49 protein-coding genes and 1 tRNA gene (2 of these 50 running past the window's edge) are annotated in these 57,671 nt (G+C 48.7%); 30 read left to right on the forward strand and 20 right to left on the reverse strand.

The features are described 5' to 3' along the window. On the reverse strand, window positions 1-736 hold the start of the coding sequence (gene recJ / locus J3U76_RS00810) for a single-stranded-DNA-specific exonuclease RecJ (RefSeq protein WP_208003888.1). 995 nt of this gene lie to the left of the window's left edge; only the first 736 of its 1,731 coding nucleotides appear in the window; its start codon is at window positions 734-736; the stop codon falls past the left edge of the window. Between the two features lie 399 nt (window positions 737-1,135). Further along, the gene (xerD, locus tag J3U76_RS00815; protein ID WP_208003768.1) at window positions 1,136-2,023 is read right to left on the reverse strand and encodes a site-specific tyrosine recombinase XerD; all 888 of its coding nucleotides are present in this window, start codon (window positions 2,021-2,023) and stop codon (window positions 1,136-1,138) included. A 74-nt stretch (window positions 2,024-2,097) separates the two neighbouring features. Between xerD and fldB the strand changes: the two genes are divergently transcribed. Then, a complete protein-coding gene (fldB, locus tag J3U76_RS00820; RefSeq protein ID WP_208003769.1) occupies window positions 2,098-2,613 on the forward strand; it encodes a flavodoxin FldB in 516 nt (171 codons plus the stop codon). 483 nt (window positions 2,614-3,096) lie between these two features. Here the strand turns inward: fldB and brnQ are convergent, their stop codons facing one another. Then, window positions 3,097-4,401, reverse strand: a complete 1,305-nt coding sequence (gene brnQ / locus J3U76_RS00825) for a branched-chain amino acid transport system II carrier protein (RefSeq protein ID WP_208003770.1) — start codon at window positions 4,399-4,401, stop codon at window positions 3,097-3,099. Between the two features lie 163 nt (window positions 4,402-4,564). Next, on the reverse strand, window positions 4,565-5,269 hold the full coding sequence (locus J3U76_RS00830) for a tRNA1(Val) (adenine(37)-N6)-methyltransferase (RefSeq protein ID WP_208003771.1): 705 nt from the start codon (window positions 5,267-5,269) through the stop codon (window positions 4,565-4,567). 71 nt (window positions 5,270-5,340) lie between these two features. Here J3U76_RS00830 and srmB point away from each other — a divergent pair, with 71 nt between their 5' ends. Both srmB and J3U76_RS00840 read left to right on the forward strand, forming a co-directional pair. After that, window positions 5,341-6,684: an ATP-dependent RNA helicase SrmB gene (gene srmB / locus J3U76_RS00835; RefSeq protein ID WP_208003772.1), complete on the forward strand. Its 1,344-nt coding sequence runs from the start codon at window positions 5,341-5,343 to the stop codon at window positions 6,682-6,684. A gap of 97 nt (window positions 6,685-6,781) precedes the next feature. Next, entirely contained in the window at window positions 6,782-6,946 is a 165-nt protein-coding gene (locus J3U76_RS00840; protein WP_208003773.1) for a hypothetical protein, read from the forward strand. Window positions 6,947-7,256: 310 nt separating this feature from the next. On the opposite strand, the gene yaaA is transcribed toward J3U76_RS00840, so the two are convergent. Genes yaaA through J3U76_RS00855 form a run of 3 tightly spaced genes read right to left on the reverse strand, consistent with a single transcriptional unit; the run spans window position 7,257 to window position 10,253 of the window. Next, window positions 7,257-8,030, reverse strand: a complete 774-nt coding sequence (gene yaaA, locus J3U76_RS00845; protein WP_208003774.1) for a peroxide stress protein YaaA — start codon at window positions 8,028-8,030, stop codon at window positions 7,257-7,259. A gap of 57 nt (window positions 8,031-8,087) precedes the next feature. Beyond that, a complete protein-coding gene (locus J3U76_RS00850; protein ID WP_208003775.1) occupies window positions 8,088-9,203 on the reverse strand; it encodes a PilT/PilU family type 4a pilus ATPase in 1,116 nt (371 codons plus the stop codon). A gap of 15 nt (window positions 9,204-9,218) precedes the next feature. Continuing rightward, a complete protein-coding gene (locus J3U76_RS00855; protein ID WP_208003776.1) occupies window positions 9,219-10,253 on the reverse strand; it encodes a type IV pilus twitching motility protein PilT in 1,035 nt (344 codons plus the stop codon). Between the two features lie 35 nt (window positions 10,254-10,288). Here J3U76_RS00855 and J3U76_RS00860 point away from each other — a divergent pair, with 35 nt between their 5' ends. From J3U76_RS00860 to mutT, 10 genes are all read left to right on the forward strand, one after another. Then, window positions 10,289-10,981, forward strand: a complete 693-nt coding sequence (locus J3U76_RS00860; protein ID WP_208003777.1) for a YggS family pyridoxal phosphate-dependent enzyme — start codon at window positions 10,289-10,291, stop codon at window positions 10,979-10,981. Window positions 10,982-11,009: 28 nt separating this feature from the next. After that, window positions 11,010-11,831 carry a pyrroline-5-carboxylate reductase gene (gene proC / locus J3U76_RS00865; RefSeq protein ID WP_208003889.1) on the forward strand — a complete coding sequence of 274 codons (822 nt, stop codon included), beginning with the start codon at window positions 11,010-11,012 and terminating at the stop codon, window positions 11,829-11,831. Between the two features lie 9 nt (window positions 11,832-11,840). Beyond that, complete coding sequence (locus J3U76_RS00870; protein ID WP_208003778.1) at window positions 11,841-12,392, forward strand: YggT family protein; 552 nt, start codon at window positions 11,841-11,843, stop codon at window positions 12,390-12,392. A gap of 12 nt (window positions 12,393-12,404) precedes the next feature. Next, the gene (locus tag J3U76_RS00875) at window positions 12,405-12,719 is read left to right on the forward strand and encodes a DUF167 family protein (protein WP_208003779.1); all 315 of its coding nucleotides are present in this window, start codon (window positions 12,405-12,407) and stop codon (window positions 12,717-12,719) included. A gap of 56 nt (window positions 12,720-12,775) precedes the next feature. After that, on the forward strand, window positions 12,776-13,201 hold the full coding sequence (locus J3U76_RS00880) for a DUF4426 domain-containing protein (RefSeq protein ID WP_208003780.1): 426 nt from the start codon (window positions 12,776-12,778) through the stop codon (window positions 13,199-13,201). A gap of 97 nt (window positions 13,202-13,298) precedes the next feature. After that, complete coding sequence (locus tag J3U76_RS00885) at window positions 13,299-13,919, forward strand: XTP/dITP diphosphatase (RefSeq protein ID WP_208003781.1); 621 nt, start codon at window positions 13,299-13,301, stop codon at window positions 13,917-13,919. Beyond that, entirely contained in the window at window positions 13,916-15,061 is a 1,146-nt protein-coding gene (gene hemW, locus J3U76_RS00890) for a radical SAM family heme chaperone HemW (RefSeq protein WP_208003890.1), read from the forward strand. The genes J3U76_RS00885 and hemW overlap by 4 nt, the downstream gene beginning before the upstream one ends. Before the next feature lie 50 nt (window positions 15,062-15,111). Beyond that, entirely contained in the window at window positions 15,112-15,846 is a 735-nt protein-coding gene (gene zapD, locus J3U76_RS00895; RefSeq protein ID WP_208003782.1) for a cell division protein ZapD, read from the forward strand. Beyond that, on the forward strand, window positions 15,843-16,034 hold the full coding sequence (gene yacG, locus J3U76_RS00900) for a DNA gyrase inhibitor YacG (RefSeq protein WP_208003783.1): 192 nt from the start codon (window positions 15,843-15,845) through the stop codon (window positions 16,032-16,034). Before zapD ends, yacG begins: the two co-directional genes overlap by 4 nt. Then, window positions 16,024-16,434, forward strand: a complete 411-nt coding sequence (gene mutT / locus J3U76_RS00905; RefSeq protein ID WP_208003784.1) for an 8-oxo-dGTP diphosphatase MutT — start codon at window positions 16,024-16,026, stop codon at window positions 16,432-16,434. Before yacG ends, mutT begins: the two co-directional genes overlap by 11 nt. Window positions 16,435-17,067: 633 nt before the next feature. On the opposite strand, the gene parC is transcribed toward mutT, so the two are convergent. The 6 genes from parC to nudF all read right to left on the reverse strand — a co-directional run bounded on the left by parC (window position 17,068) and on the right by nudF (window position 24,146). Then, on the reverse strand, window positions 17,068-19,350 hold the full coding sequence (parC, locus tag J3U76_RS00910) for a DNA topoisomerase IV subunit A (RefSeq protein ID WP_208003785.1): 2,283 nt from the start codon (window positions 19,348-19,350) through the stop codon (window positions 17,068-17,070). A 13-nt stretch (window positions 19,351-19,363) separates the two neighbouring features. Next, on the reverse strand, window positions 19,364-21,259 hold the full coding sequence (gene parE, locus J3U76_RS00915; protein WP_208003786.1) for a DNA topoisomerase IV subunit B: 1,896 nt from the start codon (window positions 21,257-21,259) through the stop codon (window positions 19,364-19,366). Window positions 21,260-21,508: 249 nt separating this feature from the next. Continuing rightward, on the reverse strand, window positions 21,509-22,087 hold the full coding sequence (locus J3U76_RS00920) for a YqiA/YcfP family alpha/beta fold hydrolase (RefSeq protein ID WP_208003787.1): 579 nt from the start codon (window positions 22,085-22,087) through the stop codon (window positions 21,509-21,511). A 1-nt stretch (window position 22,088) separates the two neighbouring features. Continuing rightward, on the reverse strand, window positions 22,089-22,919 hold the full coding sequence (cpdA, locus tag J3U76_RS00925) for a 3',5'-cyclic-AMP phosphodiesterase (RefSeq protein ID WP_424022289.1): 831 nt from the start codon (window positions 22,917-22,919) through the stop codon (window positions 22,089-22,091). A 26-nt stretch (window positions 22,920-22,945) separates the two neighbouring features. Further along, window positions 22,946-23,323, reverse strand: coding sequence for a DUF1249 domain-containing protein (locus J3U76_RS00930; RefSeq protein ID WP_208003891.1), 378 nt, complete (start codon window positions 23,321-23,323; stop codon window positions 22,946-22,948). Window positions 23,324-23,540: 217 nt separating this feature from the next. Further along, entirely contained in the window at window positions 23,541-24,146 is a 606-nt protein-coding gene (gene nudF, locus J3U76_RS00935; RefSeq protein ID WP_208003789.1) for an ADP-ribose diphosphatase, read from the reverse strand. 244 nt (window positions 24,147-24,390) lie between these two features. Here nudF and tolC point away from each other — a divergent pair, with 244 nt between their 5' ends. Beyond that, on the forward strand, window positions 24,391-25,695 hold the full coding sequence (gene tolC, locus J3U76_RS00940; protein WP_208003790.1) for an outer membrane channel protein TolC: 1,305 nt from the start codon (window positions 24,391-24,393) through the stop codon (window positions 25,693-25,695). A 200-nt stretch (window positions 25,696-25,895) separates the two neighbouring features. After that, window positions 25,896-27,629: a SulP family inorganic anion transporter gene (locus tag J3U76_RS00945; protein ID WP_208003791.1), complete on the forward strand. Its 1,734-nt coding sequence runs from the start codon at window positions 25,896-25,898 to the stop codon at window positions 27,627-27,629. 747 nt (window positions 27,630-28,376) lie between these two features. Here the strand turns inward: J3U76_RS00945 and hldE are convergent. Continuing rightward, window positions 28,377-29,804 carry a bifunctional D-glycero-beta-D-manno-heptose-7-phosphate kinase/D-glycero-beta-D-manno-heptose 1-phosphate adenylyltransferase HldE gene (gene hldE / locus J3U76_RS00950; protein WP_208003792.1) on the reverse strand — a complete coding sequence of 476 codons (1,428 nt, stop codon included), beginning with the start codon at window positions 29,802-29,804 and terminating at the stop codon, window positions 28,377-28,379. Between the two features lie 268 nt (window positions 29,805-30,072). Here hldE and lpxL point away from each other — a divergent pair, with 268 nt between their 5' ends. Next, a complete protein-coding gene (lpxL, locus tag J3U76_RS00955; protein WP_208003793.1) occupies window positions 30,073-30,987 on the forward strand; it encodes an LpxL/LpxP family Kdo(2)-lipid IV(A) lauroyl/palmitoleoyl acyltransferase in 915 nt (304 codons plus the stop codon). A 115-nt stretch (window positions 30,988-31,102) separates the two neighbouring features. On the opposite strand, the gene glnE is transcribed toward lpxL, so the two are convergent. Both glnE and J3U76_RS00965 read right to left on the reverse strand, forming a co-directional pair. Continuing rightward, window positions 31,103-33,988: a bifunctional [glutamate--ammonia ligase]-adenylyl-L-tyrosine phosphorylase/[glutamate--ammonia-ligase] adenylyltransferase gene (gene glnE, locus J3U76_RS00960; protein ID WP_208003794.1), complete on the reverse strand. Its 2,886-nt coding sequence runs from the start codon at window positions 33,986-33,988 to the stop codon at window positions 31,103-31,105. 60 nt (window positions 33,989-34,048) lie between these two features. Then, window positions 34,049-35,566 (reverse strand): CYTH and CHAD domain-containing protein, encoded by a 1,518-nt coding sequence (locus tag J3U76_RS00965; protein WP_208003795.1) that lies wholly within the window; start codon window positions 35,564-35,566, stop codon window positions 34,049-34,051. 167 nt (window positions 35,567-35,733) lie between these two features. Between J3U76_RS00965 and J3U76_RS00970 the strand changes: the two genes are divergently transcribed. From J3U76_RS00970 to J3U76_RS00980, 3 genes are all read left to right on the forward strand, one after another. Then, entirely contained in the window at window positions 35,734-36,414 is a 681-nt protein-coding gene (locus tag J3U76_RS00970; RefSeq protein WP_208003796.1) for a TIGR00153 family protein, read from the forward strand. A gap of 20 nt (window positions 36,415-36,434) precedes the next feature. Beyond that, the gene (locus J3U76_RS00975; protein WP_208003797.1) at window positions 36,435-37,700 is read left to right on the forward strand and encodes an inorganic phosphate transporter; all 1,266 of its coding nucleotides are present in this window, start codon (window positions 36,435-36,437) and stop codon (window positions 37,698-37,700) included. A 97-nt stretch (window positions 37,701-37,797) separates the two neighbouring features. Then, window positions 37,798-38,415 carry a TIGR04211 family SH3 domain-containing protein gene (locus J3U76_RS00980; RefSeq protein ID WP_208003798.1) on the forward strand — a complete coding sequence of 206 codons (618 nt, stop codon included), beginning with the start codon at window positions 37,798-37,800 and terminating at the stop codon, window positions 38,413-38,415. 238 nt (window positions 38,416-38,653) lie between these two features. Here the strand turns inward: J3U76_RS00980 and J3U76_RS00985 are convergent, their stop codons facing one another. Next, the gene (locus J3U76_RS00985; protein WP_208003799.1) at window positions 38,654-39,610 is read right to left on the reverse strand and encodes a hypothetical protein; all 957 of its coding nucleotides are present in this window, start codon (window positions 39,608-39,610) and stop codon (window positions 38,654-38,656) included. Between the two features lie 318 nt (window positions 39,611-39,928). Here J3U76_RS00985 and putA point away from each other — a divergent pair, with 318 nt between their 5' ends. From putA to J3U76_RS01040, 10 genes are all read left to right on the forward strand, one after another. Continuing rightward, window positions 39,929-43,087 carry a bifunctional proline dehydrogenase/L-glutamate gamma-semialdehyde dehydrogenase PutA gene (gene putA / locus J3U76_RS00990; RefSeq protein WP_208003800.1) on the forward strand — a complete coding sequence of 1,053 codons (3,159 nt, stop codon included), beginning with the start codon at window positions 39,929-39,931 and terminating at the stop codon, window positions 43,085-43,087. Between the two features lie 391 nt (window positions 43,088-43,478). Next, on the forward strand, window positions 43,479-46,463 hold the full coding sequence (gene fdnG / locus J3U76_RS01000; protein WP_481130274.1) for a formate dehydrogenase-N subunit alpha: 2,985 nt from the start codon (window positions 43,479-43,481) through the stop codon (window positions 46,461-46,463). 10 nt (window positions 46,464-46,473) lie between these two features. Next, complete coding sequence (gene fdxH / locus J3U76_RS01005) at window positions 46,474-47,400, forward strand: formate dehydrogenase subunit beta (protein ID WP_208003803.1); 927 nt, start codon at window positions 46,474-46,476, stop codon at window positions 47,398-47,400. Continuing rightward, entirely contained in the window at window positions 47,393-48,025 is a 633-nt protein-coding gene (locus J3U76_RS01010) for a formate dehydrogenase subunit gamma (protein WP_208003804.1), read from the forward strand. The genes fdxH and J3U76_RS01010 overlap by 8 nt, the downstream gene beginning before the upstream one ends. Window positions 48,026-48,126: 101 nt before the next feature. Further along, a complete protein-coding gene (gene fdhE / locus J3U76_RS01015; protein ID WP_208003805.1) occupies window positions 48,127-49,056 on the forward strand; it encodes a formate dehydrogenase accessory protein FdhE in 930 nt (309 codons plus the stop codon). A 2-nt stretch (window positions 49,057-49,058) separates the two neighbouring features. Continuing rightward, complete coding sequence (gene selA, locus J3U76_RS01020; RefSeq protein WP_208003806.1) at window positions 49,059-50,501, forward strand: L-seryl-tRNA(Sec) selenium transferase; 1,443 nt, start codon at window positions 49,059-49,061, stop codon at window positions 50,499-50,501. Then, window positions 50,498-52,411, forward strand: coding sequence for a selenocysteine-specific translation elongation factor (gene selB, locus J3U76_RS01025; protein ID WP_208003807.1), 1,914 nt, complete (start codon window positions 50,498-50,500; stop codon window positions 52,409-52,411). The genes selA and selB overlap by 4 nt, the downstream gene beginning before the upstream one ends. 57 nt (window positions 52,412-52,468) lie before the next feature. Beyond that, window positions 52,469-52,564, forward strand: a tRNA-Sec gene (locus tag J3U76_RS01030). Between the two features lie 61 nt (window positions 52,565-52,625). Continuing rightward, window positions 52,626-53,408 (forward strand): formate dehydrogenase accessory sulfurtransferase FdhD, encoded by a 783-nt coding sequence (locus J3U76_RS01035; RefSeq protein WP_208003808.1) that lies wholly within the window; start codon window positions 52,626-52,628, stop codon window positions 53,406-53,408. Between the two features lie 95 nt (window positions 53,409-53,503). Beyond that, window positions 53,504-54,667 (forward strand): multifunctional CCA addition/repair protein, encoded by a 1,164-nt coding sequence (locus J3U76_RS01040; protein ID WP_208003809.1) that lies wholly within the window; start codon window positions 53,504-53,506, stop codon window positions 54,665-54,667. A 58-nt stretch (window positions 54,668-54,725) separates the two neighbouring features. Here J3U76_RS01040 and J3U76_RS01045 read toward each other — a convergent pair whose 3' ends face one another. Further along, complete coding sequence (locus J3U76_RS01045; protein ID WP_208003810.1) at window positions 54,726-55,529, reverse strand: undecaprenyl-diphosphate phosphatase; 804 nt, start codon at window positions 55,527-55,529, stop codon at window positions 54,726-54,728. Window positions 55,530-55,623: 94 nt separating this feature from the next. After that, a complete protein-coding gene (gene folB / locus J3U76_RS01050; protein ID WP_208003811.1) occupies window positions 55,624-55,974 on the reverse strand; it encodes a dihydroneopterin aldolase in 351 nt (116 codons plus the stop codon). 148 nt (window positions 55,975-56,122) lie between these two features. Here folB and plsY point away from each other — a divergent pair, with 148 nt between their 5' ends. Beyond that, on the forward strand, window positions 56,123-56,746 hold the full coding sequence (plsY, locus tag J3U76_RS01055; protein ID WP_208003812.1) for a glycerol-3-phosphate 1-O-acyltransferase PlsY: 624 nt from the start codon (window positions 56,123-56,125) through the stop codon (window positions 56,744-56,746). 75 nt (window positions 56,747-56,821) lie between these two features. Here the strand turns inward: plsY and tsaD are convergent, their stop codons facing one another. Beyond that, window positions 56,822-57,671: the 3' portion of a tRNA (adenosine(37)-N6)-threonylcarbamoyltransferase complex transferase subunit TsaD gene (tsaD, locus tag J3U76_RS01060; RefSeq protein ID WP_208003892.1), read on the reverse strand. Its footprint extends 176 nt past the window's final position; the window shows 850 of its 1,026 coding nt (coding positions 177-1,026); its start codon lies beyond the right edge, outside the window; its stop codon occupies window positions 56,822-56,824.

The following is a 57,671-nucleotide window of genomic DNA, read 5'->3' on the forward strand; positions in this document are numbered from 1 at the left end:
ATACGCGGTTATTTTCGTCCAGCGCCACCACGTCTGCCACAGTCCCTAGCGCCACTAAATCTAAATACTCGCCCATATTGGGGGCGGCAATACCCAAGCGCGTAAACCAGCCATGCTCGGTTAATGCCGCACGCAGCGCCAGCAGTAAGTAAAAGGCCACGCCAACACCGGCGAGGTTTTTAGAGGGAAAGTCACAGCCATCTTGGTTGGGATTAACAATCGCTGCCGCATCGGGCACCTCAGATCCGGGCAGGTGATGATCGGTCACTATCACCTGCATACCGCGGGCATTAGCCGCGGCCACTCCACTGACACTAGAAATACCATTATCAACGGTGATCAGTAACTCGCCGCCCATGGCAGCTACCTCCTCCACCACTTGCGGACTTAAGCCATAGCCATAATCAAAGCGGTTGGGCACCAAATATTGCACACGTTTGGCTCCCATGGCGCGCAGCCCATGCACCATAAGTGCTGAGCTAGTGGCGCCGTCGCAATCGAAGTCGCCAACAATCACGATATTACGCTGCTCATTTAAGCCTTGCTCAAGTACCTTTACCGCCTCGCTCATGCCTTTAAATTTGGGCTTAAGTAAATTTGCCGCCCCTAAGTTAAGCTGTTCGGGTTTAACCACGCCACGGCTGGCATACAAGCGTTGTATGAGTGGCGATAAATCGGCAGGTAATTGGTGTTCGGCAATAGAGCGGCGGCGAATATTAAGGCGAGATGAAGTCATGGCAATAGTGGTTTGATACTGGTTATATAAACAGGAGTGCAACACTAACCGCGCCGCACGTTTTTTGCAACGGTAAGCGCAGCGCCCAGCTAACAACAACCCAACCCCACTTTTGCCACGGAATCCGCTAAACCCACGGAAAAATTAAGAGGGGACAAGATCGAAAAGTGCCAAGATATTTTATTGGTAAGAGCTAAAATAAAACTTTAAACAGTCAGCTGTAAGCAATCAGCTAAGACAAACTCTAAGCACTGTAGGTCTTAGCTTTAACTATTAAATCTCTTTCAGATCTGATCTCTATTTTTCCGTGGATTCCGCGGGTTCCGTTGCGAGAAAACCTTTAGTCTTTAACGCTCATCTTTAGCTTGGCGCCGGGCGCTTGGTGCTCGGCGCTGTGCCCTACCCTCGCGGATGATGCTCTTCATGCAAGGCATTCAGGCGATGGGTAGCCACGTGGGTATAAATTTGGGTGGTGGATAAATCCGAGTGACCCAGTAGCATTTGTACCACTCGCAAGTCGGCACCGTGGTTAAGCAAATGGGTGGCAAAGGCGTGGCGCAAGGTGTGCGGAGATAAGTCACCACCAATACCAGCACGCTGCGCATAAAGTTTTATGCGATGCCAAAAGGTCTGTCGGGTCATTTGTCGGACGCGACGCGACGGAAACACCACATCCGATAGCTGCTCGCCTAATAAGGCGGCCCGCGCCTCTTTTAAATAGCGATCTAACCAGTGCAATGCTTCTTCGCCCATGGGTACTAATCGCTCTTTATTACCCTTACCTACTACCCGAACTAACCCTTGGCGCAAGCTGATACTTTCCATCGACAAGCTCACTAATTCAGTGACTCGCAAGCCCGTGGCATACAGCAGTTCCAACATGGCTTTATCACGTAGCTCTATCGGATCTTCCACTTCAGGGGCGTCTAATAAATTAAGCACTTGCTGCTCACTCAAGCCTTTTGGCAAACGCGTGGGTAACTTAGGGCCGGCAATTAAAATACTAGGATCATCAGGGCGTAATTGCTCACGGTGCAAATACTGAAAAAAGCGGCGCAATACGCTCAACATGCGCGCCGTGCTGCTGGCTTTAAATCCGGAGTCAATTCGCTGAGCTAAGTAGGTTTGCAGGCTTACCCCATCAACAGACAATAGACTTTGGCCGGAGTCATCTAACCAGCGAGAGAAATGGGTTAAATCACTGCGATAAGAGGCCAAGGTATTATCCGACAGCCCTTTTTCTAACCAGAGCGCATCAACAAATTGTTCAACTAAAGGGTAACTCATTGGGTGTCAGACTCCGCTCATAGAAAAGCTTCTGTTATCATAGCGCTATTAGCACATAGCCATCATGGGGTTTTATGAATATCGGTTTATTTTACGGTTCAACCACCTGCTACACAGAAATAGCCGCCGAAAAAATAGGCGAGCAACTGGGTGCAGATTTGGTTGATTTGCATAATATCAAGGATGTGCCCCTAGCGCGCGCCCAAGACTACCCCATTATTGTGTTTGGTATTTCTACATGGGACTTTGGCGAGCTACAAGAAGACTGGGAGTCCCATTGGAACGACATAGACACCTTAGATCTTAGCGGTCATGTGGTGGCGCTGTTTGGCATGGGTGATCAATTGGGCTATGGCGAGTGGTTTCAAGACGCGCTGGGCCTATTGCACGATAAGGTGATTGCCCAAGGCGCCACTGTGGTGGGTTATTGGCCAAATAAAGGCTATGAATTTGAAGCCTCTAAAGCGCTCACACCCGATGGTGAGTATTTTGTGGGTTTATCCTTAGATGAAGCCAACCAGTACGACGACACAGACCCGCGCATTGAAACTTGGGTAGCACAAATTTTAGAGGAAATCTCAACAATCTAGCTCGCTGCGCGAGAGTGTTGAATTCTTAATGCTTAATGTTGAATGAAAAGCCCGAGCGGCCCCCTTTGGTCATTGCGAGGAGTGCAACGACGCGGCAATCCATTTAACAGACAGTAATAAGCTTGAAGCTAGAAGCCGGAAGTAAAACCAAAAATAAAAATGCCTCAGTGTTTTTGTTTAGCTTACCGCTTCCAGCTCTGAGCTTCCGGTTTTCTATACGCTTTACGCTGAGCGCCTGACTAAAAAACAAAACCGCAGTTTTTCTTTACGTAAAGCGGTCAGCGTTAGATGTCAGCCCTTCTTTTAAAATGGATTGCCGCGCTACGCTCGCAAAGACGAAATAAGGGCGCATAACAATGTAGTGCAAAGCCTTGACGTCCAACAGGATATTTACAAAAGATAAAACCAAATATACCTTTGCCGTAGGCTCACCAAAGATACGGCAAGGCGGGGTTTTGTTATTCAACATTAAAAATTAAGCATTTAACATTGCACTTCTTGCTTGCGTGTTGGTATGGCCAAGCCAAGGGCGGTGGCTATGGCAGTGGGAATAACCCACGCCATGCCGATGTCAAACATCGGCAGCCAAGATACTAGGCTCATGTTTAATCCCACCGCATGCAAGCCATCCAAAATACCAAACACTAGCGCCACCGACATAATTAACCGATACGCCAACACAGGTGCGCGCATTAACGGGCGTAAATAAGTGGCCAATACCAAGGCCACCGCAACCGGATAACAGGTAACTAATACCGGCACAGAGACCGAAATTAACGTATCTAACCCCACATTAGCCACCAACATGCAGGCCAATGCATTAATGATCACCCAAATGCGATAACTTAACTGATGGGTTAAACGATAAAAATAATCCGCACAGGCCGACACCAAGCCAACGGCTGTGGTTAAACAGGCCAAAGAAACAATGGCCGCTAAAATCCATAACCCTGCAGGGCCAAAGAGCGACAGCACATAGGCACTGATAATTTCAGCGCCAGTGGTCGCCGAGTCTGCCACCCCTAAGCTGGTGCCCCCTAAAATAAATAACGAAATATAAACAAAGCCTAAACCCACGGCGGCAATCAGCGCGGCTATCATCAAGTAACGAGATTGAGCACGGCCATCGGTTACGCCTTTATCACGCAGTACATCTAAGATAAACATCCCAAAGATCAGCGCAGCAAAGGTGTCCATGGTGTTATAACCTTCGATAAAACCTTTGACGAAGGGAGCCGTTAAGTAAACCTCAGACACCGGAGGCTGAGTGCCTTGAGGGCTAATAAACACCGCTAACGCCAAGCCGATTAATAACAGCAATAAAATGGGCGTTAATACTTTACCCACGGCATCAAGTAATCGCCCTTGGTTGAGCGATAACAAGAGCACCAAGCCAAAAAAGCCAATGGTGTACAAGGTTAATGTATATTGATCTGGATGGGACAGAAACGGCTTTAAGCTCATTTCATAGGCCACTAATCCGGTACGCGGTGCGGCAAAAGCGGGGCCAATAATAATAAAAATGGCCGTGGCCATCACGGTAACAACCACCGGCGGCAAATAGCGGCCCATGGTGGGCAGGCCACCGCCAGCCAGTGCCGCGGCCACGAGCGTAACCAGCGGCAAACCAACGCCCGTTAGCAAAAAGCCTGCCATGGCGCTGGTTAAATGCTCACCCGCTAAAAAGCCGGTCATGGGCGGAAAAATAATATTTCCGGCACCCAAAAAGAACGCAAAGGTCATAAAACCTAAGCCTAAAATATCAAAGGTAGATAGAGACTTGTTCACAGGGGTCCTCAGTGCGGGCAGCCCACATTAATGTGGGCTTCGCTTAAACAACGATCAAGATGGGACGACTTACCACCAGATACCTATCGTATAATGCGAGTTTCTAACGGCCGCCGAGCAAGCTAGTAGCATAATGATGTGAAAAGCAGATTCAAGACAAAATTTACATCTTCAGATAGAAAGGCGATACCAGAGACACATACGACTCACTATATGTGCCATCATGCCTATGAATAACCAAGTAATCATCTTCAAGCGCACGGTTCACAACACTAAAATGTAATAAAAAGCGCCCTGCTGGCTTCCCCTCTTTGGTAAACACGGCGCACTTTTTTACCAAATGCAGCTCCTGTTCAACCGCCTGGGCAAGAGCCTCGGTTAGCGCCTGGTGGGGTAACACCAGTATTAAACTGCCGGTATCGGTTAATAACCGTCGACTATGGCTAAATAATGCCGCCAAGCTAAGGCTTGCTCGATGGCGAGCTTGGCCGCGGGCTGCATCAATAAACGCTTGCCCGTGTTCAAAATACGGCGGGTTACTCACTATAAGGTCGAAAGCACTCGCCACATATTGCTGCAAAGCGCCTTGCACAACATTCACTTGATGAGCCCAAGGCGAGGACTGAGCATTACTGGCCGCCTGTTTGGCGGCCGCAGGGTCTAGCTCTAACCCCGTTATCTGTGCGTTATCAGCGCGTTGCGCCAGCATTAAGGCAATTAACCCCGAGCCAGTGCCTATGTCTAAAATACGCTTTGCACCCTGAATATTGGCCCATGCCCCCAGCAAAATACCATCTGTGCCCACTTTCATGGCACAGCAGTCATGATTGATATGAAACTGCTTAAATGTAAAACCACGGCTACTCATCTTGATCCTGTCAGGTTTTTTGATTCTAATTCCCCTATAATACCTGCCTTTTAGACTGACCGAGACCGATCATGAGCAGTATGACCTTCGAGCAACTGGAGCTGGACCCTACTTTAGTCCGCGCACTCACTGAAATGGGCTATGCAAAGCCGACCACCATTCAGAGCCAAGTGATTCCCGAAGCCATGAGCGGCCGGGATATTTTGGCCTCTGCCCCCACAGGGACAGGCAAAACAGCGGCATTTTTATTGCCCATTAGCCAACACTTGTTGGACTTTCCCCGCCGCCAAGCCGGCCCTGCGCGTATTTTAATATTAACGCCCACCCGTGAGTTGGCGATACAAATTGGTGACGATGCCAAACGCATACTTAAGCACACCCCATTGCGGGTTGAAGTAATCACCGGTGGCGTACACGAAAGTCAGCACTTACCAGCATTAACCAAAACCACCGATATTGTGGTCGCTACCCCTGGGCGCTTATTGCAGTATATTGATGAAGAAAGTTTTGATTGCCGTGATATTGAAATGCTGGTGCTAGATGAAGCCGATCGCATGCTAGATATGGGCTTTATTCAAGACGTAGACCGCATTGCAGCGGAAGCGCGCTGGCGCCGCCAAACACTGCTGTTTTCGGCCACATTAGAAGGCAAAGGCTTAACCAGCTTTGCCGCCGACCTACTTAAAGCCCCAGTCGAGCTGAGTGCTGAGCCACCGCGCAGTGAGCGTAAAAAGATTAATCAATGGGTGCACATGGCAGACGATCCTGAGCATAAGTTTGCCCTGCTCACCCATTTATTACGCCAACCAGAGGTCACGCGCAGCATTATCTTCGTTAAAACCCGTGATCGCTTAATGGAGCTTGCCAGCCGTTTACAGCAAGAAGGCTTACATAACGCTTGGTTACGCGGCGAAATGGAGCAAGAAAAACGCGTTGAAGCCTTAGGTCGCTTTCGTATTGGCCGCGTGAATATCTTGGTGGCCACCGATGTGGCGTCGCGTGGTATCGACTTACCCCAAGTTAGCCATGTCATTAACTACGACTTGCCGCGCACCGCCGATGTATATGTGCACCGTATTGGCCGCACCGGCCGCGCAGGCGAAAAAGGCACCGCTATTAGCTTGGTTGAAGCCCATGATATGCCGCTGCTGGTAAAAATAGAAAAATACACCGAAGAGCCGCTTAAGCGTCGCTTTATTGATGGGTTAAGACCCATGCATAAAGAAGCCAAAGTAAGCTCGCGTAAGAAAAAAGAGACGGGCCGTAAGTTGAAGAAAAAGACTGAGCCGTTTAAAAAAGAGAAAGTACGCGCGCGCGATACCAAAGCTAAGGGTAAGCCTAAGTGGGCAATCGCTAAAGCAGAAGCGGCGGCGAATCCCAGCAAGGCGAAAAAGTCTAAGCCCAAAGCACAGTAGTTTAGTCACAAGCGCCGTCAAATATCAGCGCCAGCCTGAGTCATATTGACTACACTTAATGTTATGTAAGCTTAGTTTTACAATCATTGGTGGCGTTATGTTACTTAAATATTACTCAGGCATGGAGCGGCGGCAACGACAAAGGCGGCAGATTTTAGATAGACGAGATTTATTACGCTGGCCGCCCGACGAGCAAGACCGCCGCATACTCGCCCATGGACGACGCAAAATAGATAATGCGAAAAGCATGTGGGATCAGTAACGTTTTTCGCCTTCAGTCATAAAAAAAACCGGCCTATTAAGACCGGTCAAAAGTGTGAAGAAAGAGAGAGTCTTCAAATTCAGTAAGCACACTGATTAAGAGCATAGCCGGGCCGAAAGGTTCCGGCTTTTTTTGTTTTTATTGCATAACCATGAAAGTGACCGCAGCCCAGGTATAAAAAAACCGGCCCATTAGGACCGGTCAAAAGAGGAAGAAGAGAGAGTCTTCAAATTCAGTAAGCACATAAGTAGGAGTACAACAAAGCCGTAAGGTTCATACTTTTTTGCTTTTTTTAATCGCGGCCAAAACGCTATTGCTCTTCGCGCTTAAACACCAGCTCAGTCGCACTCGACTCCGCTTCAACAAAGTAATAGCCCGCAGTATCAAAGTCGGTCAGCTGACTCACCTCTGTAAGTTGATGCTGAATAATATAACGGGCCATCATGCCTCTAGCCTTTTTGGCATAGAAGCTAATCACCTTATATTGACCATTCTTACAATCTTTAAAGATAGGGGTAATAATTTGCCCCTCGAGCCGCTTGGGCAGTACTGCCTTAAAGTACTCATTAGAAGCGAGGTTGATCAACACATTATCGCCCTGTGCCGCTAACGCAGCATTGAGCTTATCGGTAATAATATTTCCCCAGAAGGCATACAAGTCTTTGCCACGCTCATTCTCAAGCTTGGTACCCATTTCTAGGCGGTAAGGCTGCATTAAATCGAGCGGGCGCAATAACCCATATAATCCCGACAGCATACGAAAATGATCTTGAGCAAAGGCAAAATCGTCTTGGGTTAAGGTCTCGGCATCTAGCCCTGTATACACATCGCCCTTAAACGCTAATAAGGCTTGCTTGGCATTCTCTGGAGTAAAGTTAGGCTGCCAGTCGGCAAAACGAGCGGCATTTAACCCTGCCAACTTATCGCTAATTTTCATCAGCTTACCAATATCTGCCGGGCTAAGCGCTCGCGCTCGCTCAATCAGTAATGCCGCTTCGCTTAATAGCTCAGGCTGTGTGTAATCACTCACCACAGGCGGTGTATCGTAATCGAGCGTTTTAGCAGGTGAGACAACAATTAGCATGCATTACCTCTACATTGTTATAAAAAAGCGCTTAGTGTTTAAAGATAAGCCCTTGGGTTAATCAGATTCAATAGTCACATTATCAAGTAAGCCTGCATCTAGCCCTTGATTGCCGCCTTGCAGCTTGATCATTAAACGTAGATCGTTCGGGGAGTCGGCATAGGCCAAGGCTTCGCTGTAACCAATATGATGTTGGGTATATAAATCAAACAAGGCCTGATCGAAGGTTTGCATCCCTTGCTCTCGTGACTTACTCATGACTTCTTTTAAACGATGCATTTCACCTTGGCGTATTAAATCTGCCATTAGGGGAGTGTTTAGCAATACTTCAAACGCCGCTCGGCGCTTACCGCCATCTTGAGTAGGAATCAACTGCTGTGCCACTATGGCTTTTAGGTTAAAGGATAAATCAAACTGTAATTGACGGTGCTTACTTTCTGGCACCAAGTGCATGATCCTATCGATCGCCTGGTTGGCATTATTGGCATGCAAGGTCGCCATACATAAATGCCCAGTTTCGGCAAAGGCTAAGGCATAGCCCATGGTTTCTTCTGAGCGTATTTCACCAATCAAAATCACATTAGGGGCTTGGCGTAGCGAGCTTTTAAGTGCCGCTTCAAAGGATTCAGTATCTATGCCCACTTCACGTTGCGTAATAATGGAGCGGTCGTGCTGGTGCACAAACTCCACCGGATCTTCAATGGTCAATATATGATCATCAGCATGACGATTTCGATGACCAATCATGGCCGCTTGGGTGGTCGACTTACCGGTACCCGTGCCCCCCACAAATAACACCAGTCCCCGCTTGGCCATGGCAATCTCACGCAAACTGTCGGGCAAGTAGAGTTCTTCAAAAGAGGGAATTTTACTTTCGATGCGGCGAATAACCATGCCCGCTTTTTCTTGCTGCCAAAATGCACTAACCCGAAAACGCCCATATTGCTGATCACTAATGGCAAAGTTGGCCTCTTTGTCATGATGAAAGTGCTGATAGCCCTCTTTGGTTAAGCAAGAGTTAACCAAAGCCAGAGAGTCTTCAGCTGTTAGCTTATGCTCACCAACCGGCACTAGGGTGCCATGACTTTTTATCATGGGCGGCACACCCACAGAAATATATAAATCCGATGCCTGCTGCTCTACCATGGCCTGCAATAACGGCGTTAATTGCATTAGGGTCTCCCGTTATTAAATATTTTGCGGATCCGTCGCTTTTAAGCGTGCCTCTGCCGCTGTCACTATGCCGCTATTTACCAGTGTTTTTAAACATTGATCAATAGTTTGCATACCATGCGCCATACCGGTTTGAATAACTGAGTACATTTGCGCCACTTTATCTTCGCGAATTAAGTTACGAATGGCCGGCGTCCCTAACATAATTTCGTGTGCCGCTACGCGTCCCCCGCCCTCTTTTCGTAATAGTGTTTGTGAAATAACTGCGCGCAGCGACTCTGAGAGCATGGATCTTACCATGTCTTTTTCCGCCCCAGGAAACACATCCACAATACGGTCTATGGTTTTGGCCGCCGACGAGGTGTGCAAGGTGGCAAACACCAAGTGCCCGGTTTCTGCAGCCGTTAGCGCTAAGCGAATGGTTTCTAAATCTCTCAGCTCCCCCACCAAAATAATATCGGGATCTTCCCGTAGCGATGAGCGCAGCGCTTGACTAAAAGAGTGCGTATCTCTGTGTACTTCACGCTGGTTGACCAAACACTTTTTATTGGCGTGTACAAACTCAATCGGATCTTCAATAGTCAGGATATGCTTATTATAATTCTCATTAATATGATCAACCATAGCGGCAAGCGTGGTCGATTTACCTGAACCTGTGGGGCCTGTGACTAGTACTAACCCTCGCTGATATTCAGCGATACGTCGAAAGATTTCAGGCCCACCGAGTTGATCTAAACTCAGCACTTCACTGGGGATCACCCGAAATACCGCAGCCGCTCCTCGCGCTTGGTGATAGGCGTTAACACGAAAGCGCGCCAAGTCAGGCAGCTCAAAAGAAAAATCCACTTCTAGATTATCTTCCAGCTCTTTACGCTGGCGATCATTCATAATGTCGTACACCAAACGGTGCACTTCTTGATGCTCTAGCACGGGCAAGTTAATTTTACGTACTTCACCGTCTACACGTATTTGTGGCGATACACCCGCTGATAGGTGCAGATCCGAGGCGTTATGCTTTACACTAAAGGCCAATAATTCCGTAATGTCCATTAATCTCTCCCTGCAGCACTTGGTTTATTACTCATATGAATACTATCTTACAACAGCTGCACTTAGTGCACGACCGAATATCTAATGCGGCTATATCCTGTGATCGCCATCCCGATACCGTACAATTACTCGCGGTCAGCAAAACCAAACCTGCCGCGGGTGTACTCACCGCTTATCAAGCTGGCCAGCGTCAGTTTGGTGAGAATTATGTACAAGAAGCACTTGATAAAATAGCCAGCTTACGCGCCGATTGCCCCGATATTGTCTGGCATTTAATTGGCCCTTTGCAGTCTAATAAAACCAAACCCGTGGCCGAGGCCTTCGACTGGGTGCAAAGTGTTAGTCGCCTTAAAATTGCCGAGCGTCTCAGTGCACAGCGCCCTGAACATTTGCCCGCGCTTAATATTTGTTTACAGGTCAATATTAGCCAAGAAGCCAGCAAGTCAGGTTTATCTATTACTGAAGCTGAAGTCTTAGCGGCTGACATCGCCAAACTCCCTAGATTATGCTTACGGGGCATTATGGCGATACCTGAAGCCACTGATGATAACGAAAAACTCAGTGCGCAATTAGTAGAGTTACGACAACTGTTTGATAGAATGGCAGAAAAACATCCCACAATAGATACCTTGTCTATGGGAATGAGTAACGATCTCGAACTCGCAGTAGCCTGTGGCAGCACCCTAGTGCGGGTGGGCACGGCTATTTTTGGCTCTCGCAACGTGTGAGTAATCAGTAATGGACCCTCAGTCTGTAATAGAAGAAAAAAAACTGGCCTTTATTGGGGCGGGGAATATGTCGCGCAGCCTTATCTCTGGGCTAATACAAGCAGGCTATCCCGCTCATTTGATTATGGCAACAAACCCTTCAATAAGTAAGCTTGAGAAATTAGCGGCTGATTTTGGTATTCATATCAGCCAAGATAATGGCCAGGCTCTTGAGTGGGCTCAAGCAGTAGTGTTGGCCGTTAAGCCACAAATGATGGCGAGCATGTTGGCTGATTTACAAGCACAAGGAGCCAAGCTTGATAATACCTTGCTGATCTCCATTGCGGCTGGTATTAATGTGGCACGTTTACAAGAAATGACTGGGCAAACGCGCATTATTCGTACCATGCCCAATACTCCTTCCTTGCTGGGCTTGGGCATGACCGGCTTATATGCTCGCCCCAACATTAGTCAAGGCGATCGCGATTATGCCGAGCATATGATGCAAGCTGTGGGTAAAACATTATGGGTGGATGAAGAAGACGGCATTAACCATATTATTGCCGCTGCGGGCAGCGCTCCTGCCTATTTTTTCTTGTTTATGGAAGCCATGGCAGCACACGCAATTCAGTCTGGCTTTAGCGAGCAAGACGCACGCCTCTTAGTACAGCAAACCGCCCTAGGTGCCGCCAATATGGTGGTCGCAAATCCTGATACGGGACTGGGCGAGCTCAGGGCTCAAGTGACCTCTAAAGGGGGCACTACGGCCCAAGCCATTGCGCACTTTCAAGAGCAAGGCCTAGAACACTTGGTTGCCAATGCCATGACTGCCGCCGTAACACGCGCCCGCGAACTAGAAACTCAGCTCTAAGGAACCTTGATGAATACCGCTTACTTTCTTATTAATACGATATGTAACCTTTACCTAATGATAGTGCTGATGCGAATCTGGTTACAGCTGGCGAGAGCCGACTTTTATAACCCAGTTAGCCAGTTTGTCGTTAAAGCCACCAACCCCGTTCTTAAGCCCTTACGTCGCGTTATTCCTGGCTTTTTTGGCATTGATATGGCCGCGGTATTATTGGCAATATTAGTAGCCACCCTAAAGCTGGTGCTGTTTAAAGCATTACATATCATGGATGCTAGCTGGGGCACCATGTTGTTGGTGGGGGCACTAAGTGTACTAAAAACCGCCGGTACCATGCTGTTTTGGGTGATGATTGTTCGCGCCCTTCTTAGCTGGGTCAGCCAAGGCAATAACCCCATTGAATATTTACTCTTTCAATTAACCGAGCCATTGCTTGCCCCAATTCGCCGCATTATTCCAGCCATGGGCGGCTTGGACTTGTCTATGTTAGTGGCCTTTATTATTTTGCAGGTACTTAACTTTTTAATGGGCGATTTAATTGGCCCTTTATGGTGGCAGCTGTAACGCTGAGCCTGTATGTCTGAGCCCATAAAATCGGCTGTGCGTTTAGTGCAAGATACCTTGTATTTAAGTCTGTATGTACAAACTAAAACAAGCCGTGACCGTATCGTCACCATGGTGGGAGACGAGTTAAAAGTTGCCATTACCGCTCCCCCTGTCGATGGCAAGGCTAACGCACACCTTTTAAAATGGCTGGCAAAACAGTGCAAAGTCGCACCATCTCAGGTGCAATTGCTATCGGGCCATAACAGTCGACATAAGCGCGTAGTAATTCATTCACCGCAAAATATTCCAGCCACACTAAGTGAATATTTGCCTAAATCTACCTAAACTTACGTTGACTCGCCCCTTCATTCATTTCGTCACACACCAATAAGGGATATATGATGTTTAAACACATAGTCACCACCTTACTGTTGAGCTTGGGCTTAGCGCTATCAAGCCAAGCTCATGCTGAACAAACAACCATAGGTAGCTGGACTGTACATTACAACGCCCTGCCCTCTACCTTTTTAACACCAGACGTAGCCCGTGCTAATCGCATTGAGCGTAGCCGCTACAATGGCCTATTAAATATTGCGGTATTAGATGAAAACGGCAAAGCGGTGCAAGTGAACTTAACCGGCAACGGAAAAACCTTGTTAGGCACAGAGCGCGCGTTAGAATTTCAGACCATACGTGAAGGGGACGCTATTTATTACATTGCTCAATATCCCTACCGTAATGAAGACAATGTGTTGTTTACCATCGATATTAGCGGCCCCAAACAGGGTGGCGAACTGTCTTTTAGACACACCTTTTATACGGATTAATCACACCCTACGGGCAGCGTTAAGCCGTAAGCTATCAGCGGTCAGTTACCACATACCGAAGGCGGCTAAATCTAGTGCACACAGAAATGAGACAATCATGAGTCAAAAGATAGTATTAGCCTCAGGCAATGCCAAAAAAATAGCTGAATTACAGAGCCTACTGGGTGAGCTTAATCTTACCGTCATTGCGCAAAGCGAATTCGCCGTTATAGACGCAGAAGAAACCGGCACCACTTTTGTAGAAAACGCCATTATAAAAGCCCGCCATGCCGCCAGTATCACCGGCTTACCAGCCATTGCCGATGACTCAGGTATTAGTGTGCGTGCACTCGATGGTCGCCCAGGGGTGTATTCGGCTCGCTTTGCCGGTGAACAAGCCACCGATCAACAAAACCTTGAGTTATTATTAAGCCAGCTTGAGGGAGTGCCTAGTGAGCAGCGCCAAGCCACTTTTTGGTGTGTATTGGTATTAATGCGCCACGCCCAGGATCCCACGCCACTCATTTGCACAGGCACTTGGGAGGGAGGCATCACCACTCACCCCCAAGGTGGCCAAGGGTTTGGTTACGATCCCATTTTTTGGGTCGCAGAGATGAATAAAACCGCCGCTGAGTTAACGGCGGCTGAAAAAAATAGCCTAAGCCACAGAGGAAAAGCCTTGCGCCAGCTACAAGCTTTGCTGCAAGCACACCCCCTATACCTAACTGAGTCTGTATAATGCACCTTCCTCCACTGAGTCTTTATGTGCATATTCCTTGGTGCGTGCAAAAATGCCCCTATTGCGACTTTAATTCTCATACCCTAAAAGAGGCAATTCCGGAGCAGGCTTATATTGCCGCCTTGTTAGAGGATTTACGCCAAGACCTGCACTTTGTTCAAGGCCGAGCGTTGCACAGTATTTTTATTGGCGGTGGCACCCCAAGCCTGATGAGCCCTGAGGCGATCGCGCGCTTATTAGCTGGAATAGCAGCCTTAATTCCATTTCAGCCAGAGATGGAAATCACACTAGAAGCCAACCCAGGCACAGTGGAGGCTGGGCGTTTTGCCGGCTTTAAAGCCGCGGGCGTTAATCGTATTTCGATTGGCATTCAAAGCTTCCAGCCAGAAAAGCTCACCCGCTTAGGCCGTATTCACGACCCTGAGCAAGCGCGTTTTGCCGCCCAAGAAGCGGCGAATGTCGGCCTAACCAGCTTTAACGTGGATTTAATGCACGGCTTACCCGATCAAAGCCTAAATGATGCTTTATCTGATTTGGAGCAGGCAATAGCATTAGCGCCGCCCCATTTATCTTGGTATCAGCTGACCATTGAAGCTAATACGCCTTTTGCTTCGCGCCCACCCACTCTGCCTGAAGATGACACCTTGGCTGATATTTATGACCAAGGGCATGCCTTATTATTAGCCAATGGTTATCAGCAATATGAAGTGTCGGCCTACGCTAAGCCTGGCTTTGAGGCACAACATAACCTTAATTATTGGCGCTTTGGCGACTACTTGGGCATTGGCTGTGGTGCTCATGGCAAAATTACGCTACCACTAGAAAATAAGCTGGTGCGCACCGTTAAGGTAAAACACCCTAAAGGTTACTTAGAAGCCGACCGACCTTATTTAGATCAGTATTGGGCCATTGCCGAGCAAGATCTGTCGCTGGAATACTTTATGAATCGACTGCGCTTGTTCGAGCCTATTCCCAAACAAGACTTTACGCAGCGCACTGGCCTGTCGCTCACGCGGCTGCAAGCGCCACTGGCAGAGGCATTGCGCCTAACACTGCTCGAAGAAACAGAGCAGCATTGGCAAGTTACGCCATTAGGCCGGCGCTTTTTAAACCGCCTACTCGATTTGTTTATTACCGACTGATACAGGTAACATTGTACTTATTGTCGCCTTTAATTTCGGGCCGGAGCCTTATGTCATCACTGGTTTACGAATATCCACTAAACGAAAAATGTCGCAATTACTTGCGCCTTAATGATTTATTACAGCAAATAAAACAATGTCGCAGCCTCACCGCCCAAGGCCAAACAACAGCCTTGTTTAAGGCCTTGTTAGATATTATTGAGTTACTAGAGCGTTGCGATATTCGCACCGATCTGGCCAAAGACTTAACCGTGCAAAAAGAGAAGCTGGCGGCGTGGGCAACAGTGCCAGGCATAGATGCCAGTGCTCTAAATCAATTAGAGCAACAACTGGCCGACTTAAGTCAGCAACTGCCTAAATCGCCTCGTTTTGGCCAACAGTTGCGAGAAGATAAATTACTGTCTGCTGTGCGCAGTCGATTTGCCATTCCCGGCGGCCTATGCGCATTTGATGTGCCACAACTGCATTACTGGCTGCATCAGTCTAAAGCCTGCCAGCAACAAGATATTGATGCTTGGCTGGCGCAGCTGCAACTATTGCAACAAGGGTTAGAATTACAGCTCACCTTATGGCGTGAAGTGGGTCAATTTCAAACCCTGCGCGCTCATAATGGTTTTTTTCAAGACGATGCAGCTAACACCCATATTATCCGGTTACGCCTGTCGGCCGATCAGGCCATTTACCCGGTGGTAAGTGGTAATAAATACCGTTATACCATTCGTTTTATGCCGGTCGATAACAGTGAAATCGGTCATGTAGACTTTGAATTGGCGAATATCAAATGAATACACCTCTTAGCGTATCCTGCCCCACTTGTAACACTTCTGTATTGTGGGGAGAACAAAGCCCCTTTCGTCCCTTTTGCAGCAAACGCTGCCAGTTGATTGATTTAGGCGAATGGGCCGATGAAGAAAAACGCATTCCCGGCCAACCCGCTTGGTTACCCGATCAGGATAATGAAAATGAATACTGAGACTAAAAAAACAGTGCTAGTGGCGGTGGGAGTGATTGAGAATGCCACCGGCGATATTTTTATCTGTCGTCGTGGTGCTAGCCAGCATCAAGCTAATAAGTGGGAGTTTCCTGGGGGCAAGGTAGAAGCGGGCGAAACCGTTGAACAAGCCCTAACCCGAGAGCTGGCCGAAGAAGTCGGCATAACGGTAGAGCGCTGCCAGCCGTTGATGCAATTAGAGCATGACTATGGTGATAAACAAGTTAAGCTTGCGATTCATAAAGTTACCGCTTTTAGTGGCGAGCCACGGGGGCTGGAAGGCCAACCCAGCCGCTGGGTACCCGTTAGCAAGTTGGCTCAATACGACTTCCCTGAAGCTAATGGGCCAATTGTTGAAAAACTAACAGCGCCCGGCGCCTAACACCAAGCGCCCACCTAAAGACGGCTGCCGTTTTTAGCTTTATGCCGTCTTACCAGGCTCACCCCGGTATCTCGCACTTAAGTACTAAAAATCTAAAGCGAGATCCTGACCTTGGTCAGGAAGACGGCTTAAACCCAAACACCCTCTTTTGTAGGATCCAATTCATTGGACCAAAACCTTGGCACGGCCTAAAAGAGGTCGAATGAATTCGACCCTACGAAAAACCCGAACGACTTCTCTTGGTCATTGCGAGGAGTGCAACGACGCGGCAATCCAGGCCCTTCGGGCAGCTGTCAGCTTTAAGCCGCCAGCTATCAGACAAACAAAAAACAAACCGACCGCAGAGCGGCCATAAGCCAACAAACAGACGCTGGTTGAGTGTTAAGTGGACTGACAGCTTACCGCTGATAGCTGACGGCTTTCTTTTAGTTATACGCTGAGCGCCTGACGAAAAAACAAAACCAGTGCTTTTTTGTTTTGATCTTTTGTAGGGTCCAATTCATTGGACCAAAACCTTGGCACGGCCTAAAAGAGGTCGAATGAATTCGACCCTACAAAACACCAAGCGCCCGCCAATAAAAAAGACATCCGGATATGAGCCTGGATGCCTTTTTGTTTGGTTCGATATTGAGTTTAGCTGGGTGCTTGGTGCTCGGCGCTCGGTGCTGCCTGTTCTACTTCCAAACTATCAACCCGTTGTAAACCGCGCGGTAATAAAGCGCCACGGCGACCGCGCTCACCTTGATAATGCGCAAGATCAGTAGGCTTAAGGGTCAGTTTACGTTTACCCGCATATAAGGTCACACTCGCATCAAGTGGCACAACGGTTAAGTGCTTAATAAAATCTTCTCGGGCCTGTACCTTGGCCCCCGTAATACCAATGATCTTATTGCCCTTACCTTTGCTTAGCAATGGCAATTCAGTCAACGGGAATAACAGCATACGGCCTTCATTGGTTACCGCTAAACATTGGCTACTTTCACGCTGCTCGATAGGAACCGGGTTTAGTACTAAGCCGCCTTTAGGCACGGTGAGCAGGGCTTTACCGTTTTTGTTACGACTCAGCATATCGGCAAAGCGCCCCACAAAACCGTAACCGGCATCAGAGGCGATTAAGAATAACCGCTCATCTTCGCCCATTAATACAAAGCTGGGTTGCTCGCCTGGGCTTAAACTACAACGGCCACTCAAGGGGTCGCCCTGCCCTCGTGCCGAGGGCAAGCTATGGGCATCTTGGCCGTAGGCACGCCCGATATTAGATAAGAACACCGCCATTTGATTACTGCGCCCACTGGCGGCAGATAAAAAACTATCCCCCGCACGGTAGCTAAGGCTGGCACCATCCACATCATGGCCTTTGGCGGAACGCACCCAGCCTTTTTCTGACAATACTATGGTTACCGGCTCACTAGGAAGCAACTCTTTCTCGCTGAGCGCTTTGGCTTCAGAGCGCTCAACAAGCGGCGAGCGTCTATCATCACCAAATTTGTCGGCATCAGCTAAAATTTCTTTTTTAATCAGCGTACTTAAACGACGCTCAGAGCCCAGTATTAGCGCTAACTTATCACGTTCACTGGCCAGCTCATCTTGCTCACCACGGATTTTCATTTCTTCTAACTTGGCGAGGTGGCGCAGTTTAAGCTCTAAAATAGATTCTGCTTGAGTCTCTGTTAAGTCAAAGTGGGACATTAATACTGGTTTGGGTTCATCTTCGCGGCGAATAATCTCGATCACTTCATCGATATTCAAAAAAGCGATCAGTAAGCCCGCTAAAATATGCAGCCGCGCTTCCACTTTATCTAAACGGTGCTGCAAGCGGTTGCGTACGGTCTCACGACGAAAGCTCAGCCATTCGGCTAAAATCATATCGAGACTTTTCACTTGTGGCTTATTATTTAGCCCCAGCATATTAAGATTAACGCGATAGCTTTTCTCGAGATCTGTACTGGCAAATAAATGCTGCATGAGCTGATCAATATCCACGCGATTAGAGCGGGGAATGATCACTAAACGGGTGGGGTTTTCATGATCCGCTTCATCGCGCAAATCTGCCACCATGGGCAGTTTTTTGGCCTGCATTTGTGCCGCTATTTGCTCAAGGATTTTGCCGCTACTGGCTTGATGCGGCAAAGCCGTGATCACAATATCGCCCTGCTCCATTTCGTACACGGCACGCATCTTAATGCTGCCACGTCCGGTTTCATACAGCTTTTGAATATCGGCGCGCGGCGTAATAATTTCGGCATCGGTTGGGTAGTCTGGCCCTTGTATATGCTGCATTAAATCAGCCACACCAGCCTTAGGCTGCTCTAATAAATGCACGCAGGCTGTAGCTAGCTCTCTTAAATTATGGGGCGGAATATCCGTGGCCATACCCACGGCTATGCCTGTCACCCCATTCATTAAAATATGCGGTAAACGCGCCGGCAGCATACCGGGTTCTTTCATGGTGCCATCAAAGTTTGGGATCCACTCAACCGTGCCTTGGCCCAACTCAGATAACAACAGCTCGGCATAGCGCGACAAACGAGCTTCGGTATAACGCATGGCAGCAAAAGATTTAGGATCGTCTGGCGCCCCCCAGTTACCTTGGCCGTCTACTAATGGGTAGCGATACGAAAAAGGCTGGGCCATTAACACCATGGCTTCGTAACAAGCCGAGTCACCGTGCGGGTGGTATTTACCCAGTACATCACCGACGGTACGGGCAGACTTTTTATGTTTAGACTGCGCCGATAACCCCAGCTCGCTCATGGCATAAATAATGCGCCGTTGCACCGGTTTAAGACCATCGCCAATGTGCGGCAGGGCCCGGTCCATGATCACGTACATGGAGTAGTTAAGGTAGGCCTGCTCAGTAAAGGTGTGCATGGGCAGGTGCTCTACACCTTCCATGGTAAAATCATTAGTACTCATTAAATGTCTTTCCTCAGACCAGTGGATCGACCAAGTTACCCTTGGTTTCTAGCCATTCACGTCGGTCGCCAGAACGCTTTTTCGCAAGCAGCATATCCATTAACGTTTCGGTGGCTTCCATGTCTTCGACCGTCAGTTGTACTAAACGGCGGGTGTTGGGATCTAGGGTCGTTTCGCGCAGTTGCTTAGGGTTCATTTCACCCAAACCTTTAAAGCGGGTGACTTGCACTTTACCGCGTTTCTTTTCGGCTTTAATGCGGTCTAAGATGCCATCGCGCTCATCTTCATCTAAGGCGTAAAACACCTCTTTACCAATATCAACACGGTATAAGGGCGGCATGGCCACATAGACGTGACCTTGTTCGACGAGGTGGCGAAAATGGCGCATAAATAGCGCACATAACAGGGTAGCAATATGTAAACCGTCTGAGTCCGCATCCGCTAAAATACAGATCTTGCCATAGCGCAAGTCACTCAGATCCGTGGAGTCGGGATCCAAACCTATGGCCACAGAAATATCGTGCACTTCTTGAGAGGCTAATACTTGGCCGGAGTCGACTTCCCAAGTATTTAGAATTTTACCTCGCAGCGGCATAATGGCCTGAAACTCACGATCTCGCGCTTGTTTGGCACTGCCGCCCGCAGAGTCACCCTCAACTAAGAACAGCTCGCCGCGCAGCGGATCAGAGCAGGCACAGTCGGTGAGCTTACCCGGTAAAGCCGGACCTTGGGTGACTTTTTTACGCACCACTTTTTTCGCTTGGCGCAAACGGCGTTGCGCGCTACTAATGCACAATTCAGCAATTTGTTCGGCCAGCTCTGTGTGCTGGTTAAGCCACAAACTAAAGGCATCTTTCACCACACCCGAAACAAAAGCCGAGCTTTGGCGAGACGATAATCGCTCTTTGGTTTGACCGGCAAATTGTGGGTCTTGCATCTTCACTGACAAGATATAAGAGCAACGCTCCCAAATATCATCTGGCGTAAGCTTAACGCCACGGGGCAAAAGATTTCTAAACTCACAAAACTCGCGCATGGCATCCAAAAGACCTTGGCGTAAGCCGTTAACGTGCGTACCGCCTTGGGTGGTCGGGATCAGGTTAACGTAGCTTTCACCTATGCCCTCGCCGCCTTCTGGCAGCCAAGTGAGCGCCCATTCTGCCGCCGAATGATCGGCACTAAAATTACCCACAAAAGGAATGTCTGGCAGACAGGTAAACTCTTTAACGGACTCCACCAGATAATCTTGCAAGCCGTCTTCGTAGTACCATTCGCTGGTGCCGTTATTAACTTTATCAACAAAGCGCAGCGTAAGCCCTGGGCATAAAACCGCCTTAGCTTTTAATAGGTGCTTAAGGCGGCTAACGGAAAATTTAGCCGAGTCAAAGTAGCTAGCATCAGGAAAAAAGTGCACCCGAGTACCAGTATTACGCTGGCCACAGGTGCCGGTAACGGTCAGTTCACTGACTTTGGTGCCGTGCTCAAAGGCCATTTCATGAACTTGACCGGCACGACGAATAGTGACATCTAATCGTGAACTTAAGGCACTGACCACGGAAATACCCACCCCGTGCAAGCCGCCCGAATACTCATAGTTTTTATTGGAAAACTTACCACCGGCATGCAGCTTGGTAAAAATGAGCTCAACGCCCGAAATGCCTTCTTCTGGGTGAATATCCACCGGCATGCCACGGCCATTATCAATCACTTCTAGTGATTGGTCGGCGTGTAATATTACGTCTATTTTGCTGGCGTGCCCGGCAAGTGCCTCATCAACACTGTTATCGATCACCTCTTGACCAAGGTGATTAGGGCGCGTGGTGTCGGTATACATACCAGGGCGACGACGCACCGGCTCTAGGCCATTGAGCACCTCAATAGCATCAGCAGTATATTGACTGGATGTCATGTTGCCCCTAAATAATCTGAATTCGTTACCGCTATCTTACTACTTAGCGCTATACCCTGTCAGCTATAAGGGAAAAGACTCGCGCCCGGCACCCAGCGCCGAGCTCTACGGCAAAATGCGAGAGCAAGCGTTCGCCTACATAAAAATGGTGAGGTGTGAAGGGGGGGCGCACAGGGCTCGGACAATGTTGAATTTTGCAGGGTAAATGGTTAATTAAACATTCAACACTAAAAACTCAATATTGCTCTGTTAGAGCTGCAAGAAGCGGATGATTTGCGCGCAGTAATGATCAAAACGAACAAAGGCGTGATTACCCCCTTTTTGAATACACACCCGGGCAAAGCGGTAGTAATCCAGGGCTTCGCGATAATCGAGCACTTCATCGTCTTGTTGTTGCAACAGCCAAATACGCTCCATGCAGCTGGGCTGATTAACACGCAAGTCGACTAATTCTTGAATATGTTGCTCAGTCAAAAGATAGCGCTGTTCGGTATAGGGATTAAGCTGCTCGCCTAAGTAATCTTGCAACAAAATATGTGGGTTAACGGCGGGGTTAATTACCACAGCACGCACGCCATATTGCTCGGCAACACGGGTAGCTAAAAAGCCGCCTAACGAGCTGCCCGCTACACCAAAAGGACGATTTTGCGTCACTAACTCATCGCAAATCGCCTGTATTTGAGCCCAAGCTTTCGCAGGCGTTGCGCACAGTTGCGGGCAAATAAAGTGAATATCGGGCCGCTTTTGTTGTAAGTGTTCCCACATTTGTTGTGCTTTAACCGACTGCGGAGAGGAGTTAAAACCGTGCAAATAAACAAGAGTTGGCATCTTAATACCCTGTGGCACTAAAGTCGGGAGTAAAAAAATGCGGCGGCAAACGCCACACTTGCGTGCTGAGGCGACCATCTGGGTACAAAGACATAGCACGCCAGCCTGGCGCCATGGTGTCGAGGGCAAACTCGTCCGATAACGGCTTAAACTGAATACAAGTAGAAGGGCTGGCTAAATAGCGCACTCCCTGCTCACCTTGATCAAACCCTTGATGCACATGGCCACATAACACCACTGTGGAGGCCTGGTGATCGGCTAATAAGGCTTTCATTGCCGAGGCATTACGCAAATTATGTTGATCTAACCAAGCACAGCCCACCGGAATACCCTGATGATGCACCGCTAATAATAAGTGGTGCTCAGGATATTGTTGCAGTGCTTGCGCTAATAAAGACAACTGTGCCGCTGAGAGCTCACCGTGAGTTTCACCCGGCAACTGGGTGTCGAGTAATAAAATTTGCCACTGGCCACATAACAAGTGCTTAGCATTGCTAATACCGGCATTATCTAGCTCGGCTTGCATCAGCACTGCATCATCATGATTACCGGGTAGCCAGAATACCGGCGGCGCTAACTTACCCATTAGCTCACTAAAATGGCGATAAGACTCACGAGAGTGATCTTGTGATAAGTCACCGGTCGCTAAAATAAAATCGTGAGGCTGAGTCCCTGACAGTTGTTCATTTTCAAGAATGGCATCCACCACGGCCAGACCGCTTTGCCAAGGCGCAATACCTAAAAAGTCGGCATTTTTGTCGGCAAAGAGATGAGTATCCGTAATCTGCAACAACTCAACAACGCCACTTGGGCATTGGGGTGCTATTTCAATAGTCTCTAACTGAGGGGGTGTTTGATTCAAATTTGTTTAACCGTACTAAATCCATGTTGTAGGCAACATTTTAGCCATTCGGCCAAAAAAAAGTTTACCTGCTCTTTTTCATTGCGATGGTGCATCTTGGCATTAGGGTAATGATAACTCGAACGCAGAGTCAATATCTGCTGGCTCGCACACACTTCGGCCATTCTAACATCATGATAAAGCCGCACCTTTACCTTCATACGCATAAAGGACGGTAAACTAGGCGTGCATTGCTCCACTGATAAATGCCAAGTATAAGGAGCCGTTTCCAATACTTTTAGAACAAATAATACCTGCTCACTAATACCAATAGACACAGTATCTCCCACCACAGCCTGTTGCGGCAGCAGTTTCATTAACGCCATGTAATTCATATCACAGGTACGCTGTAAGGTTTTTAAATCTGGCACATGCTTCTGAGCCAAGGCCTGTGCTATCACGCTATTTCTCCTTGCCAGCAAGATGCCGACGTGGCTGACTTTAGGTTGGGTATTAAAGATTTAAGCAGAAAGGCTGCTCATTATATCAAACTCACAAAAAATCCTCAGCCGCAGCCCGATTGCTAACAAACCGACCCAAGTCACTCTTTTATTAACTGGCACCTGTTAGCGCTAACCACTGCAAGGCAATAATGGTGCTGGCGTTATCCAACTTGCCGTCATTCATCCACTGCATGGCTTGTTCGCGCGAGACGCGATGAATGCGAATATCTTCATTCTCATCAGCTAACCCGCCGTACTCGGGGGCTTGGCTGGCATCAACTTCACCAACAAATAAGCTAATACGCTCGCTACAACCACCAGGACTTGGAAAATAACTACTTATCTTGGTCAGCTTGGTTAATGTTAGGCCGGCCTCTTCTTGTGCCTCGCGTCTTACTACCTCTTCTGCTGTTTCGCCCTCTTCTATGATACCGGCCACCACTTCAAGCAGCCAAGGGCTTGCATCATGATAAACCGCGCCAACGCGAAATTGTTCAATTAAGATAACTTCATCACGCACCGGGTCGTAGGGCAGTACGGCAGCGGCATGGCCTCGCTCAAAAAGCTCGCGCGTCATCACCTTACTCCAGCCGCCACCAAACAACTTGTGCTGTAATTGTAGTCGCAATAGCTTAAAAAAACCTTGATAACCGGTGTCTTCTGCTACTAGCTTTACCTCTTGATGCCCAAACTGGGCTGGCTTATTGCTATTCATTTCGACTCCTTTCTTGACTTTTAACCGGTAAATTTTAGACTAGCATCAAAATGAATGAACGTTCATTCAGTACACATTAATACCGTCAACGGCATCACTCGTGTTTGACACAAGGCTGCATCACTATGGCGTTAACCAATTTTCAACCTACTATAGTGATGTTACTCTTATACTTGACGAACCAATACCCGCTGTCTGCCTAAGCAAGGCGATCATTGCTCATTTGTTATGTAAGGCTAATTAAATGAAGAAAACATTGTTGTCGACCCTGATCTTCCTCTGTGCGGCAGGCCCAGCTCAGGCTGAAGACTTACTTGATATTTATCAACAAGCAACCTTAAATGATCCACAAATACGTCAAGCCAAAGCGGTACGCGATAGTGCATTTGAAAAGGTAAAAGAATCTCGGGCCCCCCTGCTGCCACAGGTGGATCTTAGCGCGGGTGCTAACTATACAGAAAATAGCAAAACCAGTGATATGAACACAGCAGGTGCAAGTTTAAGACTAGAGCAGGCACTCTATCGAAAATCGGCATGGGTTAATTTTGATATCACCGAAAAGCAAGCGACACAAGCTGATGTTGTCTATAAAGAGGCGCAACAAACGCTGATTTTGCGCGCCACTCAAGCCTACTTTGAGGTATTAAGTGCCGAAGATGCACTCAGTTTTGTGCAGGCAAATAAAGAGGCCGTTAGCCGCCAACTTGAGCAAACTAAGCAACGCTTTGAGGTGGGCTTAAGTGCCATGACAGACGTACATGAAGCACAGGCTCAGTATGATAACGCCTTAGCCGAAGAGATAAGTACTAAAAACTCTGTTAATAATGCCAAAGAGGTGCTGCGCGAACTCACCGATATGAGCTATGCCCAGCTAGATAAACTAGATACGGAGTCATTTAGCCCACAACAATCTCCCATGGTAGCGGACGCTTGGTTAGAGATAGCGCTAGATCAAAATCTAGAGTTACATCAACAACGTATAGGAAAAGACATTGCTAATGAGCAAATTAGCTTAGCGCAGGCAGGACATCACCCCACACTGGATCTCAATGCTGCACTGGGTAGCGATTACAGCAATTACAAAGACAGTGGCCCAAGCAGACAAGATGGCACCAATAATCAAGCGCAAGTCGGCTTGTCTTTTAACTTACCCATCTACAGCGGCGGTGCCACTAGCTCACAAGTGAAACAAGCTCAGTTTGGTTATGTGGCTGCCAGTGAAGAATTAGAGCGCAGCTTTAGAGCCGTTAAAAGCCGAGTTTATTCTTCTTATAACAACGTAGAAGCCGCTGCGGGCTCGGTGCGGGCGTTTGAACAATTTGTAACTTCGGCACAAAGTGCGCTGGATGCCACCGAAGCAGGCTATGAAGTAGGCACCCGTACTATTGTTGATGTATTAGACGCAACTCGCCAACTCTATAATGCTAAAAATAACTTGTCTTCAGCACGTTATGCTTATGTGTTAAACCAGCTTAAACTCAAGCAAGCTGCTGGTAACTTAACCGAACAAGACCTAGTAGATATTAATAATGGCTTGATCTCAGAGTAGCTTTTAGCGCCCAGCGCCCAGCGCCCAGCGCCCAGCGCCCAGCGCCCAGAAAGTATAAGCACCGAATCGCGAGGTTTGGTGCTTTTTTTACATATATTGATTCGAATTAGTATCAAAGGTGAGCGGAGGTTGCCGTAGACAGGTAATTAAGAATATACTTAAATAATAATTTTGCAGCGACACCTAAGTAAGGCCTTTTCATGCTTAAACGCTATTTACCCATTATTAACTGGCTCAGCGTCTACAATAGGCACGCCTTAGCCAGTGATATGGTAGCGGCTATCATAGTAACTATTATGCTGATCCCGCAGTCGCTTGCTTATGCCATGCTGGCCGGTCTGCCCCCTGAAGTGGGCCTTTACGCCAGCATTTTACCTCTATTGACCTATACCTTATTTGGCACCAGCCGTACCTTGTCGGTGGGGCCGGTGGCGGTTATTTCTTTAATGACGGCCGCTGCCGTAGGCAATTTAGCACTCGAGGGCAGCAGCGAATACCTAGTTGCCGCCATCGCGCTTGCCTTTATTTCGGGCATGATGCTAGTGGTAATGGGGTTATTAAAGCTTGGGATATTAGCGAACTTTTTGAGTCATCCAGTGATCTCGGGTTTTATTACCGCCTCTGGCTTATTAATTGCCGCCAGTCAGTTGCAGCATCTATTAGGTATTAGCGCCAGCGGCCATAACTTGCTCGACATTTTACAGGCTGTTGCCGCTAACATTCAAAACACCAATCTGCTCACATTAGCCATTGGCGGTAGTGCTGTCTGGTTTTTATTTTGGTCACGCAAGGGCTTTGCTCCACTATTAACACGCTGTGGCTTATCGCCTCATGTTGCGGCACTTGTCTCTAAAACCGGCCCTGTATTGGCCGTAATCAGCAGCATTTTAGTGGTATGGGCGGCAGATCTTGCTCAGCAAGGCGTACATATAGTGGGCAGTATTCCTGCGGGTTTACCGGCCTTTACCTTGCCACATTTTGATAGCGAACATTGGCAACAACTCTTAGTGTCTGCACTTTTTATCAGCCTAGTGGGATTTGTGGAGTCGGTATCCGTGGCACAAACGCTAGCGGCTAAGCGTCGCCAGCGTATTGAGCCTAACCAAGAATTAATAGGCCTAGGGGCGGCCAATATTGGCTCAGCTTTGGCGGGGGGCTTTCCAGTAACCGGTGGCTTTTCACGCTCAGTAGTCAACTTTGATGCCGGCGCGCAAACCCCTGCAGCCGGTGCCTTTACTGCCCTTGGCATTGCACTGGCGGCGCTGTTTTTAACTCCATTACTGTTTTTTCTGCCCCAAGCCACATTAGCCGCCACCATTATTGTGGCCGTATTATCACTTATTGATTTGGGAGCTATTAAACGCACCTGGCAATATTCTCGCAGTGATTTTTCAGCCATGCTGGTGACGATTTTGCTCACCTTAACCCAAGGCGTAGAAATGGGGATTATTGCCGGGGTGAGCTTATCGTTACTGTTATTTTTACACCGCACCAGCACCCCTCATAGCGCAGTGGTCGGCTTGGTGCCCGGCACAGAGCATTTTCGTAATATCGACCGCCATCAGGTGATCACGCTCCCTCACTTAGTAACATTACGCATGGACGAAAGCTTATACTTTGCCAATGCGCGCCACCTTGAAGACCGCATTTATGCGTTAATTGTTCAGCAGCCAAGCGTTAAGCATTTGATATTAATGTGCCCTGCAGTCAACCTAATTGATGCCTCTGCATTAGAAAGCTTAGAGGCAATTAACCACAGGTTAGAAGACAGTGGTGTGATGTTTCATTTGTCAGAAATGAAAGGGCCGGTTATGGACCGCTTGCAAAAAAGTCACTTTTTAGAGCAGTTATCTGGGCAAGTGTTCTTAAGCCAATTTGAGGCATGGCAGGCGTTACAAACAGCGCCTGGCGCCCAGCACCAAGCGCCGAGCTAACCCTCAACCCTATTTCGCAACGGAACCCACGGAATAATAGAGATCTGGTCTGAAGATATCTTTATTGGTAAAGACAGGCCATCGGGCAGTGATAAGCTTGAAACCTGTCACTTCATCACATCTTTTTGTTGGTGTTTTAGTGGAAGTCAGGCAGAGCGCACTGCTCCGCTCGACTCGCCATAAACCCATCCATGGGGGCTCCGCCGCGCCCTCCCTGGCGCGGAGGGTCGACGGAGCAGACGCCCTCTGCCTTCCCATTAGCACCGAGCTGCATGTCACTACAAACAGTCGGCACCAAAACATGAAGAAGAGACGGGAGGCATTGCCGTAGTCAACCGTCAAATGCCAGGGTCGAAAAATGCTCCTGCCATTTCGACATTTCCGCCATCCATGGCGGTTGACAGCATTTGCCGAGCGCCGATGGGGCGAGCTTGCCTCGCCGTGACGAATTGTTTCTGCTTAACCGAACGTCCAGTGAATGTTCGCAGTAGGCAGAAACAATGAGTGTCATCAAATCAAGCGAGTTGACGAAGGCAAGCCTGCTGGCTCTGCTTGCACTATGGCATTCTACAGACTTGTGACTAAGAGACAGGCTTGAAACCGTCAGCTATAAACTCATAATTAAAAACAACATTAAAACAGATACCAGAACAAGGCGGCAAAAACGACAAAGCCAACGAAAGACGGTATCTGTCTTCGTTGGCTTTGGTGATCTTCCCGCTTTTAGCTTACCGCTTCCAGCTGCTGTTAACCCCGTGTGCGAATGGCTTGAATAATGGCGGTGGTGGAGCAACCATCTTCAAAGTTCAGCACTTTTACCTCGCCGCCATTGGCGGTGACCTCATCAAAACCGGCAATGTCTTCTGCTTTATAGTCGCCGCCTTTTACTAACACATCCGGTAGCGTTTCGGCGATTAAGCGCTGTGGCGTGTCTTCGGCAAAAGGCACAACCCAGTCTACCGCGCCTAGGCCGGCTAATACCGCCATACGTCTATCAACTGTGTTTACTGGGCGGCCATCACCTTTAAGCGCGCGCACAGAGGCATCGGTATTCACGGCCACCACTAAGCGGTCTCCTAGTTGACGCGCATGGTTTAAATAAGACACATGGCCGGCATGTAAGATGTCAAAACAGCCGTTGGTCATAACAATTTTTTCACCTTGGCGACGCGCGGCATCCATCACTTGTTTAAGCTGCTGCTCGGTAACCACGCCCATACCAAACTCTGGCGTACCATATAAGACATTCGCCAACTCAATGGCAGACACCGTTGAGGTACCCAGTTTGCCCACCACTATGCTGGCCGCTACGTTGGCGAGCGCACAGGCTTCGTCTAGGTGTAACCCTGAAGCTAACGCTGTGGCTAACGTGGCAATTACAGTATCGCCAGCACCGGTAACATCAAACACCTCATGGGCTTGAGCTGGTAAATGCAGCTCGTGGTCATCGGCATGAATTAACGTCATACCGTGTTCTGAGCGAGTAACCAACAAGGCTTTAAAATCGAACTTTTTCATTAGCTCACGACCGCGCGCCACCAGCTCTTGCTCGTCTTTTACTTTACCCACAACCGCTTCAAACTCACTCATGTTTGGCGTGAGCAAGGTGGCCCCACGATACTTTTCAAACTCAGCCCCTTTAGGATCCACCAACACAGGCACCCCTGCTTGATTGGCTTCTTGAATGAGGCTTTGTACTTGAGTGAGCGCCCCTTTGGCATAGTCTGATAATATAATAACCCCTGCCTCATCTAAGGCTGAGCGCGTTTTTTCTGTTAATGGCAAGGCATCATCTGGGGCAAAGCTGTCTTCAAAATCTAAGCGCAGCAATTGTTGATTACGACTCATCACCCGCAGCTTGGTAATAGTCGGGTGAGTATCAAGGCGTACAAAATCACACTCAACCCCCACACCTTGCATCTTATCTTGCAGCGCAGTGGCTGATTCATCGTTGCCGGTTAAGCCTAATAAACGTGCTTTTGCCCCCAGCGCCGCCACGTTAAGTGCCACGTTTGCCGCACCACCTGGTCGTTCTTCGTTATGTTCCACTTTAACCACGGGTACCGGTGCCTCGGGGGAGATACGCCCTGTAGGGCCAGACCAATAGCGGTCTAACATCACATCTCCTACTACCAACACCTTGGCATTATCGAATTCCGGTAACTTGATTTTCATGGCTCGACTCTTTTGAACAGGGGAAAGTTGAAATCTTATCACAAACGTTCGCAAAGCGTAGCGGTCAGCTATCAGCCGTCAGAAAAACACTGGGCCCGAAAATATCTATACTACTAACCTAGACTTGCAGTGAAAGCGGTAGCTACAAAAATTCGGTGCTTTCTTTTAGCTGACAGCTTACCGCTTAAGGCTGATCGCTGTCCGCAGGACTAGTCATTAGCGAGTAAGTTAATTAGAATTCTGTTATTCATGGTTTATGGCAGTGTTTATGCAACCCTCTTCTTTTTCTTTAGCGCTATTACACCCCCGCTATTTATTTAACTGGCTGGGCCTAGGATTATTATGGCTGCTAGTGACCTTATTACCTTGGCGCTTACAAATGACGCTGGGCCGAGCATTAGGGCGCTTCTCTATGCGCATTTTGGGCTCGCGAGTCAAAATTGCACGGCGCAATTTAGAGCTAGCGTTACCCGAGCTCACCCAAGAGGAGCGAGAGCAGACCTTAACGGCAAACTTTGAAAGCGTTGGCTGTGCGGTATTTGAAACCGGCATGGCGTGGTTTTGGCCCCATTGGCGGATGCGCGCCATTACTCGCATGGAGGGTACAGAGCATGTTGATGCCGCCGTGGCCAATGGCCAAGGTATGTTGCTGTTATCGGCACACTTTTTAACGCTGGAGCTCAATGCCCGTCAATTTGGCTTATATCGCCCGGGTGTTGGCGTCTATCGCCCTAACACCAATGCGGTATTAGAATATGCACAGGTTCAAGGGCGCTGTCGTTCTAATAAATATTTGGTGAATCGCCTAAATATTAAAGGCATGCTAAAAGCCCTGCGCCAAGGCGATGCGCTTTGGTATGCACCGGATCACGACTACGGCCGCCATGCCAGTGTGTTTGTGCCCTTCTTTGCGGTTGAGCAAGCGGCCACCATTACCGGGACTGCAACCTTGGCACGGGTAAAGAAAACCGTCACCCTGCCCTGCTTTACAATACGGGAAAAAGGCGGCTATCGGTTATTGATCCAGCCTCCTATGGCTAATTTTCCGACCGGTGACGAGATTGCTGACGCCACAGCCAGCAACCAAGTAATAGAAGCCGCCATTCGCTTAGCTCCCGAGCAATACATGTGGCTACACAGACGCTTTAAAACCACCCCAAAAGGTGTGCCTTACCGATATTAAAACACAGCGCTAAGCCGTCAGCTTTAAGCTGTCAGTTAAAAACAGCCACCCGATCTTATCGAGGTGGCTGTTTAGCTCTGTATTTGACCTTCGCTGACGGCTGATAGCTGATAACTTACAGCTGTATGTTAAGCCATTTTTGCCAGCTGTTCGTGACCCATTGTCGCTCTTGTAATAACTCGGTGTCGGGGACGCGGCCGGCTTGGTCGGAGAGGCTTAACCTGTGGCCGCGGTTTCTTAAGCCTGAGTAGGCGGCTTTTAAGCGCTGTGCTTCATCTTCCTCCAGTAAGCCTACCTCAACCGCTACCTCCAAAATTCGCATATTATCAGACCAGCGTGTTAGGGCAGGGTAGTCAGGCCCATAGGCCAGTACCAAATATTGAGTCAAAAACTCAATATCAACTAAGCCACCCACAGATTGCTTAAGATGAAACTCGCCCGCTCGCACTTTAAGTAAATGGGAGCGCATTTTTTCCCGCATTTTTATAACATCTTCTGCAAGCGCGGCTTTATCACGTTTGCAGGTTAGGGTGTCTTTACGCACCTTGGCAAAGGCGTCTTGTAAGGCCTGATCCCCCACTATCATACGGCTGCGCACCAAAGCCTGATGCTCCCAAGTCCAAGCTTGGCCTTGTAAGTAAGCTTGATAAGCATCTAACGGGCTCACCATTAAGCCAGAATCGCCACTGGGCCTTAAGCGCATATCCAGTTCATAGAGCACACCACTGGGGGTGCGGGTGCTAAATAAGTGAATAATACGCTGTGCCAAGCGCAGATAAAACTGCCGTACATCCAGTGGCTTTTTGCCGTTGGTTTGCCCAGTTAACCCCGCTTGATGTACAAACACTAAATCGAGATCTGAACTATAGGCTAGTTCTAACCCACCCAGTTTACCGTAAGCGATGACACCAAATCCGTGATGAGTATGATCGGCAAGCATTGTCGGCACACCGTGGCGGGCACTAATTTGTGTCCACGCTTGATTAATCACTTCTTCTACAATGGCTTCAGCCAACCAAGTTAAGTGATCGCTCACTTTCATCAGCGGCATCACACCCGCAATGTCTGCTGCTGCAATACGTAACAAGTGAATTTGCTTAAACTGGCGCAACGCTTCCATTTGCTGCTCCACATCTTCTTCTGGTACGCGCAGCAAAAATTGGCGTAAATCATCTTTATAGCCATCAAGTGGTATGGGGTTATACAAGACGTGAGGTACTAACAACTCATCTAACAAAATGGGGTATTGAGCCAACTGCTCAGCAATTAATGAGCTGGCCTCACACAATCGAATTAACTGGGTCAAGGCGCCGGCATTTTCTACTAGTAATTGCAGGTATGCGGTGCGAGTGGCCACTTTTAATAACAGGTTTTGCAACCGCCCAAAGAGCATGCCCGGCGTTTCAGTTAAGCTTATTTTTTCTAATAATACCGGCATCAAGGTATCAAGTGCCTCGCGCCCTTGTGGGCCCATGGCGCGGCGCGGACATTCGTCTTTAAAGCCTTGTAGCGCTTGGGCCAAGCGCCTGGCTTTATCTTGATCTAGCCCTTGCTCTTCTAACAAGGGGACTAACTCAGCCTCATCTAGCTCGGTTTGCCAGACATCAAACCAGACTTGTGCTGCCCCCTCTTCTTCTGCTTCTGTACTGTCACCAATTAGTCCATCAAAGTGCTGACGCACTCGCGACATGGCACTTCGCAGTTGTTGGTAGAAACCGTCCCAGTTGGCATGGCCGGTTAACCAGGCGAGTCTGCTGCAGTTCAACTCATCATGAGGCAGGGTTTGTGTTTGTTGATCGTCAAACGCCTGCAAAAAGTTCTCAACTTGGCGTAACAAGCGATAACTTTGGTGCAATTGCTTGGCATCATCGGCACTTATATCGCCCAGTGCCTCAATGGCTGCCAGCGCTGTGGGTAAATGGCGCACCTGCAATGAGGGTTCGCGGCCGCCACGGATCAGCTGAAAGACCTGCGCAATAAATTCAATTTCACGAATGCCCCCTGCCCCTAACTTAATATTATCGTGCAGCCCTTTACGACGCACTTCAGCGGCAATCATGGCTTTCATTTGTCGTAACGAGTCAATCACACCAAAGTCGATATAACGGCGAAATACAAAGGGCCTGAGCATGGCGCGTAGCTGATCACTATATTCCCCTTCGCCATTAATTACGCGCGCCTTTACCATGGCATAGCGCTCCCAAGTACGACCATGATGCTGGTAGTAATCTTCCATACCGGTAAAGCTCATCGCCAAAGGGCCCGACTCACCAAAGGGGCGCAGCCGCATATCTACTCGATACACTTGGCCGTCTATGGTGGTTTGGTGCAAGGCATTGACTAGCTTTTGGCCTAGGCGAATAAAAAACTGCTGATTCGCCAACTCGCGTCGACCGCCTTGAGTCACGCCGTTATGGGGAAAGGTAAAAATAAGGTCGATATCAGAAGAAAAGTTAAGCTCACGCCCCCCAAGCTTGCCCATGCCCACAATTAACATAGGCACGGCTTGGCCATCGGCATCGGTGGGAGTGCCTAGCTCATTACATTGACTTTGATACAGCCAACGATAGGCGGCTAAAATAAGTGCATCGGCTAATGCCGAAATATGCTCAAAGCTCTCTTCAACCTTGGCACCGAGTAGCATTTCTCGCCACGCAATCACTAATAGCTCACGACGACGAAAACGCCGCAAAATACGCAGTAAATCAGCTTGGTCGCGAATATCAGCGAGCTGTTCTGCGAGCTTGCTTGTATAGCCATGGGCGCGCTGGCTATTAGCCAGATCGGCCACCTCATCAATATCGAGCGCCAGCTCCGGCTGCTGGCACAAACTATCGGCGGCAAAGTCACTACAAGCAAATAAACGATATAGCGCGCGGCGGCGCGACTCGCTGATGTGATTAGCACACTCACAGCCCCCTTGGCTACTTGTGGCACTTTCTACAAAGCGAGCCCACTGCTTATCAGCTTGCGCCAACAATAAGGGAGGCATGTCGAGCATAGAGTGATCCTTTTACATCATAAATAAGAATGGCGAGAACAAACTGATGGCCTTGCCAAGCTATTGCCAATAGGGCTTTAATTGTAAGGCTTGGCGACGAGATTGCTCTAGCGCCTCTAATAGAAACTGCTGCTTACGAGACAACCAGCTTTTGAGTTCGCCCGCTTCATTCTCCTCAAGCGACTCTTGTACCTCAGCCAAGGGCGAGAGCATATCTAAATCTTCTATGCCGCGCAGAATATCAAGCCACGGCATACGAAAACCAATACTGTCGAGTGGCGAATATAAGGTACTAAAACATAAGCCCACCATTAAATTGCGCCTAAGTTTACCTTTTTGCTGAATATAGCGCTCACCGGTTAACTGCTCCTCCCCCAAGGCGCTGTGGCGTAATACATGCCAGCTTTCATCTAATCGCTGTTGTGCTAATTCTGCCACTGGGGCTGCTAGCCCAGCCGCTTGCTCTGCTGCTAACCCAGCGCGCCAATCTTGGCGATATAACCAATGAGTGAGCCCCAACATTAAGCGACCATAGCGCGCGCTGTAAAATAGCGACTCAATATCGGCTTCATTAGGCAGCTGTTGCTGTTGCTCTTCTAGCAAGCTTAATACCGAAGACTGACAGTCGAGACGACGCAAATAATGTCCTTTATCGGCAGTTAAGTAGGCCAGCATCTGTGCCCTATCTAACCAAGACAGCTGTTGTTGTAACCACAATAAATCATCTATCCAGCCACTATTAACGCGGTGCGATACTTGATCATTAAACAACAGTAGGGTTTGGTGTACCAAAGACACCCCTTCTCTTAGTTGTATTAACCACTCTAACCGCTCGCCCGGCTCTGCCAGCCACCCTTCTTCGTGATGCTGCCAATGTGCGAGCCCTTTGTGCAGCAACGCCACCATGGTCTGTTCACAATGATCAGTCTGCGTCAGTGGTAGCGGCTCTAGCATCTGTAATTGAGGCGCAGCACCAAAACCTGCCAGACGATAGCCGCGCTGCGCCTTTGAAACGGCGCCTAAGCGTAGGCCCCCTGCTTTTACTAGCTCGTCGGCCAGTTTAAATAGTTGTGATACATCACCTTTTACCAATTCAAGCTCTAACTCGTGAATGGCTTCTCGCTGATAGCCCGCCTGCACTTCGCCCGAATCTAGCGCGAGCTCAACCTCGGTATCACCTAGGATAATGAGCCAACGTTGGCGTAAAAAATCGGTACTAAACAAAGGCTGTAAACGTTGCTGCACCTGCTCAACGTTTACCTCTTCAGGCCAAATATCGGCAGCAAAAAGTGATAAGTCGGGGCTGTGTACTGTTAGCGGAACATTATATTCAGGTCTTTGGTGTAAGCCGCCCACTTGGCTGCCTGCAAGCTTTACGGTTTGCTCCATTTGACCATTTTGACTGCGAATACGCAGCCCGGCTTTTATACTGCCCAGTGCTAAATCGGCGGTATCAAAGTAGGTATTCGCTAAATGTTGTTGATCCTGTTGGCTAATATGATAGGGCTGTAACAACGCAGGTAATTGCTCTCCCAGCTCAGGTGTAACCAAAAATTTCAGTTCAATTTCAGTATCCATAATGGCGACCCATAATCCCAAACCATTGATTTTAAAGTTTAAATATAAAGAACAAGTGGTATTTACCACAGTATTGTTAAAAATGCGGTTTTCTTGCCTGAGTAGTTAAGTTACCATTCGCGCCACATTTATGTATCGAGTGTTTTTTCGCCGACACAGGGTCATCCATGCCAGTAAATACTATTTTAGGGCTCTTTGCCAAGTCTCCAATTAAGCCGCTGCAAAAGCATGTTGTAAAAGTGCATGAAGCAGCGCAACAGTTAATTCCTTTCTTTGACGCCATGTGGGAACAAGATTGGGAACAAGCTGAGCTTATTCAGCGTCGTATTTCACAGCTTGAGCGTGAAGCAGATACCTTGAAGCGAGAAATTCGCCTCAAATTACCGCGTGGTCTGTTTATGCCGGTAGAGCGTACCGACATGCTAGAGCTGCTGACACAACAAGACAAAATAGCCAACAAAGCAAAAGATATTTCAGGTCGTATCATCGGTCGCCAAATGGGCATACCGATACAACTCAAAACCGACTTTATGATTTATCTGAGCCGCTGTATTGATGCTACGGCTCAAGCTGCTAAAGCCATTGATGAACTCGACGAGCTGTTAGAAACCGGCTTTAAAGGTCGTGAAATGGACTTAGTCTCTGAGATGATCCATCAGTTAGATATTATTGAAGATGATACTGATGTGATGCAAGCTCAGCTGCGCCGGCAGTTACAAGCTATTGAAGACGGTTATAACCCCATCGATATCATGTTCTTATATAAGATCCTTGAGTGGGTGGGTGATTTGGCAGATCAAGCTGAGCGAGTCGGTTCTCGTTTAGAGCTAATGCTGTCTCGTTCTTGAGCGACTAACAAGGTATACAAATGGATATCATCGCGAACTACGGCACCTGGCTTATTTTGGTGGCGGCGCTCTTCGGCTTTTTTATGGCCTGGGGCATTGGTGCAAACGATGTGGCAAATGCCATGGGTACATCGGTAGGAACACGCTCGCTCACCATTAAGCAAGCGATTCTTATTGCTATGGTGTTTGAATTTGCCGGGGCTTATTTAGCTGGCGGTGAAGTCACCTCAACCATTAAAAACGGCATTATTGATTCTAATGCGTTTTCTGATCAGCCCGACTTATTAGTGTTTGGCATGATAGCGTCTTTACTGGCCGCAGGTACTTGGCTGCTATTAGCCTCTTTCTACGGCTGGCCCGTATCAACTACCCACTCTATTATTGGTGCCATTATTGGTTTTGCACTGGTCTCACTCGGCTCAGATGCCGTGCACTGGGGCAAAGTGGGGGGCGTAGTTGGCTCTTGGATTATTACCCCGGCTCTTTCTGGGGTGCTGGCCTATTTTACCTTTATTAGTGTGCAACGGCTGATTTTTAATGCCGAAAACCCACTAGCAGCAGCCAAAAAATACGTGCCGGTTTATATCTTTCTTACCGTTATGGTCATTTGCTTAGTGACCTTAAAGAAAGGCCTTAAGCATGTTGGGCTAGAGATGGACGACCTACAAAGCTGGGGGCTATCGATTGTTCTGTCTTTGATTGCCGCCATCTTGTGTGGTTTTTATATCAAGCGTAAAGAATATAACCCAAGCCATGACAAAGATATGTCGTACTCTAATGTAGAGAAAGTGTTTGGCATTTTAATGGTGGTCACCGCCTGTGCCATGGCCTTTGCTCACGGCTCTAACGATGTAGCCAATGCCATTGGTCCTTTGTCTGCCGTGGTGAGCATAGTACAAAGCTCAGGTGAAATAGCCGCTAAATCCAGCATTGCTTGGTGGATATTGCCCTTAGGTGGCATAGGGATAGTAATAGGCTTAGCATCATTAGGTCATAAAGTTATGGCCACAGTGGGCACTGGCATTACGCACCTGACCCCAAGCCGAGGTTTTGCCGCACAATTAGCAACCGCTGCGACAGTGGTGATCGCATCCGGTACGGGCTTGCCTATTTCGACAACCCAGACGCTAGTGGGTGCCGTAATGGGGGTTGGCTTAGCTCGCGGTATTGCCGCACTCAACCTTAACGTGTTGCGTAATATAGTCGTTTCTTGGGTAGTTACGCTCCCAGCTGGCGCTGTGTTGGCCATTATTTTCTTCTATATTATTCAGTGGTCTTTTAGCTAAATCACATTTTGTAGGGGGCATTCTTGCCCCCTGCTTCTTGCCCTCGTACCCTGCACCCATTACCATGACTTTATCGTTGAGATTGAAGGAATTTTAGGTGAAAGCAAAACTTCTTGTAGCGCTGTTATGCTGTCTGTCATGGATAGGTATGGCACAAGCGGCTAACCGTTATATTGCTGATGACGTACACACATTTTTACATGCTGGCTCCAGTAATAAATATCGCATTATTGGCTCCATTAAGGCAGGTGAGCCTGTGACGCTGCTAGACACTGATGCGCGCACTAAATATGTACAAATACGCGATGCCGACGGCAGAGTTGGCTGGGTTGATGGTAACTTTGTGCAAAATAACGAGAGCTTTCGCTCTAAGTTACCCGCGCTAGAAGCCCAACTAGCAGAAACTAAGCAACGACTAAACACTGCAGATGAACGCCATCAGCAAGATATATTAGATAAGAGCGCCCGTTTAGCACAGCAAGACCAAGAGCTGGCTGAGTTAAATGAGCAGCTCGTTGATGTTCGCCAGCAACATGCCGAACTAAAGCAAGAAAACCAACGCCTAACCAGTTTGATGGATGATAAAGAACATCAAATGCGTTTAGACTGGTTATTAAATGGCGGCATAGTAGCCGGCGTGGGCTTATTGGTGGGTATTTTCTTACCCATGATCCCACTGCGCCGCAAGCGTAAAAATGGCCGCTGGATGAATTGATGTAAAAGTAGCGCTTAGTTAGCAAACAGCAATACGCCTTATGTGATGCACTGTACGCCTTACGCTTACCGCCGTACGAAGAACCAGACTGGTTTGTCGTACGGCGTTTTTTTTAAGCTTGGTGCTAGGCGCTACTCTTGGTCATTGCGAGGAGTGCAACGACGCGGCGATCCATCTAACAAGCAACCGTACGCATTGTTTAAGCTTGATGCTAGGAGCCGGGCGCTCGACGCTGCTCTTACCCCTTCACTGCAAAGTGGCGGTTAGGTTTGCGATAGACAATGTCATCTTGTAGCAACCAATGAAAGATATCTTCCACTTCCTCTAACGGCTTCTCTAACATGCGCGCCACCGCCCCTTTTGCACAGCGCAGCTCTCCGGTTCTTAACTGATTGACTACGTCTTGATAATAATCAGGACGGATAGGAGCGGCAGGCTTTGCTGCTTGCTCTGCTTCAGACTCAGTAGACTCTGACAAGGTTGGCTTTTTTAAGCTGCGTCTAAAGCGAATTTCATCCCCTAATAAAGAGATAAAAAAGGCGGCAAAAAAGTCCAATAACATAGATAGCACCGCCACAATACCAAACTGCACTCGAGTTAAAGGCCAGCCTAACCCGTCGGCTAAGCTCGACATTAAGCCCATTAACGAGCTTTGGCTGGTCACCGCGACTTGATCTCGCTCATGACGCAGTTCATCTTGGCGTGCCCGTAACTCGGTATTGCGCGCCAACATCTTCGTCATACCATTGGCAATACGATTCATATCAATATAAGCCTGTGCGGCCTGCTCATTAATCTCAATTTCGCGCTCTAGGCCCGCAATTTTATCGTTATAGCTTTGTACCTCACTGGCCTTAGCCGCATCGCCCTCTAATAAAGTATTAGTGGCGGCATTAATCCCCCCCACACTACCGGCAATCGATAAGCCTGCTAACACCACATAGAAGCATAAAGCTTTAGCTGCCCCCACAGAGTCACGTCGGCTAATTCGCTCGCCCATTTCATACCAGATATAGAACTTTCCGACCTCAAAAACCAAGGCCAAGCCACCAAACATCAGCTTCATCAGCAAGCCTTGCTCTAAAGAGAGAAACAGCAATAACGAAAAAACCATAGAAGCGGCAATGGAGGCACCTGTGATCAAATAAACCACAGTAAGGGCTAAATACCCCTTGGGAAGACGTTGATAATGCACGATGTTGTTTACTTATTACTGACAAAAGGGGGCATATTATAGAGGGGGCGTAACAAGCAAACAACGTGCCCATACTGTCATCGTAGTGCTATATCTCTGGAAAGTGTTCACGCGATGCATGCCTGTACCCACCCGACACCTATGACTCACTCATCTAGCAAATTAAAGCAGAACAGAGATTCTCTCTAAGTTTGCCCATTTAAATGCCAACTCGCTCTCAAATATAGCGAAATAGCAGAGACTAGCGCTGCTATTACCCTGACCTTAGTATATTTTGAATCACAAGATCACGTTTTCGTCCTAATTAGGAGTGTCGTTATGTTTACCGTCGCCGCTGTATTTGCTCCCGGTTATAGCCCCAGTCACTTGCCCTCGCTTCGCCAAGCCATTACCGATCACTATATTATTGATGAAAACCACTACCTTGAGTCTTTATTAGCGCAAGCATCAGACACAGGTCAGTCTTTGACGCAAATTCAAGCACAAGCCCATCAATTAGTGACACGAGTACGCCAAGAGAGTAACGGCGGTGACGGTATTGACGCTTTTTTGCAACAATACAGCCTAGATACTCAAGAAGGCATTATCTTAATGTGTTTGGCAGAAGCTTTGCTGCGTATTCCCGACAGCCATACTGCAGATGCACTCATTAAAGATAAGTTATCGGGGGCCGACTGGGCCAAGTATTTTCGCCAAAGCGACTCAACACTGGTCAATGCTTCCACTTGGGGACTGATGCTTACCGGCCGAGTCATTACCCTGGATAAAAACCAAGAGGGCCACCCGGCGAATGTGCTTAACCGTATGATCCATCGCCTAGGCGAACCCATGGTGCGATCGGCCATGTACGGTGCCATGAAGATAATGGGTAAGCAGTTTGTGTTGGGGCGCACCATAAAAGAAGCCTTAGCCGCCAGCCAGTCTGCACGTAAAGCAGGTTATACCCACTCTTACGATATGCTGGGTGAAGCTGCGATTACTGCCGCAGACGCCCGTCAGTATTATCAAGAATACGCCAATGCCATTCGCGCCGTGGGTAACAAGGCGCTGGATAAAACCAACGCCCCCCGCCCGTCTATCTCTATTAAGCTCTCGGCACTGCACCCGCGCTATGAAGAAGCCAACCGTGAGCGGGTATTAACTGAGCTATTCAATACCCTGATTAAGCTACTGGAGCTGGCCCGCCAACTGGATGTGTTTGTCACCATAGATGCAGAAGAGATGGACCGACTTGAGCTGTCGCTCGACTTATTTGAGGCCTTATATCGCCATCCTACCAATCAAGGATGGGGCGGGTTAGGCATAGTAGTGCAAGCCTACGCTAAACGGGCCTTACCAGTATTATGTTGGTTAACAGCATTGGCCCGTGAACAAGGCGATGAAATTCCACTGCGCTTGGTAAAAGGCGCCTATTGGGACAGCGAAATCAAACTCTGCCAACAAGGTGGCGTTAATGGCTACCCGGTCTTTACCCGCAAAGCCGGCACCGATCTTTCTTATTTGGCCTGTGCCCGTTATTTATTAAGTGACGCTACCAAAGGCGCGATTTACCCGCAGTTTGCCACCCATAACGCCCACACTGTGGTGTCGATTATGGCCATGGCAGGGGAGCGAACGTATGAGTTTCAACGCTTGCACGGCATGGGCGAAGAGCTCTATAACGCCGTATTGGCCGAGCAGCCCACACTAAATTGTCGTATTTATGCCCCCGTAGGGGCGCATAAAGATCTCTTGCCTTACTTAGTGCGCCGCTTATTAGAAAACGGGGCCAATACCTCTTTTGTGCATAAGCTCGTGGATCCTGCCACCCCCATTGACAGCTTGATCACCCACCCTCAAGTCTCTTTGGCTGAATGCGAGCAGCTTGCCAACGACAAAATTCCATTGCCGCTGGCCATCTTCCCTGATCGCATCAACTCTTGTGGCCTAAATATGAATATAGAGGGGATGCGTACTCCTTTTTTTAATGCCCTTAATCAACTTAAAGACAAACAATGGCAAGCCAGCCCTACTATAGAGGCGCATAGTACTAAGCCTCACAACGTGATGAGCCCACAAGACAGACGCCATCTTGTTGGTCAGGTGGTTTTTGCCGACCCAACCTTGACGGAACACGCCATAACTCGAGCGCAATCGGCGTTTGTTGCCTGGCGCGACACGCCAGTTGAGCTACGAGCACAAGCATTAGAAAAGCTCGCCGATTTGCTTGAATATCATCAAAGCGAGTTTGTTTCTTTATGTACCCGAGAAGCCGGTAAATTATTACAAGATGGCATAGATGAAGTGCGCGAGGCGGTCGATTTTTGCCGCTATTATGCCAATGAAGGCCGACGCCTAATGGCCCCCACCACACTGCCCGGCTACACAGGTGAGCTAAATACCTTGCAAGCCCAAGGCCGTGGCCCTTTTGTCTGTATTAGCCCGTGGAACTTTCCGCTGGCCATCTTTTTAGGACAAGTTAGTGCTGCCTTAGTCACCGGCAATACGGTATTGGCCAAGCCTGCTGAGCAAACCTGCTTAATTGCGCAACTGGCCACAGAATTGGCTCATAAGGCTGGCATTCCACCAGAAGTATTACAGTTGTTACCCGGCGAAGGCGCCACGGTGGGGGCGACATTGACTAGCGATCCGCGCATCGCAGGCGTTTGCTTTACCGGCTCAACGCAAACCGCGATGGCGATTAATCAAACCTTGGCTCAGCGCTCAGGAGCCATGATCCCCTTAATTGCAGAAACCGGTGGTCAAAACGCCATGATTGTGGACTCATCCGCCCTGCCCGAACAAGTGGTAAAAGATGTAGTGCGCGCCGCCTTTCAAAGTGCGGGGCAGCGCTGCTCTGCACTGCGAGTACTGTATTTACAAGAAGACATTGCCGAGCGGGTATTAACCTTGCTGACCGGGGCTATGGCGGAGCTCAGTGTCGGAGATCCTGCCTTATGGTCTACCGATGTTGGGCCTGTGATCGATAAAAAAGCGCAAGCAGGCTTAATGGCTCACCTTGAGGCCATGCAAGCGGCAGGAAAAACAATTATTGCGCAAACGCCTTTGCCTGATGCCTGCCATCAAGGAGAGTTTATTGCGCCCACCGCCATAGAAATTGCCGCCATTAGCGAGCTTAGTAAAGAACACTTTGGTCCCATCTTGCATGTGATCCGCTTTAAGGCAGCAGATATAGATGCAGTGATTGATGATATTAATAATACCGGATATGGCTTAACACTGGGCATTCATAGCCGTAACGCCACCTTTGCTGAACATATTGCTAAGCGGGCGAACGTGGGCAATGTGTATATTAATCGCGATCAAATTGGTGCCATGGTTGGGGTACAACCTTTTGGTGGCCAAGGGTTATCGGGTACCGGCCCTAAAGCCGGTGGCCCGCATTATCTCACCCGCTTTATTACTGAGAAAACCATCAGTAATAACACCACTGCGATTGGCGGTAATGCCACTTTGCTGTCACTGGGGGAAGGTTAAGAGACAGCGGTACGCTTTACGCCAACCGCTTTATGTAAAGGCCAAAGCGGTGTGTTTCTTTAACGTAAGGCGTATCGCTCCTGAAGGGGGTCAGTTTAATAACGAGGCCGTATCCACATTATTACTATGGTCTAATGGCCAGTGCGCATTAAATAGGCTAGGCTCATTTGAGCTTAATGGGATTCAATTAATCCAAAGCCTATTTAAACGAAACTATTAACAATAAGCTGGGCTGTTTTAAGTTGCATAGAAAGAGCATGGTGCACACTTAATAACCGCCCCTACTGGAACATTGTGTTACAAGGAGAGCGTCATGAGCAATTTAAGCAGACGCGATTTTTTTAAGGTAACCGGTGCCACCCTCGCCACCTCAAGTATGGCGATGTTAGGAATGACACCCACTCCTGCTGTGGCCGCCGCCCGGCAATATAAATTGCTGCACGCCAAAGAGACGCGCAGTACTTGTCCTTACTGCTCTGTTGCCTGCGGGATTTTAATTTATACCCTAGGTGATGGAGCGAAAAACGCTGAGCCCAGTGTGATGCACATTGAAGGGGATCATGATCACCCCGTCAACCGCGGCACCTTGTGCCCGAAAGGCGCAGGCTTAGTCGACTTTGTGCACAGCCCTAATCGCTTAACCTACCCTGAATATCGTGCCCCAGGCTCAGATAAGTGGCAGCGTATGTCATGGGATGAAGCCTATCGTCGCATTGCTCGCTTAATGAAAGACGATCGGGATGCCAACTTTATTCATAAAACTGACGAAGGTAAAACCGTTAACCGCTGGGTAACCACCGGCATGCTGGCAGCCTCTGCCAGTAGTAACGAGGTGGGTTATATTACTCACAAAGTGGTTCGTCCTATGGGAATGTTAGCATTCGATAACCAAGCTCGCGTTTGACACGGTCCTACGGTGGCAGGTCTTGCCCCAACATTTGGCCGTGGCGCGATGACAAATCATTGGGTCGATATTAAAAATGCTGATGTCGTGCTAATTATGGGCGGTAACGCCGCAGAAGCACACCCTTGTGGTTTTAAATGGGTAACTGAAGCCAAAGCACATAACAATGCAAAATTAATAGTGGTGGATCCGCGCTTTAACCGTTCGGCATCCGTTGCTGACTTGTATGCGCCAATACGTACCGGCACCGACATCGTCTTTTTAGGCGGGGTCATTAAATATTTACTGGATACCAATCAGATCCAGCACGAGTACGTAAAAAATTACACCGATATGTCTTTCTTAGTCCATGAAGATTTTGACTTTGAAGAGGGCATATTCTCTGGCTACGATGAGGAAAACAGTCACTACGATAAAGCCTCTTGGGACTATCAGCTAGATGAACAAGGCGAGGTGATAAGCGATTCTAGCTTGTTGCACCCCCGTTGTGTTTATCAGCTGCTAAAACAACACTATCAGCGCTATACGCCTGAGATGGTGGAAAATGTCTGTGGTACACCGATTGCAAAATTCAATCAGGTGTGTGAACTGCTGGCTTCCACTCACACCCCAGACAGAGCCGGTACCATCTTATATGCATTAGGTTGGACGCAGCACTCTATTGGTTCGCAAATTATTCGTACCGGTGCCATGTTACAGCTGTTGCTCGGTAATATTGGGATTGCAGGGGGTGGCATGAACGCCTTGCGTGGCCACTCTAATATTCAAGGTTTGACCGACTTGGGGTTAATGACCAATCTGTTACCCGGTTATTTAACACTGCCCAATGAAGCTGAACAGGATTTTGCAGGCTACATTGATAAGCGCGCCCAGCAGCCGCTACGTAAAAACCAGCTCAGCTACTGGCAAAACTATAAAAAGTTCCATATTAGTTTAGCCAAAGCTTGGTGGGGAGATCACGCTCAGCCAGACAATGATTTTGCTTATGACTTATTACCGAAACTCGATAAACCCTACGATATGTTGCAAGTTTATGAGTTGATGAATCTGGGCAAAATGAATGGCTATATTTGTCAGGGCTTTAATCCTCTGGCGGCAGCGCCTAACAAAGCGAAAATGATAGATTCTTTATCTAAGCTGAAGTTTATGGTGGTGATGGACCCACTGGTTACCGAGACCTCTGAGTTTTGGCGCAATGCCGGTGAGTCAAATGATGTGAACCCTGCTGATATTGATACCGAAGTGTTCCGCTTGCCTACTTCTTGCTTTGCAGAAGAAGCAGGTACTTTGGTGAACTCGGGGCGCTGGCTACAGTGGCATTGGAAAGCGGCGAACCCACCGGGTGAAGCCCAAACCGACATTGAAATTATGGCCACGCTCTATCAGCACATTCGCACCTTATACCAAGAAGAAGGCGGCACCTTTGCTGAACCCATTACTCAATTGTCTTGGCCTTATGCCAATCCTTTTGAGCCCACGGCAGAAGAGCTGGCCAAAGAGTTAAATGGCCGCGCGCTACGTGATGTAACCGATAGCAGCGGCCAGGTGATTCGTAAAGCCGGCGAACAACTTTCTGGCTTTGGCGAGATGCGTGATGATGGCTCCACCTTAGGGGGTTGCTGGATTTATGCCGGCTCTTGGACAGAAGAAGGCAACAAGATGGCGCGCCGCGATAGCAGCGACCCAACGGGGGTTGGCCAAACGCTTAACTGGGCTTGGGCATGGCCGGCTAACCGCCGCGTGCTGTATAACCGCGCCTCTTGTGATACCCAAGGTCAGCCTTTTGATGCCAAACGTGCCTTAATTCATTGGGACGGTGAACAATGGACAGGTGCAGATGTGCCCGATTATAAGGCTTCTGAGCCCCCAGCTGCAGATATGGGCCCCTTTATAATGAACCCTGAGGGCGTGGCACGCTTTTTTGCTAAAGGGCAAATGGCAGAAGGCCCCTTCCCAACTCATTATGAACCCTTTGAAACACCACTGGGCTATAACCCCTTGTTTAAAAACAATAGCAAGGCAACCAATAACCCAGCAGCGCGCTTGTTTAGCCAAGACAGAACCACCATGGGCACTGTGAGTGACTTCCCTTATGTGGGCACCACTTATCGCTTAACAGAGCATTTCCACTATTGGAGTAAGAACGTACTGTTAAACAGTGTGATCCAACCTGAACAGTTTGTGGAAATTGGTGCTGAGCTAGCCAAAGAATTACGTATTAGTGAAGGTGACACTGTTAAAGTGTCTTCTCATCGCGGCTACATTAAGGCAAAAGCTGTGGTCACTAAGCGTATTCGAGGCTTAGACATTGATGGTAAGCGGGTACACCACATCGGCATTCCCATTCACTGGGGCTTTGTGGGGGTCACTAAACCCGGCTTTTTAGCCAATACGCTGACGCCGTCGGTTGGGGATGCAAACTCACAAACCCCTGAGTTTAAGTCCTTTTTAGTCAACGTCGAAAAGGTGTAAGGAGCAAAATATGTCTTCACAATCCATGGATATTATACGTCGCTCAGCGACCACCACTCCTTCATCAAGTGTTCGTCAGTCCCCCGTGCAAGGCGGGGGCGTGGCTAAACTGATTGATGTATCACAGTGTATCGGTTGTAAAGCTTGTCAGGTCGCGTGTATGGAGTGGAACGACCTGCGTGATGAGGTTGGCCACAACGTAGGTGTATATGACAACCCAGCGGATATGACAGAAAACAGCTGGACGGTAATGCGCTTTGCCGAATACGAAAAAGAGGACGGCGACCTAGAGTGGCTGATCCGCAAAGACGGCTGCATGCACTGTGAGGATCCGGGCTGCTTAAAAGCTTGCCCATCGCCAGGTGCCATAGTGCAGCATGCCAACGGCATAGTGGACTTTAACCAAGAACACTGTGTGGGATGCGGCTATTGCGTTACCGGCTGTCCGTTTGATGTACCGCGTATTTCTAAAAGCGATAAAAAAGCCTACAAGTGTAACTTGTGTGTCGATCGTGTCTCTGTGGGGCAAGAACCCGCGTGTGTGAAAATTTGTCCAACCGGCGCCATCACCTTTGGCTCTAAGGATGATATGAAGCATCACGCCGATACACGTATTGCCGACTTGAAATCCCGCGGCTATGACAACGCCGGCTTGTACGATCCCGATGGCGTGGGTGGCACCCATGTGATGTATGTACTGCATCACGCTGATAAGCCTCAGTTATACAGTGGCTTACCTAAAGCACCCAAAATTAGCGCGATTGTATCGGCCTGGAAAGGCCCAGCCAAACCCATAGGTGTTGCCGCCATGGTACTAACAGCCCTGTTTGGGGCGGCACACTATATTCGCAATCGCCCTTCTGAGGTAACAAAGGCTGATGAATTGGCAGCCAAACATGCAGCAGAGCAGGCGGCTGAGGAGAAAGATCATGGCTAACCAAGATAAGGAAATTGTTCGCTATAGTGCTAATCAACGGCTTAACCATTGGCTAATTGCTCTTAGCTTTGTGCTGTTAGCCATTTCGGGGCTGGCGTTATTTCACCCTGCCCTGTTTTGGTTAAGTCACCTCTTAGGAGGCGGCACTTGGACGCGAATTTTACATCCCTTTATTGGGCTAATAATGTTTGTCAGCTTCTTCAGTTTTGCAGTCCAGCTATGGCGAGATAACCGCATCACTGAGGACGATAAAGCATGGTTAAAAGCCGTGCCTAAGGTGATTTCTCATCAAGAGGAAGGCGTGCCCGAAGCCGATCGTTATAACGGAGGCCAAAAAGTATTATTTTGGTCACTGATTATCTTTATGATCGGCTTGCTGTTATCGGGGGTAGTGATGTGGCGAGCTTATTTCGACTTTCCTGTTGGATTAATTCGCTTTTCATCGCTGCTACACGCGCTGTTTGCCTTTGGCATTATTTGCGCCATTATAGTGCATGCTTATGCGGGCATTTGGGTGAAAGGATCGGTACGCGCCATGACCCGCGGCACAGTAACACCGGGCTGGGCATGGAAGCATCACCGTAAGTGGTATCGTAAGAAAATGCGCGATTCCTCTTCCAAGTAACCTTGTCGTTTAGCAAAGCCCGTCATTACTGCCGCCAAATGAAACCCTCATTTGGCGGCCTTTATCTCTCTAGCCCGAGCCTGCTTTATTAAGGAGTGCCCATGCAACGAATTTTAACCCGCGGCGAAATAGAAAACCTAGATCGCACCCGTGTTGTACGACTGATGCTCCCAGAGCCGAATATCTTTAGCACCCGTGCTCAGCGACTCAGAGACTTGGCGCCAGAAAACCCCATCCAAGATTATTTATTACTGATAGCCTTGCTCAGCGATGCCCAGCAACACACCTTTGAACAAAGCTGGTCTGTGCCTCAGCTTAACGAGCAACAATTGGCCCAAGCGCAAGCACACGGTATGCCCCCCTTTAGCGCCAGCAGCACAAAGCGCGATCCCGTTTGGCGAGACATGTTTAGCGCTATTATTAAGCAGCTATTGCAGCAAAACACCCTCCCCGAGGCTGTTGCTCATAATCTCGCACAACTCAATGATGAGATAGCCACTCAGCCCAAGCGTATTGAGCAACAAGCCGATGCTTTGCTTACTCAAGAGCTAGATAAGATAGATGCCGCCCGCGCGCCTTTTATTATGGCCGCCTTACAGGTGTATTGGCGCTGTTTAATGGTGCAACTTGAGAGCCAACAAGTTCCAGCTCAAACGCCGTTTGGAATTTGCCCTTGTTGTGGCAGTCAGCCGGTATCTAGCACAGTTCAACTGGGCGGCCCTAAAGAGCAGCTTCGCTACGCCACCTGCTCCTTATGTGCCAGCCAATGGCATATTGTGCGTGTCACTTGTACCCACTGCGAAGACACTAAAAATATTGCCTACCACACATTAGAAGCAGGCAGCCAAGCGGTTAAAGCCGAGTCTTGTGAGCATTGTCAGCAGTATCGAAAAATTTTATACCTAGATAAAGATCAGCACTTAGATGCTTTCGCCGATGATTTAGCCAGCTTACCGTTAGATATTTTAATGGGTGAAGCCGAGTTTTATCGAGCCAACAATAACCCTTATTTATGGCAACTGGCTGAATAACCATGACTCACTCTTCACCCACAGCGACAACCTTACACACCTTAGCTCAGCCGGCGGATTTGCCGGCACTAGATAAAGTGTTGCACCAGCCAGAACTTAAACCCTGTATTCAGCAATACGGGCTTACCTTGGTCACGCAACAATTACGTGAGCTGTTAGCACACTTGCGCACTCAAGCGCTAAGCCAGCAGTTACCACTGGCCAAGGTGACAGCAGATCATATTATTGAACAGCTGCTTGCCAAGCTTGAGCAAATAACTCGTTCTGAGCTTAAAACTGTCATTAATTTAACCGGCACAGTACTGCACACCAATTTAGGCCGCGCTTTATTACCCGACAGCGCCGTGCAAGCCGTGGCTCAGGTGCTCACTCAGCCCACGAACTTAGAGTTTGACTTAAACACGGGCAAGCGCGGAGACAGAGACACCTTAGTGGAAGCGCTTATTTGCGACTTAACCGAGGCCGAAGCCGCGACTGTGGTGAATAATAATGCGGCAGCGGTATTGCTTATGCTGAGTGCCTTAGCACCACAAAAAGACGTGATTGTCTCTCGTGGCGAGCTGGTTGAAATTGGTGGTTCATTTCGTATTCCCGATATTATGAGCAGCGCCGGCAGCACACTCAAAGAGGTAGGCACCACCAACCGCACTCATTATGCTGACTATGAGCGAGCCATTGGCGAGCAAACTGCGATGTTAATGAAGGTGCACTGCAGCAATTATGCGGTAGTGGGCTTTACCAAAGAAACCGCTCTGTCTCAGCTGGTCACGCTAGGGCAACAGCATCATATTCCGGTCACCATGGATTTAGGCAGCGGTACCTTAGTGGATCTTGCACAATGGGGGCTGCCCCATGAGCCCACCGTTAAAGAAATTCTACAAAGCGGCGTCGACTTGGTCACCTTTAGTGGCGATAAACTACTGGGTGGCCCACAAGCGGGCTTTATTGTGGGTCGTAAAATCTTGATAGATAAGATTAAAAAGCATCCGCTAAAACGTGCTCTAAGAGTGGGGAAGCTCACCATGGCCGCCTTAGAGTCGGTGCTGGCGCTGTATCGTAGCCCAGAATATTTACCTGAGCGCTTAACCACCTTGAGCTTACTGACCCGTGAGCAATCAGACATAGCACAACAAGCAAAGCAGCTCCAGCCAAGCCTGCAACAGGCTGTAGGACAGGATTTTGAGGTCAGCTGTGAGCCCATGTACAGCCAAATTGGCAGCGGCGCCATGCCGGTAGAATCGCTCCCCAGCTTTGGCTTAGTGATCCGCTATCTTGGCCAAGCCAAAGCAAGCCGCCACATTATGCAACTCGAGCGCAAGCTGCGCACCCAGCCCTTGCCCATTATTGGCCGCATCCATAAAGATGCCCTCTACTTAGATTGCCGTTGTTTATCTGAACAACACGCCCACACGCTTAACACCAGATGGAGCACCATTCAGCTATGATTATTGGTAGTGCAGGTCATATCGACCATGGTAAAACCGCCTTAGTGCGCGCCCTCACGGGCGTCAACACCGATCGTTTAAAGGACGAGCAGCAAAGAGGCATTACCATTAGCTTAGGCTATGCCTATCAGCAACTAGCGCAGGATGTCACCTTAGGTTTTGTTGATGTACCGGGCCACGAGAGCTTAATTCATACCATGGTTGCTGGGGCGACTGGCATTGAGTATGCCATGCTAGTGGTGGCGGCTGATGATGGCGTGATGCCGCAAACTCTTGAGCATATCGCCATTTTATCGTTACTGGGGTTAACACAGGGCTGCGTGGTGATCACCAAATACGATAAAGCCCAACCCGAGCAGCTGGCACACACTCAGCAACAGCTCACTCAAGTATTAGCCCATAGTTTTTTAGCCGAGGCGCCGCAATTTGTGGTCGATAGTTTATCGGGCTGGGGCATAACTGAACTGAGTACATTTTTACAACAGCAGGCCAGCCAACAGCTCGGCGTGCGCGCTGATGGACTCTTTCGCTTAGCCATTGATCGCGCTTTTACCCTAGACGGCCAAGGCACAGTCGTCACTGGCACCGTACACGGCGGCGCCTTTGCGCTTAATAACCCACAGTCTAAATTGCGTTTAATGCCCGCTAATACGCCGGTTAGGGTGCGCAGTATTCATGCCCAAAATCAGCCGAGCACCCGTGCCACTACCGGCCAACGTTGTGCTTTTAATATTGCCAATATTGCCAAAGAAGCCATCAAGCGTGGCGACTGGTTAGCCGATGAGCGCTGTTTTACCCCTTCAACGCGCATAGATGTAGCGTTAAGCTTACTGCCCGATATAGCAACGCCCATTGCCACTTGGACGCCGGTGCACCTTCATATTGGCGCTGCTCATGTGATGGCCAGAGTCGTCCCCTTGAGTGGCAACAAGTTACAAGCAGGAGAAAAAGGCTTGGCTCAGCTGGTATTTGAAGAAACTGTGTGTGCCATGCCAAGCGACCGCTTTATTATTCGCGATACCCAAGCCAAACATACCTTAGGTGGCGGCTGCGTGCTGGATGCCAAAGCCCCCGATCGTAAGCGCCGCACACAGGCACGTTTAAACTGGCTAGCCGCCATCGCCCGCTTTTTAGTGGATCAAGATATTTCAAGCTTGTTGAGCCAGGCCCCCTATGGCATTGATAGCCCCCTTATGCAGCGCCTAAGCAACAGGGATATTGCATCACTTAGCATACCAAATAGCGCCTTATGGGTGACTCCTACGGGAACAAAGCAGACAGCCATATTAATTGATGCAACATTATGGCAAGCAAAGCTGACCCACATTATGACCACACTCGCCCAGGCTCACCAACGCTATCCCGATGAACCCGGCATAGAAGGGGCTCGCTTACGCCGCATGACAGATCCGGCTATGCCCCTGCCGTTATGGCAAGGCGCATTAGCACAATTAGTTAAAGAGCGGCAGTTAATATTGCAAGGGGCTTGGTATCGTCTACCCGAGCATACGGTGAGCTTAAGTCACTCAGAGCAAGTGCTTGCAGAGCGCATTCTTCACTTAGCGCAACTAGGCCAATATGATCCCCCTTGGGTACGAGATATGGCCAGCCAACTTGAAACGCCAGAACAAGACATACGTCAATTAGCCCGTAAGCTAGTGCAACAGGGCCTGCTATATCAAGTTCGCCCCGACTTGTTTTATCATCACCGGCATATTGAGCAGCTGGCGATATTATTACGCGAATATCCTAAAAACCAAGGAGTGAGAGCAGCAGAGTTACGCGACAAGCTACAGCTGGGACGCAAAAGAACACTGCAAATACTCGAGTTTTTTCAACGAATTGGCTATAGCCGACGCTTAAAAGACCGACATGTGATCCGTACCGACAATATGCTATTTACAAGCTAGTGTAATCTTGGCATTGTGCATATAAAGTGATGGCCAACGCCAATATCACCCTATTTTGGAAAGTAATCGCATCCGGTGGTGCGGCTGGGCTTCAAACCCAGTTGGGGGTGTTAGACACTCCTAGGTAAGTTCGACTCCTACTACTTTCCGCCATACTATCACTCTCGCCTTATCCTCAAACCATGGTTAACTTTTCACGCCTAGGACGATATTGATGGACGATGCTCTCTTTGAACATATTCTCCCCAGCCAAGTCGTCAATACAGTGACAGGGACTCCTTTTACCTTGGCAAGCGAAGTGCCACTTGCCATTACCCTTAATGGTATTAATCATGCCGTTATGATGGTGAGCCCTTATCAGCTAGACGCTTTTATTATCGGTTTTTTATTAACTGAGGGCATCATTCAGCACCATAGGGATATTCACGATTTTGAGTTTCTTCATCAACAAGATGCCATTATCGCTCATGTCACCTTGGCTAATCGCTGCCATCAACCCTGGCAAGAACAAAGACGTAATTTAGCTGGCCGTACTGGATGTGGCTTATGTGGTATAGAGTCGTTACATGCCGCGCTACCTGATCTTCCTCCTTTAGACGCCCACCCATTGCCCAGCACACCAGCGCTAATGGGGTTACGTGAGCAGCTTCCTGAATGGCAAAAGCTCAATCAAAGCAGTGGCGCCCTGCATGCCGCTTTTTTTGCCGATAGAACAGGGAATATACTGTTTGCAGGCGAGGATGTAGGCCGCCATAATGCCCTCGATAAGCTGTTGGGTTGGCATCATCGCCAGCAAGATCATGGCAAGGGAATTATCTTAGTCACTAGCCGCTGTAGCATAGAGTTAATTCTAAAAATGGTGCGTACCCAGCAACCCACACTGGTCACGCTTAGCCCCCCTACCACCCTTGCCGTTACCCAAGCGCGGCATTATCAACTTAACTTGATACATTTGCCCTATCAGCAGCCACCCAGAGTGTATGCAAGATCCTGCTAACTGCGCTCGACTGAGTCACCACCGCAAGAAAATCGATACTTTATTTAAAAATAAGTAACATACAGTCTTGGCTGGCATACATTAAGGAATATCCCTTGCACATCTATTTAGTGGGCGGCGCGGTACGAGATGCCTTATTAGGTTTACCTGTTTACGATAAAGACTATGTGGTGGTGGGCGCACTGCCCGAACAACTACTGCAACTAGGCTATCAACAAGTAGGCAAAGACTTTCCGGTATTTTTACACCCCGACAGCAAAAATGAATATGCCCTAGCTCGCACCGAGCGCAAAGCCGGCACTGGCTATACCGGCTTTATCTGCGAATTTGGCCCCAATGTTACGTTAGAAGATGACTTAAGTCGGCGCGATCTCACCATTAATGCCATTGCCCAACAGCAAGACGGAACCCTGATTGACCCCTATGGTGGCCAAGCAGACATTGCCCAGCGCACCTTACGCCATGTGTCTGATGCCTTTATTGAAGATCCCTTACGAGTGTTACGGGTGGCGCGTTTTGCTGCTCGCTTTCATCAATTAGGTTTTAGTGTGGCTCCAGAAACTCACGCCCTAATGCAGCAAATGGCAGACAGTGGCGAGCTAATGAGCCTCACGCCTGAGCGCGTGTGGAAAGAGACAGAAAAAGCCTTGGCCTGTGATCAGCCGCAGGTATTTTTTGAGGTGTTATATCACTGCCATGCGCTGGCGGCATTGTTCCCTGAGCTAGCGCCGTTATGGGACACTACTGACACAAGCTCTGAACAACAGATAAGTGCATTACAAGCGCTCAAATACAGCGCTCAGTTGGCAAATACCTTGGAAAAAACGTTAACGACGAGAGTGGCTTGTCGCTTTGCCGTGCTATGTCAAACGCTCGATACAGACACGATTAGCGCCTTATGCCAGCGCATTAAAGTACCTAGCGAGCATAAAGAATTAGCGCTGCTGGCCAGTCGTTGGCACGCTCATATTCATCAGCTTGGCCAGCCTGGCTTAGCGCAGGCCGAGGAAGTGTTAGCGTTATATCAAGCAACCGATGCCTGGCGCAGACCCGAACGTTTCGCGCAATTATTGCTGTGCGCCCACGCCGACGCAGGGCTTGCCCATTACCCACAAGGCACTCGGTTATGGCAGTGGTTTAATGAACTAAAAACCATTACCGCACAGCCATTTGTTGCCCAAGGATTGAAAGGCCCCGCCATTGGCGAGGCCATCTTTCAAGCGAGACTAGAACGTCTTAAGCAGATCTTAAAAGAGTAAGGAAGGGAGAGCTAGAAACCGAAAGCTCAACATTCAAATAGTCTTGGCGCTATTATGCTTACATCTGACCTGACAGCACAACAAATAGCACTGCGCCTAGCCCTAAGCGATACCAAACAAATGGCATAATACCGATACGATTAATCAGCGTTAAAAACAGATGAATACACGCCAGTGCACTGACAAATGAGACAATCACGCCTAAGCCAATCGCGCCCCAAGGAATAGTCGCACCGGCAGTCAGTAAGCCTGTCGCTTGATGACTGCCCGCTAAAAAGATAATGGGAATTGACATCAAAAAAGAAAAACGGGCCGCTGCATCTCGCGTCATACCAATCATTAACCCTGCTGTTAACGTAATACCGCTTCGGGAAGTACCGGGTATCAACGCCAGTGCTTGAGCACAGCCTAGCCACAAGGCACCACGCCAACCGGTTTGATATTCCCCTTTATAATGTTGAGCGACCTTATCTGCCCGCCATAGCAAGAGCCCAAATACGATAGTAGCAACAGCAATTACCCAACCCGAGCGTAAAAAATCAGCAATAAAGCTACCAAATAGCACACCCACAATGCAGGCGGGAATGGTGGCCAAAATAATACACCAAGCCAGCTTAGACTCTGCATTTTGCGCCTTGCCGCTTATCGAACTTAACCAAGCCACTGCTAGGCTTGCCACTTCTTTGCGAAAGTAATACACCACCGCCAATAAACTACCCAAGTGTACGGCAACATCAAACGCCATACCTTGATCTTCCCAACCCAATAGTACTGAGGGTAAAATAAGGTGCGCCGAGCTAGAAATAGGTAAAAACTCAGTAAAGCCCTGAATAAGAGCCAATAATATGGCGTGCACTTCCATTACGTGGTCCTTTAAGTGTGTAACCTCAATACGTTAATCACATAAGATGACAGCCTAATGACGACTAGGTTCCCTTATGGCATTTAGCGCACAGTTAAGCAAAGCGCTCAATTTCAACGCCTACACCAGCCGCATTCGCCACCGCAGTGAGCTTAGTAAGGCGCACTTTAACGGATTGCACTGCAAAGCGGTGAAGAATCAACTCAGCGACTCGCTCCGCCATGGTTTCCACCAATTCAAACTGGTGTTGCTCAGCATACTCTGTCACTAACTGCGACAAAGTCGCATAGTCTAGTGCTTTATTTATATCATCATCGCTGGCCGCTGGGGCATTGTTGTACCCCATTTCTAAATCAAAACGCAGCTTTTGCTGAATACCTTTTTCCCACTCATAAACGCCTATGGTGGTGAGCACTTCTAGGCCTTGCACAAACACTTTATCCATCGTCTCTATCTTCTGTTAAGCTGGTAATTAGGTTCGCAATCGAGTTGCGTCGGCTAGCAAAAGTCCTTGTTTACAACCCTAGTTAGCCTGCCAATCGCTCGGTTTAGGTTCGCAATAGTAACGGATTGACCCCGAGGTATAAACCGCAATGACGGCGCTCATTTTCTTGATGATTGTACTTGCCTACTTAGGGGGTTCTGTCTCCAGCGCCGTGCTGATCTCTCGTCTCTACCGTTTACCCGACCCTCGCCTACATGGTTCCGGCAATCCGGGAGCCACCAATGTGCTACGCACTGGTAATAGAAGCGCTGCGGTATGGGTATTATTACTCGACATTATGAAAGGCACACTGCCCGTGTACTTGGCGTGGTTTTTAGATATCAGCCCGCTGTACTTGGCTTTTATTGGCATGGCAGCCTGTTTAGGCCATATGTTTCCGCTGTTTTTTCACTTTCGAGGTGGCAAAGCGGTCGCGACCGCTCTGGGGACACTATTACCCTTAGGCATGGATATGACAGGCCTGATGATGCTGACCTGGTTAGTGTGTTTAGGACTCTTTGGCTATTCCTCTTTGGCGTCTTTACTGACCGCTTTAGTCGCCCCACTTTACGTGTACTTTATTAAACCTGAATACACGCTTTCCGTCTCTTTGCTCTCTTGTCTGATTATCTTGCGCCATCACGGCAATATCAGTCGCCTGTATCACCGCCAAGAAAAACCCATTATCGAGCGGTTTAAGAAAGAAGATAAAGAGAACAGCGCCAAGCGCTAAGCACCAAGCGCCCAGCTAAAAATAACAACCAAAACAGTTTTTGTTTAGCTAGGCGCTTGGTGCTCGGCGCTGTTCTTAAACAGCCGTTAGCTCGTCTAGCGGCCAGCGAGGGCGCGCACGCACGGCTAGTGGCTCTGTATCGCCGGCTTTTAAACGCTGTAATCCAGCAAAGGCGATCATGGCACCATTATCGGTACAATATTCATTGCGCGGATAAAAGGCTTCCCCATTCAGGCTCGTCATTAACTCACTCAGCTGGGCGCGTAACGATACATTAGCGCTTACGCCACCTGCTACTACTAATCGGTTTAAGCCAGTTTGCGTTAACGCTCGCTTACATTTAATGGCTAAAGTATCGACCACTGCTTGCTGAAACGCATGAGCAATATCGGCCCGAGTTTGTTGATTATCTCGCCCCGCGGCCACTTCCTCAGCCATGGCAGTAGCGGTGGCGGTTTTTAAGCCAGAAAAACTAAAATCTAAACCCGGTTTAGCAGTCATAGGGCGAGGGAATATAAAACGCTCCGGCGTACCCGATTCAGCTAGCTTGGCTAAGCGAGGGCCGCCTGGGTAATCTAAATCCATTAACTTGGCTGTTTTATCAAAAGCCTCACCCGCGGCATCATCAACTGACTCACCCAATATTTGATAGCGCCCAATACCATCAACACGCACCAGTAATGTATGGCCTCCGGACACCAATAAGGCGACAAACGGAAATGCAGGGGCATCGTCTTCTAACATAGGCGCCAGTAAATGCCCTTCCATATGATGCACAGCCACTGCCGGTTTATCCCAAGCAAAAGCCAGGCTGCGACCAATGGTGGCCCCCACCATTAACGCCCCCATTAAGCCCGGTCCTGCGGTAAAGGCCACGCCATCAATATCGTCTTTGCTGCAACCGGCATCGGCCAATGCTGCTTCA

This window comes from Oceanisphaera pacifica (assembly GCF_017498065.1).
Lineage (GTDB): Bacteria > Pseudomonadota > Gammaproteobacteria > Enterobacterales > Aeromonadaceae > Oceanimonas > Oceanimonas pacifica.

What these genes read in the sequence shown, in the direction of transcription:
- lpxL (WP_208003793.1), top strand. Translation starts at nt 30,073, where the DNA reads ATGCAACCCTCTTCTTTTTCTTTAGCGCTATTACACCCCCGCTATTTA.
- fdhE (WP_208003805.1), top strand. Translation starts at nt 48,127, where the DNA reads ATGCAACGAATTTTAACCCGCGGCGAAATAGAAAACCTAGATCGCACC.
- hldE (WP_208003792.1), bottom strand. Translation starts at nt 29,804, where the DNA reads ATGAAAATCAAGTTACCGGAATTCGATAATGCCAAGGTGTTGGTAGTA.
- J3U76_RS01010 (WP_208003804.1), top strand. Translation starts at nt 47,393, where the DNA reads ATGGCTAACCAAGATAAGGAAATTGTTCGCTATAGTGCTAATCAACGG.
- parC (WP_208003785.1), bottom strand. Translation starts at nt 19,350, where the DNA reads ATGAGTACTAATGATTTTACCATGGAAGGTGTAGAGCACCTGCCCATG.
- J3U76_RS00880 (WP_208003780.1), top strand. Translation starts at nt 12,776, where the DNA reads ATGTTTAAACACATAGTCACCACCTTACTGTTGAGCTTGGGCTTAGCG.
- glnE (WP_208003794.1), bottom strand. Translation starts at nt 33,988, where the DNA reads ATGCTCGACATGCCTCCCTTATTGTTGGCGCAAGCTGATAAGCAGTGG.
- J3U76_RS00840 (WP_208003773.1), top strand. Translation starts at nt 6,782, where the DNA reads ATGTTACTTAAATATTACTCAGGCATGGAGCGGCGGCAACGACAAAGG.
- J3U76_RS00860 (WP_208003777.1), top strand. Translation starts at nt 10,289, where the DNA reads ATGAATACTATCTTACAACAGCTGCACTTAGTGCACGACCGAATATCT.
- xerD (WP_208003768.1), bottom strand. Translation starts at nt 2,023, where the DNA reads ATGAGTTACCCTTTAGTTGAACAATTTGTTGATGCGCTCTGGTTAGAA.
- J3U76_RS01045 (WP_208003810.1), bottom strand. Translation starts at nt 55,529, where the DNA reads ATGGAAGTGCACGCCATATTATTGGCTCTTATTCAGGGCTTTACTGAG.
- selA (WP_208003806.1), top strand. Translation starts at nt 49,059, where the DNA reads ATGACTCACTCTTCACCCACAGCGACAACCTTACACACCTTAGCTCAG.
- putA (WP_208003800.1), top strand. Translation starts at nt 39,929, where the DNA reads ATGTTTACCGTCGCCGCTGTATTTGCTCCCGGTTATAGCCCCAGTCAC.
- mutT (WP_208003784.1), top strand. Translation starts at nt 16,024, where the DNA reads ATGAATACTGAGACTAAAAAAACAGTGCTAGTGGCGGTGGGAGTGATT.
- selB (WP_208003807.1), top strand. Translation starts at nt 50,498, where the DNA reads ATGATTATTGGTAGTGCAGGTCATATCGACCATGGTAAAACCGCCTTA.
- yacG (WP_208003783.1), top strand. Translation starts at nt 15,843, where the DNA reads ATGAATACACCTCTTAGCGTATCCTGCCCCACTTGTAACACTTCTGTA.
- nudF (WP_208003789.1), bottom strand. Translation starts at nt 24,146, where the DNA reads ATGAATAGCAATAAGCCAGCCCAGTTTGGGCATCAAGAGGTAAAGCTA.
- J3U76_RS01035 (WP_208003808.1), top strand. Translation starts at nt 52,626, where the DNA reads ATGGACGATGCTCTCTTTGAACATATTCTCCCCAGCCAAGTCGTCAAT.
- srmB (WP_208003772.1), top strand. Translation starts at nt 5,341, where the DNA reads ATGAGCAGTATGACCTTCGAGCAACTGGAGCTGGACCCTACTTTAGTC.
- J3U76_RS00870 (WP_208003778.1), top strand. Translation starts at nt 11,841, where the DNA reads ATGAATACCGCTTACTTTCTTATTAATACGATATGTAACCTTTACCTA.
- zapD (WP_208003782.1), top strand. Translation starts at nt 15,112, where the DNA reads ATGTCATCACTGGTTTACGAATATCCACTAAACGAAAAATGTCGCAAT.
- J3U76_RS00945 (WP_208003791.1), top strand. Translation starts at nt 25,896, where the DNA reads ATGCTTAAACGCTATTTACCCATTATTAACTGGCTCAGCGTCTACAAT.
- parE (WP_208003786.1), bottom strand. Translation starts at nt 21,259, where the DNA reads ATGACATCCAGTCAATATACTGCTGATGCTATTGAGGTGCTCAATGGC.
- fldB (WP_208003769.1), top strand. Translation starts at nt 2,098, where the DNA reads ATGAATATCGGTTTATTTTACGGTTCAACCACCTGCTACACAGAAATA.
- J3U76_RS00965 (WP_208003795.1), bottom strand. Translation starts at nt 35,566, where the DNA reads ATGGATACTGAAATTGAACTGAAATTTTTGGTTACACCTGAGCTGGGA.
- yaaA (WP_208003774.1), bottom strand. Translation starts at nt 8,030, where the DNA reads ATGCTAATTGTTGTCTCACCTGCTAAAACGCTCGATTACGATACACCG.
- folB (WP_208003811.1), bottom strand. Translation starts at nt 55,974, where the DNA reads ATGGATAAAGTGTTTGTGCAAGGCCTAGAAGTGCTCACCACCATAGGC.
- J3U76_RS00970 (WP_208003796.1), top strand. Translation starts at nt 35,734, where the DNA reads ATGCCAGTAAATACTATTTTAGGGCTCTTTGCCAAGTCTCCAATTAAG.
- J3U76_RS00920 (WP_208003787.1), bottom strand. Translation starts at nt 22,087, where the DNA reads ATGCCAACTCTTGTTTATTTGCACGGTTTTAACTCCTCTCCGCAGTCG.
- J3U76_RS00975 (WP_208003797.1), top strand. Translation starts at nt 36,435, where the DNA reads ATGGATATCATCGCGAACTACGGCACCTGGCTTATTTTGGTGGCGGCG.
- plsY (WP_208003812.1), top strand. Translation starts at nt 56,123, where the DNA reads ATGACGGCGCTCATTTTCTTGATGATTGTACTTGCCTACTTAGGGGGT.
- J3U76_RS00875 (WP_208003779.1), top strand. Translation starts at nt 12,405, where the DNA reads ATGTCTGAGCCCATAAAATCGGCTGTGCGTTTAGTGCAAGATACCTTG.
- J3U76_RS00885 (WP_208003781.1), top strand. Translation starts at nt 13,299, where the DNA reads ATGAGTCAAAAGATAGTATTAGCCTCAGGCAATGCCAAAAAAATAGCT.
- J3U76_RS00930 (WP_208003891.1), bottom strand. Translation starts at nt 23,323, where the DNA reads ATGAATTACATGGCGTTAATGAAACTGCTGCCGCAACAGGCTGTGGTG.
- J3U76_RS00855 (WP_208003776.1), bottom strand. Translation starts at nt 10,253, where the DNA reads ATGGACATTACGGAATTATTGGCCTTTAGTGTAAAGCATAACGCCTCG.
- tolC (WP_208003790.1), top strand. Translation starts at nt 24,391, where the DNA reads ATGAAGAAAACATTGTTGTCGACCCTGATCTTCCTCTGTGCGGCAGGC.
- J3U76_RS00830 (WP_208003771.1), bottom strand. Translation starts at nt 5,269, where the DNA reads ATGAGTAGCCGTGGTTTTACATTTAAGCAGTTTCATATCAATCATGAC.
- J3U76_RS00850 (WP_208003775.1), bottom strand. Translation starts at nt 9,203, where the DNA reads ATGCAATTAACGCCGTTATTGCAGGCCATGGTAGAGCAGCAGGCATCG.
- fdxH (WP_208003803.1), top strand. Translation starts at nt 46,474, where the DNA reads ATGTCTTCACAATCCATGGATATTATACGTCGCTCAGCGACCACCACT.